The 55256-nt window shown below is 71.3% G+C and carries 55 protein-coding genes, 1 tRNA gene and 4 pseudogenes (2 of these 60 running past the window's edge); 35 read left to right on the forward strand and 25 right to left on the reverse strand.

What is annotated here, in order from left to right; translation table 11 throughout:
* A protein-coding gene (locus ACN28G_RS05690) for a MarR family winged helix-turn-helix transcriptional regulator (protein WP_091435842.1) crosses the window boundary here: on the reverse strand, positions 1–58 show its start. It extends 395 nt beyond the left edge of the window; the window shows 58 of its 453 coding nt (coding positions 1–58); its start codon is at positions 56–58; its stop codon lies beyond the left edge, outside the window.
* 57 nt (positions 59–115) lie between these two features.
* On the opposite strand from ACN28G_RS05690, the gene ACN28G_RS05695 reads away from it, so the two are divergent.
* Complete coding sequence (locus ACN28G_RS05695; protein WP_421478614.1) at positions 116–637, forward strand: VOC family protein; 522 nt, start codon at positions 116–118, stop codon at positions 635–637.
* A gap of 163 nt (positions 638–800) precedes the next feature.
* Entirely contained in the window at positions 801–1853 is a 1053-nt protein-coding gene (locus ACN28G_RS05700) for a hypothetical protein (protein ID WP_421478615.1), read from the forward strand.
* On the opposite strand, the gene ACN28G_RS05705 is transcribed toward ACN28G_RS05700, so the two are convergent.
* The 4 genes and pseudogenes from ACN28G_RS05705 to ACN28G_RS05720 form a co-directional block, all read right to left on the reverse strand.
* Positions 1810–2433: a potassium channel family protein gene (locus tag ACN28G_RS05705; RefSeq protein WP_421478616.1), complete on the reverse strand. Its 624-nt coding sequence runs from the start codon at positions 2431–2433 to the stop codon at positions 1810–1812. The genes ACN28G_RS05700 and ACN28G_RS05705 overlap by 44 nt on opposite strands.
* A gap of 227 nt (positions 2434–2660) precedes the next feature.
* Complete coding sequence (locus ACN28G_RS05710) at positions 2661–2846, reverse strand: DUF4236 domain-containing protein (RefSeq protein ID WP_091435848.1); 186 nt, start codon at positions 2844–2846, stop codon at positions 2661–2663.
* A gap of 104 nt (positions 2847–2950) precedes the next feature.
* Complete coding sequence (locus ACN28G_RS05715) at positions 2951–3406, reverse strand: RrF2 family transcriptional regulator (protein WP_091435850.1); 456 nt, start codon at positions 3404–3406, stop codon at positions 2951–2953.
* A gap of 382 nt (positions 3407–3788) precedes the next feature.
* Positions 3789–4730: pseudogene (locus ACN28G_RS05720) on the reverse strand (AraC family transcriptional regulator); the annotation flags it as partial.
* A 239-nt stretch (positions 4731–4969) separates the two neighbouring features.
* Here ACN28G_RS05720 and ACN28G_RS05725 point away from each other — a divergent pair.
* Entirely contained in the window at positions 4970–5746 is a 777-nt protein-coding gene (locus ACN28G_RS05725; protein WP_091435852.1) for a glucose 1-dehydrogenase, read from the forward strand.
* Positions 5747–5819: 73 nt separating this feature from the next.
* Here the strand turns inward: ACN28G_RS05725 and ACN28G_RS05730 are convergent, their stop codons facing one another.
* Positions 5820–6251, reverse strand: a complete 432-nt coding sequence (locus ACN28G_RS05730) for an SsgA family sporulation/cell division regulator (RefSeq protein WP_091435854.1) — start codon at positions 6249–6251, stop codon at positions 5820–5822.
* A 364-nt stretch (positions 6252–6615) separates the two neighbouring features.
* Here ACN28G_RS05730 and ACN28G_RS05735 point away from each other — a divergent pair, with 364 nt between their 5' ends.
* The 5 genes from ACN28G_RS05735 to ACN28G_RS05755 all read left to right on the forward strand — a co-directional run bounded on the left by ACN28G_RS05735 (position 6616) and on the right by ACN28G_RS05755 (position 11107).
* The gene (locus ACN28G_RS05735; protein ID WP_421478617.1) at positions 6616–7266 is read left to right on the forward strand and encodes a TIGR02611 family protein; all 651 of its coding nucleotides are present in this window, start codon (positions 6616–6618) and stop codon (positions 7264–7266) included.
* A 50-nt stretch (positions 7267–7316) separates the two neighbouring features.
* Positions 7317–7388, forward strand: a tRNA-Val gene (locus ACN28G_RS05740).
* Positions 7389–7489: 101 nt separating this feature from the next.
* Positions 7490–7822 carry a hypothetical protein gene (locus ACN28G_RS05745; RefSeq protein WP_421478618.1) on the forward strand — a complete coding sequence of 111 codons (333 nt, stop codon included), beginning with the start codon at positions 7490–7492 and terminating at the stop codon, positions 7820–7822.
* Between the two features lie 1390 nt (positions 7823–9212).
* Positions 9213–9461 (forward strand): hypothetical protein, encoded by a 249-nt coding sequence (locus tag ACN28G_RS05750; RefSeq protein WP_091435863.1) that lies wholly within the window; start codon positions 9213–9215, stop codon positions 9459–9461.
* A 434-nt stretch (positions 9462–9895) separates the two neighbouring features.
* A complete protein-coding gene (locus ACN28G_RS05755) occupies positions 9896–11107 on the forward strand; it encodes a helix-turn-helix domain-containing protein (protein ID WP_421478619.1) in 1212 nt (403 codons plus the stop codon).
* Between the two features lie 62 nt (positions 11108–11169).
* Here the strand turns inward: ACN28G_RS05755 and ACN28G_RS05760 are convergent, their stop codons facing one another.
* Both ACN28G_RS05760 and ACN28G_RS05765 read right to left on the reverse strand, forming a co-directional pair.
* Positions 11170–11955: an ABC transporter permease gene (locus ACN28G_RS05760; RefSeq protein WP_421478620.1), complete on the reverse strand. Its 786-nt coding sequence runs from the start codon at positions 11953–11955 to the stop codon at positions 11170–11172.
* Complete coding sequence (locus ACN28G_RS05765; protein ID WP_091435867.1) at positions 11952–12920, reverse strand: ATP-binding cassette domain-containing protein; 969 nt, start codon at positions 12918–12920, stop codon at positions 11952–11954. Before ACN28G_RS05765 ends, ACN28G_RS05760 begins: the two co-directional genes overlap by 4 nt.
* Positions 12921–13029: 109 nt before the next feature.
* Here ACN28G_RS05765 and ACN28G_RS05770 point away from each other — a divergent pair, with 109 nt between their 5' ends.
* Entirely contained in the window at positions 13030–13737 is a 708-nt protein-coding gene (locus ACN28G_RS05770; protein WP_217628783.1) for a TetR/AcrR family transcriptional regulator, read from the forward strand.
* A 67-nt stretch (positions 13738–13804) separates the two neighbouring features.
* Here ACN28G_RS05770 and ACN28G_RS05775 read toward each other — a convergent pair whose 3' ends face one another.
* Positions 13805–14932, reverse strand: coding sequence for a hypothetical protein (locus tag ACN28G_RS05775; RefSeq protein WP_421478621.1), 1128 nt, complete (start codon positions 14930–14932; stop codon positions 13805–13807).
* Between the two features lie 243 nt (positions 14933–15175).
* On the opposite strand from ACN28G_RS05775, the gene ACN28G_RS05780 reads away from it, so the two are divergent.
* From ACN28G_RS05780 to ACN28G_RS05800, 5 genes are all read left to right on the forward strand, one after another.
* Positions 15176–16390: a helix-turn-helix domain-containing protein gene (locus ACN28G_RS05780; RefSeq protein ID WP_091435871.1), complete on the forward strand. Its 1215-nt coding sequence runs from the start codon at positions 15176–15178 to the stop codon at positions 16388–16390.
* Positions 16391–16595: 205 nt separating this feature from the next.
* The gene (locus tag ACN28G_RS05785; RefSeq protein ID WP_091435874.1) at positions 16596–16817 is read left to right on the forward strand and encodes a hypothetical protein; all 222 of its coding nucleotides are present in this window, start codon (positions 16596–16598) and stop codon (positions 16815–16817) included.
* Positions 16814–16981, forward strand: coding sequence for a hypothetical protein (locus ACN28G_RS05790; RefSeq protein ID WP_421478622.1), 168 nt, complete (start codon positions 16814–16816; stop codon positions 16979–16981). Before ACN28G_RS05785 ends, ACN28G_RS05790 begins: the two co-directional genes overlap by 4 nt.
* The gene (locus ACN28G_RS05795) at positions 16978–18165 is read left to right on the forward strand and encodes a helix-turn-helix domain-containing protein (RefSeq protein WP_421478623.1); all 1188 of its coding nucleotides are present in this window, start codon (positions 16978–16980) and stop codon (positions 18163–18165) included. Before ACN28G_RS05790 ends, ACN28G_RS05795 begins: the two co-directional genes overlap by 4 nt.
* Positions 18162–18422: a hypothetical protein gene (locus ACN28G_RS05800; protein ID WP_421478624.1), complete on the forward strand. Its 261-nt coding sequence runs from the start codon at positions 18162–18164 to the stop codon at positions 18420–18422. The genes ACN28G_RS05795 and ACN28G_RS05800 overlap by 4 nt, the downstream gene beginning before the upstream one ends.
* Here the strand turns inward: ACN28G_RS05800 and ACN28G_RS05805 are convergent, their stop codons facing one another.
* From ACN28G_RS05805 to ACN28G_RS05815, 3 genes and pseudogenes are all read right to left on the reverse strand, one after another.
* Positions 18423–19007, reverse strand: a complete 585-nt coding sequence (locus ACN28G_RS05805; RefSeq protein WP_091435881.1) for a hypothetical protein — start codon at positions 19005–19007, stop codon at positions 18423–18425.
* A 291-nt stretch (positions 19008–19298) separates the two neighbouring features.
* Positions 19299–19398: pseudogene (locus ACN28G_RS05810) on the reverse strand (XRE family transcriptional regulator); the annotation flags it as partial.
* 59 nt (positions 19399–19457) lie between these two features.
* A complete protein-coding gene (locus ACN28G_RS05815; protein ID WP_139135632.1) occupies positions 19458–20528 on the reverse strand; it encodes a hypothetical protein in 1071 nt (356 codons plus the stop codon).
* 366 nt (positions 20529–20894) lie between these two features.
* On the opposite strand from ACN28G_RS05815, the gene ACN28G_RS05820 reads away from it, so the two are divergent.
* Positions 20895–21089 carry a helix-hairpin-helix domain-containing protein gene (locus ACN28G_RS05820; RefSeq protein ID WP_091435886.1) on the forward strand — a complete coding sequence of 65 codons (195 nt, stop codon included), beginning with the start codon at positions 20895–20897 and terminating at the stop codon, positions 21087–21089.
* Between the two features lie 275 nt (positions 21090–21364).
* Here ACN28G_RS05820 and ACN28G_RS05825 read toward each other — a convergent pair whose 3' ends face one another.
* The 3 genes from ACN28G_RS05825 to ACN28G_RS05835 are packed head-to-tail and all read right to left on the reverse strand — an operon-like array spanning position 21365 to position 23260.
* Positions 21365–21619 (reverse strand): SRPBCC domain-containing protein, encoded by a 255-nt coding sequence (locus ACN28G_RS05825; protein ID WP_091435888.1) that lies wholly within the window; start codon positions 21617–21619, stop codon positions 21365–21367.
* Between the two features lie 40 nt (positions 21620–21659).
* Positions 21660–22331 (reverse strand): response regulator, encoded by a 672-nt coding sequence (locus ACN28G_RS05830; RefSeq protein WP_421478625.1) that lies wholly within the window; start codon positions 22329–22331, stop codon positions 21660–21662.
* Entirely contained in the window at positions 22328–23260 is a 933-nt protein-coding gene (locus ACN28G_RS05835) for a sensor histidine kinase (protein WP_421478626.1), read from the reverse strand. Before ACN28G_RS05835 ends, ACN28G_RS05830 begins: the two co-directional genes overlap by 4 nt.
* Positions 23261–23379: 119 nt before the next feature.
* On the opposite strand from ACN28G_RS05835, the pseudogene ACN28G_RS05840 reads away from it, so the two are divergent.
* The 5 genes and pseudogenes from ACN28G_RS05840 to ACN28G_RS05860 all read left to right on the forward strand — a co-directional run.
* Positions 23380–24153 (forward strand): annotated as a pseudogene (locus tag ACN28G_RS05840) (ABC transporter ATP-binding protein); the annotation flags it as partial.
* 29 nt (positions 24154–24182) lie between these two features.
* Positions 24183–26318 carry an FtsX-like permease family protein gene (locus tag ACN28G_RS05845; RefSeq protein WP_421478627.1) on the forward strand — a complete coding sequence of 712 codons (2136 nt, stop codon included), beginning with the start codon at positions 24183–24185 and terminating at the stop codon, positions 26316–26318.
* A 65-nt stretch (positions 26319–26383) separates the two neighbouring features.
* Positions 26384–26839 carry a Fur family transcriptional regulator gene (locus ACN28G_RS05850; protein WP_091435900.1) on the forward strand — a complete coding sequence of 152 codons (456 nt, stop codon included), beginning with the start codon at positions 26384–26386 and terminating at the stop codon, positions 26837–26839.
* Positions 26836–29112 carry a catalase/peroxidase HPI gene (gene katG, locus ACN28G_RS05855; RefSeq protein ID WP_421478628.1) on the forward strand — a complete coding sequence of 759 codons (2277 nt, stop codon included), beginning with the start codon at positions 26836–26838 and terminating at the stop codon, positions 29110–29112. The genes ACN28G_RS05850 and katG overlap by 4 nt, the downstream gene beginning before the upstream one ends.
* A 178-nt stretch (positions 29113–29290) precedes the next feature.
* Entirely contained in the window at positions 29291–30436 is a 1146-nt protein-coding gene (locus tag ACN28G_RS05860; RefSeq protein WP_421478629.1) for a hypothetical protein, read from the forward strand.
* Positions 30437–30529: 93 nt separating this feature from the next.
* Here the strand turns inward: ACN28G_RS05860 and ACN28G_RS05865 are convergent, their stop codons facing one another.
* From ACN28G_RS05865 to ACN28G_RS05880, 4 genes and pseudogenes are all read right to left on the reverse strand, one after another.
* The gene (locus ACN28G_RS05865) at positions 30530–32092 is read right to left on the reverse strand and encodes a pectate lyase family protein (protein WP_091435908.1); all 1563 of its coding nucleotides are present in this window, start codon (positions 32090–32092) and stop codon (positions 30530–30532) included.
* Between the two features lie 308 nt (positions 32093–32400).
* Positions 32401–33861, reverse strand: coding sequence for an SDR family NAD(P)-dependent oxidoreductase (locus tag ACN28G_RS05870; protein ID WP_421478630.1), 1461 nt, complete (start codon positions 33859–33861; stop codon positions 32401–32403).
* A gap of 453 nt (positions 33862–34314) precedes the next feature.
* Complete coding sequence (locus tag ACN28G_RS05875) at positions 34315–34668, reverse strand: hypothetical protein (protein ID WP_421478631.1); 354 nt, start codon at positions 34666–34668, stop codon at positions 34315–34317.
* A pseudogene (locus ACN28G_RS05880) lies at positions 34665–35875 on the reverse strand (IS3 family transposase). The gene ACN28G_RS05875 and the pseudogene ACN28G_RS05880 overlap by 4 nt, the downstream one beginning before the upstream one ends.
* Before the next feature lie 138 nt (positions 35876–36013).
* Between ACN28G_RS05880 and ACN28G_RS05885 the strand changes: the two are divergent.
* Positions 36014–36208 (forward strand): DUF397 domain-containing protein, encoded by a 195-nt coding sequence (locus tag ACN28G_RS05885; RefSeq protein ID WP_091435916.1) that lies wholly within the window; start codon positions 36014–36016, stop codon positions 36206–36208.
* Between the two features lie 155 nt (positions 36209–36363).
* On the opposite strand, the gene ACN28G_RS05890 is transcribed toward ACN28G_RS05885, so the two are convergent.
* Both ACN28G_RS05890 and ACN28G_RS05895 read right to left on the reverse strand, forming a co-directional pair.
* Positions 36364–36717, reverse strand: a complete 354-nt coding sequence (locus ACN28G_RS05890) for a nuclear transport factor 2 family protein (protein WP_421478632.1) — start codon at positions 36715–36717, stop codon at positions 36364–36366.
* Positions 36718–36875: 158 nt separating this feature from the next.
* A complete protein-coding gene (locus tag ACN28G_RS05895; protein WP_091435921.1) occupies positions 36876–37103 on the reverse strand; it encodes a GntR family transcriptional regulator in 228 nt (75 codons plus the stop codon).
* 281 nt (positions 37104–37384) lie between these two features.
* Here ACN28G_RS05895 and ACN28G_RS05900 point away from each other — a divergent pair, with 281 nt between their 5' ends.
* Positions 37385–37642, forward strand: a complete 258-nt coding sequence (locus ACN28G_RS05900) for a DivIVA domain-containing protein (RefSeq protein WP_421478633.1) — start codon at positions 37385–37387, stop codon at positions 37640–37642.
* Positions 37643–37758: 116 nt separating this feature from the next.
* The gene (locus tag ACN28G_RS05905; RefSeq protein WP_175440489.1) at positions 37759–38055 is read left to right on the forward strand and encodes a hypothetical protein; all 297 of its coding nucleotides are present in this window, start codon (positions 37759–37761) and stop codon (positions 38053–38055) included.
* A 13-nt stretch (positions 38056–38068) separates the two neighbouring features.
* On the opposite strand, the gene ACN28G_RS05910 is transcribed toward ACN28G_RS05905, so the two are convergent.
* Positions 38069–38401 (reverse strand): hypothetical protein, encoded by a 333-nt coding sequence (locus ACN28G_RS05910; RefSeq protein WP_091435926.1) that lies wholly within the window; start codon positions 38399–38401, stop codon positions 38069–38071.
* Between the two features lie 118 nt (positions 38402–38519).
* On the opposite strand from ACN28G_RS05910, the gene ACN28G_RS05915 reads away from it, so the two are divergent.
* A complete protein-coding gene (locus tag ACN28G_RS05915; RefSeq protein ID WP_421478634.1) occupies positions 38520–39083 on the forward strand; it encodes a hypothetical protein in 564 nt (187 codons plus the stop codon).
* Positions 39084–39242: 159 nt separating this feature from the next.
* Here ACN28G_RS05915 and ACN28G_RS05920 read toward each other — a convergent pair whose 3' ends face one another.
* Complete coding sequence (locus ACN28G_RS05920) at positions 39243–40238, reverse strand: twin-arginine translocation signal domain-containing protein (protein ID WP_421478635.1); 996 nt, start codon at positions 40236–40238, stop codon at positions 39243–39245.
* 424 nt (positions 40239–40662) lie between these two features.
* On the opposite strand from ACN28G_RS05920, the gene ACN28G_RS05925 reads away from it, so the two are divergent.
* A complete protein-coding gene (locus tag ACN28G_RS05925) occupies positions 40663–41532 on the forward strand; it encodes an LLM class F420-dependent oxidoreductase (RefSeq protein ID WP_091446211.1) in 870 nt (289 codons plus the stop codon).
* Positions 41533–41587: 55 nt separating this feature from the next.
* Here ACN28G_RS05925 and ACN28G_RS05930 read toward each other — a convergent pair whose 3' ends face one another.
* Together ACN28G_RS05930 and ACN28G_RS05935 are read right to left on the reverse strand one after the other, a co-directional pair.
* Positions 41588–44488, reverse strand: a complete 2901-nt coding sequence (locus tag ACN28G_RS05930) for a helix-turn-helix transcriptional regulator (protein ID WP_421478636.1) — start codon at positions 44486–44488, stop codon at positions 41588–41590.
* Positions 44489–44801: 313 nt separating this feature from the next.
* A complete protein-coding gene (locus ACN28G_RS05935) occupies positions 44802–46640 on the reverse strand; it encodes a condensation domain-containing protein (RefSeq protein ID WP_421478637.1) in 1839 nt (612 codons plus the stop codon).
* A 352-nt stretch (positions 46641–46992) separates the two neighbouring features.
* Between ACN28G_RS05935 and ACN28G_RS05940 the strand changes: the two genes are divergently transcribed.
* The 10 genes in view from ACN28G_RS05940 to ACN28G_RS05985 are tightly spaced (at most 31 nt apart) and all read left to right on the forward strand, a layout consistent with a single transcriptional unit that may run on beyond the window.
* Positions 46993–47943 (forward strand): 3-oxoacyl-[acyl-carrier-protein] synthase III C-terminal domain-containing protein, encoded by a 951-nt coding sequence (locus ACN28G_RS05940; RefSeq protein WP_421478638.1) that lies wholly within the window; start codon positions 46993–46995, stop codon positions 47941–47943.
* 20 nt (positions 47944–47963) lie between these two features.
* Positions 47964–49460 (forward strand): hypothetical protein, encoded by a 1497-nt coding sequence (locus tag ACN28G_RS05945; RefSeq protein WP_421478639.1) that lies wholly within the window; start codon positions 47964–47966, stop codon positions 49458–49460.
* Entirely contained in the window at positions 49457–50776 is a 1320-nt protein-coding gene (locus ACN28G_RS05950; RefSeq protein WP_421478640.1) for a diaminopimelate decarboxylase, read from the forward strand. Before ACN28G_RS05945 ends, ACN28G_RS05950 begins: the two co-directional genes overlap by 4 nt.
* Entirely contained in the window at positions 50773–51030 is a 258-nt protein-coding gene (locus ACN28G_RS05955; RefSeq protein WP_091435948.1) for an acyl carrier protein, read from the forward strand. The genes ACN28G_RS05950 and ACN28G_RS05955 overlap by 4 nt, the downstream gene beginning before the upstream one ends.
* Positions 51031–51061: 31 nt before the next feature.
* Entirely contained in the window at positions 51062–51319 is a 258-nt protein-coding gene (locus ACN28G_RS05960; protein WP_091435950.1) for an acyl carrier protein, read from the forward strand.
* An 11-nt stretch (positions 51320–51330) separates the two neighbouring features.
* Entirely contained in the window at positions 51331–52176 is an 846-nt protein-coding gene (locus ACN28G_RS05965; RefSeq protein WP_421478641.1) for a hypothetical protein, read from the forward strand.
* The gene (locus ACN28G_RS05970) at positions 52173–52616 is read left to right on the forward strand and encodes a hypothetical protein (RefSeq protein WP_091435955.1); all 444 of its coding nucleotides are present in this window, start codon (positions 52173–52175) and stop codon (positions 52614–52616) included. Before ACN28G_RS05965 ends, ACN28G_RS05970 begins: the two co-directional genes overlap by 4 nt.
* The gene (locus ACN28G_RS05975; protein ID WP_421478642.1) at positions 52609–53931 is read left to right on the forward strand and encodes an acyl-CoA dehydrogenase family protein; all 1323 of its coding nucleotides are present in this window, start codon (positions 52609–52611) and stop codon (positions 53929–53931) included. The genes ACN28G_RS05970 and ACN28G_RS05975 overlap by 8 nt, the downstream gene beginning before the upstream one ends.
* Positions 53931–54320 (forward strand): holo-ACP synthase, encoded by a 390-nt coding sequence (locus tag ACN28G_RS05980; RefSeq protein ID WP_421478643.1) that lies wholly within the window; start codon positions 53931–53933, stop codon positions 54318–54320. Before ACN28G_RS05975 ends, ACN28G_RS05980 begins: the two co-directional genes overlap by 1 nt.
* A protein-coding gene (locus ACN28G_RS05985; protein ID WP_421478644.1) for a beta-ketoacyl-ACP synthase III crosses the window boundary here: on the forward strand, positions 54317–55256 show its 5' portion. It continues 29 nt past the right edge of the window; the window shows 940 of its 969 coding nt (coding positions 1–940); its start codon is at positions 54317–54319; the stop codon falls past the right edge of the window. The genes ACN28G_RS05980 and ACN28G_RS05985 overlap by 4 nt, the downstream gene beginning before the upstream one ends.

Genomic DNA, 55256 nt, shown 5'->3' on the forward strand with positions numbered 1-55256 from the left:
AGGCGGCCACGTACGCCCGCCAGGTGCGTTGCTCCTCCGGATCCAGCCAACGGGTCATGGGTCACAGCATACCCAGGTCGTTGAACGCTCAACTAAATCGCGCTACGGTCGGGGTATGGGAATCCACCGCCTGAACCACGCCGTGCTCTACGTGAGCGATCTCCACCGCAGTGTCGCCTTCTACGCCGACGTGCTCGGCTTCCGGCCGGTCCCGATGACCCCGGACGGGTTCCGGGGCGCCGCCTTCCTCCAGGCCCCGGACAGCACCAACGACCACGACCTGGGACTGTTCGAGCTGGGCGCGGGTGCCGGCCGGTCGGCCGCCGGTCGCAGCACCGTCGGCCTGTACCACCTGGCCTGGGAGGTCGACACCCTCGACGAGCTGGCCGCGACCGCCGAGCGGCTCGCCGCCGCCGACGCCCTGGTCGGCACCTCCGACCACGGCACCACCAAGAGTCTGTACGGCCGGGACCCGGACGGGCTGGAGTTCGAGGTGGTCTGGCTGGTCCCCGCCGACCGGCTCGACGACACCGCGCTCGCCGCCCGCAAGCGGATCGGCAGGTTGGACCTGACCCGCGAACGCCAGCGGTACGGCGGGCAGACCCGGGGCGGGGTGGGCATCTCGGTCCCCGCCTGACCGGCCCACTGACCCGGCCCACTGACCCGGTCCGCCGGTCCAGCCCGCTGGTCCGGCCCGCTGGATTATGGTCCGGTGGGTCCGGTGGGTCCGGTGGGTCCGGTGGGTCCGGGTCTGGTGGTGCGGTGGGGGCGTCTGATCGCCGGTGCGGTAGAACGGCAGCATGCCGACCGACACCGTTCTCTCCGGGCTGCTCAGCCGACAACTCGATGCCTGGTTGCCGGCCGCGCTGCAGCGGTCCCGGCGGGCCACCCTCGCGTTGGCCTGCGGCGCGGGTGACGCCGGGACGCTGACCGGCGCGCTGAGCGTGATCAGCCGGTACGCCGACCGGTTGCGCGGTGCCCGACTGACCGTGCTGGTGCTCGCCGACGCCGACACCGACGCCGATTCTGGCACCGGTTCTGGCACCGGCTCGGGCACCGGCACCGGTTCCGGGACTGGCAACGATGCTGGGGCCGGCACCGGTTCGGGCACCGGCACCGGGACCGATCTGGCGGCCCGGCTCGGTGCGGTCGAGGCCAGCCTGCCGGCTGAGGTCGCCGTACACCTGGTTCCCGGGGACGCGACCCGGCTGCCGGTGGCGCTGAAGGCGGCCGGCGCGGCCGGTGCGCCGGTGTTCACCCTGGTCGTACCGCCCGGTCCCGCCGGCACCCCGGCATCGGCGGTGGTGGCCGCGGCAGCGACCGGACGCCCGGCCGAGTTGCTGCTTGTCGCGGACGCCTCGGTCCGCGTCGGGCTGGCGCAGCGGTTCCCGCTGGTCACCGAGGTGGAGTTGACGTCCGCCGAGGCGGGGCTGTCGTCGGCAGCGGCGGGGGTGAGTCGGGTGGTGGCCTTCGCCACCAGCTCCGACCGGGCCCTGGAGGCGTTCAAGACCGCGCTCTGGGCGGTCGGCGCGGAGCAGCCGCTACGCCTGCGTACCCTGCCGGCCCCGGCGGACCCGCGCGATCCGGTGCCGCTGACGGTCTCGACCGAGCCGGAGGTCGGGCCGCTGGGTCGGGAACTCCTGGCCGAGTTGGGTCGCTCCGGCCCGCGTACGGTCACCGAGCTGCGCCGGCACGCTCTCACCGCGACCGTCTACCGGGCCGCCGACGCGGTCCGGGCGTTGACCGAGCTGCTCGCCACCGGGGCGGTACGCCGTGACCCCGAGGCGGGCCGGCTCGGCGGTGACGTGGTCATCCACGCCGTCGGCGACGCGGCGGCCGGATCAACTGCTTGACCACCAGCGATATCCCGGTGGCGATGACCCCGATGCTGAAGACCATCTGCAGGCAGACCGCCACCCGGGCGAACTGGCCGTTGGCGTGCACGTCGCCGTAGCCGATCGTGGTCAGGGTGGCGAGCGCGAAGTAGAGCGCGTCGATCCGGGTCCGCAGGTTGACGAACTGGCCCGGCGCGCTGAGCGCGATGACGTAGTCGGCCAGCGCGAAGGCCAACAGGCCGGCGACCAGGGCCACCGCCAGGTGGATCAACGAGGAGAGCTGCTCCTCGTCGGCCTGCTGCCCGTCGGCGGGTTGACCGTCGTCTTGAGGGCCGTCGGTCCGGTCGGCGGCGAGTTGCTTGGCGGCGGCGGTGCGGTCGGCGGCGAGTTGCCGGGCGGCGGTCTGGTCGGCGGCGAGCTGTCGGCGGACCTGGCCGGTCACCAGCAGCACGACGATCACCACCATCAGTACGGTGGCCACGATCCGGAACGCGAGCCTGGCCCCGTTCGGGTCGGGCTGCACCGGCACCACGAAGTACGCCACCAGGAGCAGGAGACAGGAGAGGACCGCCTGCCGCTGCTGCCGCTCCCGGCCCATGCGGCAATTGTCGGCCCTGCCGTGCCTTGCTGTCCCTGAAACACCGGGCCGGGCCCGAGCAACGTCGGGCCCGAGCAACGCCGGGCCCGAGCAACGCCGGGCCCGAGCAACGCGGGGCCCGAGCAACGCGGGGCCCGAGCAAGGCGGGCCCGAGCGACGCCGTTACCGGGGCCGGGCGTGGAAACGGGGTGCCGGTGGGTACCGGCACCCCGTTCACCCGTCCGAGGTCAGGCCCGGGAGCGGGACTTGTCCTGCTTCCAGGACAGCGGCCCGGGAAGGTCGACGCGGTGCGCCTTGGCCCGCGAGTTCCAGGACCAGCGGCCGATCCTGATGCTCCACGAGGAGAAACCGTTCTCGGTGAAGTTCAGCACGAGCGGTCCGTACTTCTTGCGCTTTCGGAACATCAGGCCCATTGTGGGGCTCCCTTCGTGACCTTCCTGCCCTGCCGGCACGAAGAATGCCCGAAGCTCCGATTCGCGAAACCCGATGATTCGCGAAACCCGATGCGGAGGGTGGATCAGCGGGGCTCCCACGCGTCGGGGATCGCGGTCAGCTTCTTCACGTGGGCGGGGAGCCGGCCACTGAGCAGCTCGGCGAGGCTCACCTCGTCGACCACCCGGCGCACCGCGGCCCGGACCGCCACCCAGAAGCGGGGCAGGTTCTCCGCCGGACCCTCGTACCGGGTCTCCTCGGGACGCAGCCCGCGTACCCCGGCCAGGGGACCGTCCACGGCCCGCAGGATCGCCCCGACGGTGACCTCGGCGGGTGGTCGTACCAGGAGGTAGCCGCCCTCGACGCCGCGTTGGGCGCGGACGATCCCGGCCCGTCGCAGGTCGGCCAGGACCGCCTCCAGGAACTTGCGGGGCAGGTCCTGTTCGGCGGCGATCACCTGGGCGGAGAGCAGGTTGGGGTGGGCGGCGGCGAGGCTGAGCGCCGCTCGTACCGCGTAGTCACCGCGCGCGGAGATGTGCACCCCGCCATCATGCCCGGTCGGGCTCGCCGGTGCGTTCGGCGGGCGGTCGGGGCCGGACGATCCGGGCCGGTCCGCCCTCGGTGGCCGCCGAGCGGGCACCGGTGGCCGGTCGGAGCTGCTCGGCACCGGGCGTACGGCGCTCGCCGCCGGGCGCGCAGCGGTCCCGGACCGGTGTCCACCGCTCGTCCCGGGTGCCCGGCCGGCCCTCGACGCGTGCCCGTCGGTCTCCGTCGGCTGTCCCTCGACCCCCGTCGCCTGCCCCGCCGTCGCCTCCCCGGTCCCGGCTGCTTGCCCCTCGGTCTCGGCCGTCGGTCGCGAGGTCCCGGCTGCCGGCCGCGCGGTCCCGGTTACCTGGCCCGCGGTCCCGGCTGGTGGCGCCCCGGTCGCCGGCGGACGTCCACTGCTCCCGGGCGGCCCGGAACGCCCCCGGGCTGTGCCCGACCTCGCGGGTGAAGAAGCGGCCGAAGTTGGTCGGCTCGGGAAAACCCAGGTGCCGGCCGATCTCGGCGATCGGTTCGTCGGTGGCGGCGAGCAACCGGCTGGCCTGCAGGGCCACCCGCTCGTCGATCACCTGTTTCGCGCTGCGGCCGGTCACCGCCAGACAGGCCCGGGTCAGGGTACGCACCGAGCAGCCCAGCCGGGTCGCGTAGTCCTCGACCCGCCGGCTGTGGCGGTAGCCGCGTTCCAGCTCCCGGCACAACCGCTCGAAGGTGCCCTGTTCCCCGCCGGTGCTCGGCGGCTCGGGGGCGAGTAGGGCCAGCCGCAGCAGCAGCACCGCGAGCTGGTGCCGGAGCAACTCCTCGGCGGGCGAGCCACCGTCACGGCGCGGGCCGCCGACGCGTGAATGGGGGCCACCGACGCGTGAATTCGGGCCACCGTCGCGTGACTGCGGGCCACCGGCGGGGTCGACGCGTCGCTGCCGGTCGGCCGGCGGGCGGCCGTACCGGCGCAGGTCGGCGGCGAGCCGGCGGACGCCCTCCCGGATCGCCGCGCCGTCGTCGCCGTCGAGCGGCCAGTACGCCGGGGTACGCCCGGCCGGTGCCGGCTGTCCGGCCGGGGCGCCGTCGCGCCACCGCACCACAAGCGTCTCGAAGGACGGCCCGGTGACGCAGCGCAACGCCTGCCCGGGGCCGACCCGCAGCAGGGTGCCGGGTCGACAGGTGACCGGACGGAAGTCCAGCTCCACGCTGCCGTGCCCGTCGGTGACCAGGACCAGCAGGTCGGCGTCGACCAGGGTGGGGCGACGCCAGTCCGGATGGGTGGCCAGGTCGTCGAGGGTGGGCGTGTCGATGCCCGCGGCGGTGGGCGCATCCTCCGGAGCCAGATCGGGCTGGCCCGGGGCGATGTCCGTAGCCGGAGAGGGCTGACCGGAGGTGACCATCAACTGCGACGGTAACCGGCCCTTGGGCAGGGCGCATCCCGACAGCGGGCCCGGTCCGGGCGGGGCTTGTCGGCGGATCGGCGGCCGGGTTACGTTGCGCAACGACAGGGCCGGGGCGGCAGGGCCCGGCCCGGCGGCGGCGGCCCCACCGGCGACCGTCGCCGACTGGCGAGGGGACGAGCATGACGGAGCTGTTCTCGGTCGACGGCAAGACGGTCCTGGTGACCGGGGGTTCCCGGGGGATCGGCCTGATGATCGCCCAGGGGCTGGTCCGGGCCGGTGCGACCGTGCTGATCTCCTCGCGTAAGGCCGAGGTCTGCCAGCGGGTGGCCGAGGAGCTGTCCCGCGAGGGCAACTGCGTGGCGATCCCCGCCGACCTCAGCCGCGACGCCGGGGTCACGCAGCTCGCCGCCGCCGTACGGGAGCACACCGACCGGCTCGACGTACTTGTCAACAACGCCGGTGCGACCTGGGGCGCGGCCCTGGAGGAGTACCCGGAGAGCGCCTTCGACAAGCTCTGGGCGGTGAACGTCAAGGCCGTCTTCCGGCTCACCACCGCCCTGCTGCCCGTGCTGCGGGCCGCCGCCGCGGCCGACGCCCCGGCCCGGGTGATCAACATCGGCTCGGTGGACGGCCTGCGGGTGCCCGAGATGGAGGTGTACGCCTACTCGGCGACAAAGGCCGCGGTGCACATGCTCACCCGCAGCCTGGCGCACCGGCTGGCCGGCGAGCAGATCACCGTCAACGCGATCGCGCCGGGGCCGTTCGAGTCGAAGATGATGGCCTTCGCCCTGGACGACCCGGGCAGCCGGGCCGCCATCGAGCAGCAGATCCCGTTGGGGCGCATCGGCCGCCCCGAGGACATGGTGGGCGCGACGATCTTTCTGGCCTCGCGCGCCGGGGCGTACCTGACGGGTGCGGTCATCCCGGTCGACGGCGGCCTGACCACGCACGGATGACCGGCGACGTACCGCTGACGACGAGCCGGAGCCGCGCGGACTCGGCAGATCCGCGCGGCACCGAAGGCGTCGGTCAGCGCCCGGCGAGCAGCCGGGTCACCGCCGTGTCGACATCGAGGTGGTCGGCCTCGCGCCCGCGCGGGACCACCACGTACGTGCGGCGCAGGAAGCGCACCAGCACGCTGCGCGGCACCTCGAAGAGGGCGTTGCCGTCCGGTGACGACAGCGCCAACGCGACGAAGTCGCCGCGTGGGGTGGCCCACGGCCAGACCCGGACGTCGCCGATCCCGGCCGGATCGTCGAGGCCGGTGACCAGCAGTTCGCGGGCGAAGGACCAGCTCACCGCCTCGCCCCCGGCCGATTCGGCATGGAACAGGACATGGACCGCATACGGGTCAGCAGGGTCGTACCGCAGACTGGCGCGCACCGGCAGTGCCGTGGCGTCAGGTGCGACGAGCCTTAGTGACGTCTCGACCTCTACGGTCGTCGGTCGGATGACACTCATGAACGTTCTCCCCCCGGCACCGCTGCGGAACGTCCGTGTCCCGCTTTTCCCATACTCAGGTGCTATTCCTGGCTACGCTCCGCCATGCGCTGACTTCACCCAGTGGTGGGAAGTGGGTCGGAAACGCCGTTAGAATGTGAAAATTCTTGTACGATATCCGGTTCTGCCCAGAACGTGATCCCGCCCGGTGTCGGGGTTGGTTCAGACAACGACTTACTCCGGTAACGTCCAGGCGTCGGTTCCAGTGACGGGCCGGGGCACACTAGGGGGTGAAATGACCGCAAATCGATCCTCAGTGGATCCGCCGACACCGGCGAAATCGTCGCAGGCAGCGGCCGGTGCGGGGCGAAAACGAGGGGACGTCGTGCCGACCGATCAGCAGGGTTCCACCGGCGGCACGCGCCCCTCGGGCCGCCCCGCCGACGGCTCCCGTGGCCCCGGCCGCAAGCCCGCCGCCTCCTCCGCTGCGGCCTCCTCCCCGGCCGCGCCTTCGGGATCTGGTGGGGCGGCCTCGGTCGCGCCTTCGGGGCCTGGTGGGGCGGCCTCGGCGCGGGACGCCCGGCGCGCCAACGGGTCCGCGCCGGACACGGTCCAGGCCACGCCGCCGACCGGTCGCCTGCGCCACCTCCGCCGACGGGTACGCACCACGCTCGACCTGATCCGCGCCAACCCCACCGGCCGGATCACGCTCAAGATCACCATCGCGATCGTCGGCGCCCTCGTCGTCACCCTCGGCATCATCATGATCCCGCTTCCCGGGCCGGGCTGGCTGGTGGTCATCGCCGGGCTGGGTATCTGGGCGGTGGAGTTCCACTGGGCCAAACGGCTACTCGGTTTCACCCGTCGGCACGTCCAGGGCTGGACCCGATGGGCGACCACCCGCCCGCTGCCCCTGCGCCTCGCCCTCGGCTCGATCGGCCTGCTCTTCGTCGCCACCGTCGCCTGGCTCTCGCTCAAGTACAGCCTCGGCATCGACGTGGTGGCCAGAGCCCTGCACTACCTCGCGACGCACTGACCCCTGATTCGCGGCCGGGCCGGCCGATCGGGTACAGTCATGCGCGCTGAGGGCGATTAGCTCAGTGGGAGAGCGCTTCGTTCACACCGAAGAGGTCGCTGGTTCGATACCAGCATCGCCCACCCTCAGTTCCGCAGGTCAGAGGCCACTTCCCGAGTACGGGAGGTGGCCTTTCTGCTGCTCGTACCGCAGCGGCGTTCACTCCCTCCGGAAGGCGGTGCACATGGCGGAGACGCTCAGGGTCGAGGAACTTCGTCAGGTGTGCGTGCTGTTGCTGGACGCCGTGCAGGAGCGGTTCGGCTCGGAGATCGATCTATCGATTCTCGATGTCGACCACTACTGGAACGTGGACCTACGTTCCGCCTTCAGCATCCAGGAAGATCCGGCGTCTGGAATCGACGTCGGGCAGAGCAGTGACGACGTGGCGGAGCTTCGTGCGTTGTTGCGTCGTCGGCCGGAGGACGAGCCGCTGCTCTGGCACGACCTGCAACATCTGGCCGGGATGCTGCGGTTGCTGGCCTATCTCGACCTACCGGCCGCCGAGGATCAAGAGTAGCCAGGGTTCTGGCGCGGCCGAGTTTCTCCTGGTGATGGTCGCTTCCGGGGCAGTGTGGGTGCCAATGATGCGGCCCGTGGTGAGTCGGGTGGAGCAGTGGCTGGTGGCTTGGTGGTCTACTTGGCCAGGCAGACCGCCAAGGCGTCAGTCACGTCCCCTTCGCAGGCGCCGATTCGGCGTACGTCGACTTGTTCGCCTCCGACGATCGACCAGCTGGGGCCGGCCGGGATGCGGCGGGGTAGCGAATATGAGCTGCCGGGCACCGATGTACGGCGGCGTCGAGGTCAGCGACGGGAATCCCGGTCGGGCGGCCGACCAGGTTGTACCGGTCGTCGGGGTCGACACCGTCGAGGCGGAGCAGGACATGGAAGTACACAGCGCACCTCGGCGCTGGATCTCGACCGGCGGTTGGCGCGGAGAGCGTGAAGCCGGGACCGCCGGAAACGGTAGTGCCGAGAGTGGTTGAGCTTCGTTGGCCGGCAGTTCGCCGAGGCGCGGCGGCGTCGCTCCGGCGCACCGTTGGTGACGCATCCCCCGGCTTCGACGCGTCGGACTGCCCTGTCCTGGGACCCGTCAAGGCCGGCTTGACAGCGGAGACGGCAACTGTGATCCGCTATCAGAGCGGCCGGGGGAGGGGGCCGGGATGGTTCCACGCGCATCGTTGACTGCCTGCCGCTCATATCGTTCTAGATAGCCGCAGTCAACTATTCGCACCCTCTTTGGGTGCTTCTTTATTCGGGTAAAGCTGGCAACTCGGCTCTCAGTGCTTGCCTCGTGCTCTAACCGGACCAATGCCGGCTTTGGTAAGTTGTTATCTAGTGCTCCCAAGTAGAAGTGGCTCAGGGTCAGCAGCGCGCTCTGTGAGGGGTGTACGACGTGGGTACCTCGCGCAATCCAACCGACCGCCGCCCAGTTCATGCCCCCCAGCGTTGCTGCCCAGTAACTCTGCTCATAGAGGGCGACGATCGTGGTGTCCACGATCGGAAACTTCGAGTCGTTCACGATGTGAACCTCGGTAAGTCCGTCGTCGTCTGTTACCCAAACTCGAACTGCATCCCGGTCAGCACGTCGACGGCGTGAGACCTCGGCTAGGTATACCTGCAGGGCCACCAGAGCGGTCGCGAGGGTGCCGAGCGACGACAAAACGCCCCAGCCGGGCCAGGACCAAAACGATGCGGATAGCACGCGCACAACATAGTGGACGATGCCACTCGACCCGCTTCCAGGTCGAGGACCGACGTCTTTTGTTCAAGATTCGGCTGGGAGTGTGCTTCGTTGATCTTCAAGTGTCCGGTTAGCGACAGAAGCGAAGATCACTCGCGCCTCAGCGGCAGGTGGTGCATAGTGTCCCCGAACGCCGGAAATTTTGATCACCCTTAGTGGAGGACGTATGTCTGGATCGACGCCCAAATACCTTCGCCTGACCCTTGATGTTCAGTTGGGCGAGCGCAACCAGCACGCTAATCGAATCAACCAGGCAGCGGACGCCGCCATTGCGGCCGCGACCGAGGCTCTTGAAGAGAACCTCCTCGAAGGCAGCATCGTGAACGTCGAGCAAGGTGTCGAGTTCTCTTACCGTTGGATTGCGCGGACCTCATGGCTAGGTGGCACTGCGGCGAGCGAGGAAGATGAGCTGTAGCGATCGCCTGAGTGACTAGACGAGTGACCCTCGACGAAGGTTAGTGGGCGGGCGTGGGTGCCTTCCCGCCATAACCGCGTCGGTCAGCGGACCCCTCAATTTCGATCACAGGCCGGCGTCTGGCCCTGCCGGACGGATTAAGAGCGACCGGCAGTAGGTGCTGCGGCTGGGTGTACGGGGCCCCGTGCCTGCTCGGACCGGACGATCCGCCGCCGGCTGCGGTCGTGGGCCGGGGCCGGTCTCGGCGAGCGACTCCACGAACTTGCCCCCAGGTCGGCGATGTTCTCCGAGAGCGCTCAGTATTACCAGCGCCCTTCCAGGGTTCGGGGGATTCGTCAGCGGGTGAGGATTATGAGGTGTCGGGCTGGTCGGTAGCGTTGGCTGCGACGGCGGTCGATGCGGTGGTGCGTCCCGCGCTACGCGAGGAGGTTCCGGTGGATTCCTTGCCGGAGTTGACGTTCGGGCAGCGGTTGAAGGTCTACCGGGAGCGGTCCGGGAAGTCCCGTACGGTGCTGGGTGGGTTGGTGGGCCGCAGCGCCGAGTGGGTCAAGGCGGTGGAGACCGATCGGATCCTGCCGCCGCGCATTCACATGCTGGACCGGATCGCCCGTGCGCTGAAGATTGACGTGTCCGCCCTGGCGGCGGAGTTGGGGGAGCGGTCCGCTGTGGTCAACGGGCCGGAGCATCCGGCGCTGGTGTCGGTCCGGGCGGCCCTGAACCATGTCGCGCTTCCCGGTGATGCCCCGCCGGAGTCGTTGTCGGGTCTGCGGGAGCGGCTCGCGGTGGCGTGGGCGGCGCGTCATCAGGCGGCGGATCACCGTACGGTGCTGGGTGGTTTGTTGCCGGGGTTGTTGCGGGACGGGCAGCGGGCCGTGTTGGCGTACGAGGGTGACCAGCGGCGACGGGCGGAGGCGTTGTGGGCGGAGACGCTCGGGTTGGCGCAGATGTTTCTCGCCTATCAGCCTGCCGCCGAGTTGCTGTGGCGGGTGACGGACCGGGCGATGGTGGCGGCGCAGGAGTCCGGTGATCCGGAGGCGATCGTCCGTGCGGGATGGTTCCTGTGCCAGGTGCATCGGGAGTCCGGCGACTGGGACACCGCGATGAGGGTGACGCTGGAGGTGCTGTCGGCGTTGGAGCCGTGCACGGCCGACGGGAGCACGAATCTGCTGGCGTTGTGGGGTGCACTGAACTTCGAGGCCGCGTACACCGCTGCTCGCGCTGGTGAGGAAGGTCGTGCCTGGCGGTACTGGGACCGCGCCGACCAGGTGGCGCAGCGCCTGCCGGCGGACTTCTACCAGCCGCAGACGTCGTTCTCCCGGGTCATCATGGGAGCCCATGCGGTGACCGTGGCGGTGGAGTTGCAGAAGTCGGGCGAGGCGGTACGGCAGGCCCGGCGCCATGATGCGGCGGCGATACCGTCGAGGCCGCGCCGGGCCCGCCATCTCATCGAGGTCGCGCGGGCGCACTACGGCAGGGACGACAAGGAGACTGCCGTGGCGGTGCTGCGGAAGGCGTACGAGTCGGCTCCGGAGACGATCCGCTTCAACGGCTACGCCCGGCAGATCACCGTGGACCTGCTCGACGGTCCACGTTCCACCCGGGATGACGCGCGTGACCTGGCGATGAGGGTCGGACTCGTCTCCTGAACCGGGGGTAGGAACCTGCCCCCTTCCGACTCGCCGTCGAACCTGGCCTCAAGTAGTGCGAGCTACACGCCTGCTCGGGAGAAGCGACGTGCCGAGAGTGGTACGAAGATCACCAACAGCAGCCCGATCCACAGCAGGGTCGCGGTCACCGGGTGGGTCAGCGGCCACGCGGCGTCCGGCCCCGGAGCACCGGGATTGCCGAACAGGGACCGGATCGCCGTCGCCAGCGCGCTGAGCGGGTTCCACTCGCAGATCGCTCGTAGCCAGACCGGCATCCCGTCGGTGGGCACGAACGCGTTGGACACCATGGTGAGCGGCAGCGTCAAGGGTGCCAGGTTGGCCGCGGTGGACGCTGAGCGGATCGCCAGTCCGAGGTAGGTGCCGACCCAGGCCAGCGTGTATCGGAACAGCAGGAGCAGGCCGATGGCGGCCAGCGTCTGCGTGACGCCGTGGTGCGGCCTCCAGCCGACGATCAGCCCGTAGGCCATCAGGACCACCAGTCCGTACGCACCGATGAGTCCCTCCGCGCCGCTCTGGCCGAGGGGTACGGCCACCCGACTGGTCGGTAGTGAGCGGAGCCGGTTCATCACGCCACGCGACTGGTCCATCGCGATGTCCACCATCGCTGAGGAGAGCGCGGTCCCGGTGCCCAGCACGAACATGCCCGGCATCATGTATTCGCGGTAGTTCGAGGAGCCCGGTATACCGATGGCACTACCGAACACGAAGCCGAACAGCACGACGAACACGGTCGGCATCAGCATGATGGTGAGCAGGGTTCCGGGTTCGTGGCGCAACCGCAGGATGTTCCGCTGGGTCAGGACCCAGCCGTCGACCAGGACGCTCATGCTCCCACCACCTCCGCCGCGACCGGTTCGGGCGTGATGGACGTGCCGGTCAGCGAGAGAAAGACGTCATCGAGACTCGGCTCGCGGATCCCGACGTCGCGGATCACGGCACCGGAGGCGTCGAGTTCACGCACGATCTGTGGCAGGGTCGGCACCGGATCCGTCGCGGCGACGGCGATGTGCGTTCCGTCGGCCTTCGGGCGGTGGCCGGTGAGCCTTTCCAGCAACGCCATCACCGTCAGGAGTTGGTCCGTCGATTCCACCACGACGTCGATGTGGCTGCCGATCCGCGACTTGAGCTGAGCCGGGCTGCCTTCGGCGATGAGGCGGCCGTGGTCGATCACGCCGACGGCGGTGGCGAGCTGGTCCACCTCCTCCAGGTACTGACTGGTGAGCAGCACCGTGGTGCCGTCGGCGACCAGGTCGCGGACGGTGTCCCAGATTTCCATGCGACTCCGGACGTCGAGCCCTGTGGTCGGCTCGTCGAGGAAGAGCACGGCGGGTGCGCGCAGCAGGCTGGCGATCAGGTCCAGCCGGCGGCGCATACCGCCGGAATAGGTGCCGACCAGCCGATCGCCGGCGTGGGCGAGGCCGAACCGTTCCAGCAGTTCATCCGCCCGCTGCCGGGCTCCACGCTTCCCCAGCCGCGACAGGCGGCCGAAGATCCGCAGGTTCTCCCGGGCCGTCAGCTTGTCGTCGAGCGTGGCGTCCTGACCGGTCAGCCCGATGATCTTGCGAACCTCCTCCGGTTCCCGGGCCACGTCGAATCCGCCGACCGAGGCCTGCCCGCCGCTGGGGCGGGTCAGCGTGCTCAGGATGCGCACCGTGGTGCTCTTCCCCGCGCCGTTCGGGCCGAGCAGGCCATAGACCAGGTTCGGCGGGACGGCCAGGTCCAGGCCGGTCAGCGCTGCGACGTCCCCGTACTGCTTTCGTAGATTCCGGGTGTACATGATCGCTTCATTCATGATCAAACCCCCAACTGGGTACGGTGTACGCTAATGCAAGGTAGTCACTGGGTACGGTGTACGCAAGTGCTTCCCAGGTTCGAGTACTGGCTCGCGTACCCTGGTCGTCGTGTCGGAGCCCAAGCCCGTCGTCTGGATGCGCCCGGAGAAACCGCCGCGCGGTCCGACGCCGGCACACACCCGCGAAGAGATCGCTGCGGTGGCAATCACGATCGCGGACGCCGAAGGCCTCGAAGCCGCCTCGGCGCGAAACATCGCCCGGAACCTCGGCGCGGGGGCGATGACTCTCTACCGTTACCTGCCCACCAAGGAAGACCTCTGGGCGGTGATGATCGACGAGGCGAGCGTCTTCGAGCCTCAGGAGCCGACCGGTGATCTCCGCGCCGACCTGGCCGTCATCGCCCGCCGCAGGCGACAGAACTTCCTGCGACACCCCTGGCTGGCTCCGCTCCTCGCCACCCGCCCGATCCTCGGTCCCAACTACCTACGCGGCATGGAACGCGATCTCGCCGTGCTCGGTGGCGATGGTCTGAGTATCGACGACGCGATCGACGTGTTGCACCTGATCTACTCCTGGGTGAGCGGAGCCGTGCAGGCCGAGCTGACCGAAAAGGCGAACGTCGACCGGTCCGGCGTGGATCGGCACAGCTGGCGGATGCGCATGAAGCCCTATCTGGTGTCCCTGCTCGCGACCGGTGAGTTCCCCTATCTGAGCAGGATGACCGAGGCGGCCGAAATCGCTGACGCCGACGAACAGTTCGAGACCGGGCTGTCGATCATCCTTGAAGGAATCGACAGCCGATACTCCACTTCCTGACGCGGGTCACTCTGGCAGCCGTCAGTCACCGACAAGATTCTTGTCGGTGATCCGAATCATCCGGCGTTCAGCCCTGCCAGCGCTGCTGTTGTTGTTGCTCTGCGATGGCCAGGACCCGGGCGTGGAGAGGCGTGGTGGTGCTGATCTTCCACATCTGGAGGTAGACGAGTAGCTGGTTGATCACGGTGTCGAACTCGACCAGGACGCCGCTGTTCGCGATCAGGGCGTCGACGCCGACCAGGCGGTCGCGGGTGGCGGCGTCGATTTTGCCGAAGGAGTAATACCGTTCGGCGTAGACACCGACCGTTGCCTGTTCCTGGACGTACTGCAACTTGCTGGCAAAGAGCGAGCGCTGTGCGGCGGTGAGCTGCTTGTCGGCGGTGAGCAGGGCTCGTAGGTCCGCGATGGCGGCGACCCGGCAGGCGGCGAGCTCCTTGAGCTTGGGGCCGTTGCCGAGTAGCCCCGGGCTGCACAGCAGGAGCAGCGCGGTGTTGCCGTACGCCTCGCCGGCGTCGACGTGGGTCAGCTCGTGGACGAACGCGCCGAGTCGTTCCTGCTTGCCCATCGGCGGGAAGAGCGCGTTCTTCAGCGTGTACTTACGGGCTGCGGGTGGGGGCGTCAGTGTGGTGCCTGGGGTGAACACGTCGAAGATCGTGATGTCGGCGCGGTTCACCAGTTGTTCCAGGATGATGCGGGTGGTCACGTGGGTTCCCGGCTCGCTGGCGATGACGCTCAGCGCTAGCACGTCGGCGCGCACGGCCTCGTCCTTCTGCGCGCCGGTCATCCGGCCGACCAGCTGGTTCCCCTCGGCCGTGATCGCGGTCTTGATGCGGGCGGCGTCGTTGTCGTCCTCGTCGCGCATCCCCATCTGCGCGGCCTTGTCGTGGGCCTCCACCAGGTCGCCGATGGCGGCAACCTCCGCACCGGCTGCACGTCCGGCTGCTGCCACAGCGCCGGTGTATGCGTTGCGGGCCAGGACGACGTCGATCCTCAGGTCGTTGACGGCAGCCTGGTGAGTCGTGGAACCGGCGAGATAGGTGTCGATTTTGGTAAGGAGCGAATTCGTCACGGCGAGGCGGGCGGCGAACTGGGCGGCATCGACGGCGTAGTAGGCGCGCAGCGCGTTCTCGACCGCGACGATCTCGTCGCTACGGCTAAGTCCTTTGGTACGGGCGGCGAATGCTTCGGTGGTCATCATGTGACATCCCCTGTCTGCTCCGGCCTCCCAGGAAATCGCCTGCCGTCGCGGCGTGTGCGATTGCGACGGATGGCCGACAGGGGGTCCGCCCGTTCAGCCCGCCGTCCGCACAATGATCGGCCACCACCGTCACACCTTTATGGACGGTCACCCGACCGGTTCACGGGTCGGTGGGCCTGAGCGCCTTATGGCGCGTACCGTGGGGTACACGATGTACCCAACCCCGGGCGAGGTGCCGTCATGACCGCCGAGCAACCCACCACACCAGGCCAGCGCGTCGAGCGACTCCGCCGAGCAGCCGGGCTCTCCCGCGAGCGCCTCGCCGGACTGAGTTCGCTCAGCCCGACCACCGTGAAGTTCATCGAGAACGGCCGGAGGGGCTTGACCCTCCGTGCGGCGCAGCAGTTGGCCCCGCACCTCGGCGTCCGGGACCTCGGTGAGCTGTTCGGTCCCACCGTCGCGCTGTCGCTCGACGTCCGGCCCAGCCACCCCGCCGTTGACGATGTGCGTCGGGCCCTGACCGCCTGGCACATCAAAATCGACGGTGACCCGGAGAGCCCCGCCTACCTGGGCGGTGCCATCGACGCCGCCTGGCAGACGTGGCACACCTCCCGGCACCAGCGCACCGAGGCCGGCCTGGTCCTGCCCGGCCTGCTCGACTCCACCCAGCGCGCCGCGCGGCTGCACGAGGGCGACGACCGGCGGACCAGCCTCGCCCTGCTTGCCCAGGCGTACCACCTTGCCCAGGCGTACCTGGCCTGGCACGGCGACCGCGAAATGGTGTGGCTCACTGTGGACCGGGGCCTGTCCGCCGCGCTGGACTCCGACGACCCGCTGGCCATCGCCCAGTCCATCTGGTACGCCGCGCACCTGCTGCGCTCCGTCGGGCGCGCCGACGAGGCAGTGGAACGGCTGCGGGAAGCACGCGGCCTCGTCGAGCCGCGAGTCGCCGACGGCGGGCCCGAGTGGGCGGAGATGCTCGCCGACCTGCATCTGTGCTCGGCGCTGACCCGTGCCCGGTCTGGTGACCAGGGTGCCTGGTCGGATTGGGATGCCGCGCGACGAGTCGTCGAGCGGGCGCTGCCAGAGGGCTACGTCGGACGGCGTACCCGCGTCTCCCGGCCGCTCGTCGACGTCTACGCGGTGATGTGCGCCGTCGACCTCGGCGACCCCGACGAAGCCCAACGCCGGGCTCACGCCTTGGACCCGGCGTCGATTCCGTCGACGGAGCGGCGTGGCCGTCACTTCGTGGAACTGGCGCGGTCGGCGGATCTGGAGGGTGCCCGGGAGGCGACACTGCATCTGCTCGCGCGGGCTGAGGCGACATCGCCGGAGACGGTCCGGTACTCGCCGCCGGCACGGGACATCGCGGCGCGGCTGGCACGGGAGGCGCCAGCGGCGATCCGGGCTGAGGCAGTCGAGCTGTCTCGGCGAATCGGTGCTTCCGAGCTGTAGGTACGCCCTGTTACCGGGTACGTGGTGTACCCCCATCGCCCGGTACTGCTGCTTAGCGTGATCGCACGGTAGCGGCAGGGAGTCGCCGACGTGCGGCGAGTTGCTCTCCCTGCCCACCAGGCGGCGGCGGAGGTCCTTCCAGCCCCGATCCTCCGTGCGGGGCACGAACTCCGCCGCCGCCTCCCACCGAGCGAGGGAGACGGCCGTGACGGTCCGGTCCGAGTTGTGCACCGAGGTACGCGCGTTCATCCGCTGGGTGCTGCGGCGGCCCGAGCCGCCCCCACCGCCGGGCACCGGCCAGGCCATCCAGGCCGCCGAGCAGGCCGCCGCCCGGGGGCGGATCCTGGCTCAGGCCGAGGCCGAGCGGACGCCGCTCGACGACACCACCCAGGTCGGCCCGGTGCCCCGGGGCGGTGAATCCCGGTGAGCGTCGACGAGCCGACCGATCCGCTCTCGATAGCCGTGGTCGCCCGTCGGGTCCTGGCCGAGCACGAGGCTGGTCACCCCTGTTGGCGGTGCACCGTCGACACGGTCGCCACCTGCCGCGAGGTGGATTGGTGGCGGGCGCAGCTGGCCGGGGTGGCGTCGTGAGTAACGATCTGCCGGTCGGTCGGCGGGTGGCGTACTGGCGGGGGCGGCGCAACATGTCGCAGCAGGTGTTCGCCGATCGGCTCGGTAAGTCGAAGTCGTGGGTGGACAAGGTCGAGCGTGGGGTACGTCGCCTCGACAAGTGGTCGGTCCTCCAGGAGGTCGCCGACACCCTCGGCGTGACGGCGGACGTCCTCGTCGACGACACCAACCCACCCGCACCCACCCCACCCACCAGCCGCAGCCCGGACGTCGAGGTCGACACCGTCCGGGCCGCACTCACCCGCCACCCGGGGATCCTGCGGCCACCCGCCGATCACGTGCCGGTTGACCCGTACAAGTATCGGGCGCGGATCGTGCACGCCGACGCCATGTACCAGCACGCCCAGTACCCGGCACTGCTCCGACTGCTGCCTGGTCTGCTCGATGACGGCCATGATCTGGCCGCTCCCGCACGGCCAGGGTTGCAGGTGCGCACGTACCGGCTCACCGCTTCGGTGCTGGTCAAGCTGGGCGCCCACGAGTTGGCCTGGCTGGCCGCCGACCGGGGCCTGTCCGTAGCCACCACCACCGACGAACCACTCCTGGAAGCAGCAGCGGCCCTGCCCCTCGGCACCGCCCTACGGGTCGCCGGCCGGCACCGGGCCGCGTTCGAAACGACGATCACCGCCGCCCACCAGATCGCCCCGTTAACCCCTGATGCGGGTACGCCATCCGAACGGTCAGCCTGCGCGGCGCTGCTCGTCCAGGCCGCTCTTGCCGCCGCCGAACACGACGACCCACCGACAGTGATCGAGCTACTCGACGGGGCGGCGACGCTGACCGAGCCGGACACTCCGGAGCGGGCCGCAGTGGACGCCGCCCGGATCACCGCGACCACCGCGCTCGGCGATCACCGTACCGCCGTCGAGCTGCACGAGGCGCTGACCGTACGGGACCGATGGCGGAGCCTGCCCGTCGAGCACCGGGCGGCGTACCTGATCGACATGGCACCGGCACACCTGGCCACCGACGATCCGGCAGCGGCCGGGCGGGCACTGCTGGACGCCGACCGACTCGCACCCGCCGAGGTACGGGTACGCCCGACCGGGCGGGCGGTCCTGGCCGAGGTCCTGATCGGCTCACCCCGGCCGAGCCCGCACCTGCTGGCCGTGGCGGAGGCCGCCGGCATGCGGGGTGCGTGGTGAGGGTGCCGGCCGGTACGCGACTGTCGCTCGCCGCCGGTGACTGGGCGTCGCACCTGGGGCTGCCGGGGTCGGTGCCGTTGGAGGTCCGGACGGTCGAGATCGCGGTGGCGTCCGCCGGCGACGCACCGGTGGGAACGATGTGGGTACGCGGCCACCTACCGGAATGCGCCGGCCCGTCGGCGTGCGCCCGATCATGGTGCCTGCGCGTCGCCGTCCGCGTCGAGCGGCTGTACGACGCGGTGGCCGACCGTACGTGATCAGGGGTTTCGTGGGTTGGTGGGGGCTGGCCTGATGTCGTAGTCGGCGAGCCAGGAGAGCAGGTCGTCGCGGTGGGCGTGGACGAGTGAGCCGCCGGTGAAGCGGATGTCGTCGGTGACCTCTGCGACGACCTGCGGGGGTGGGAGGAAGGTGCGCGCCGCCTCGTCGGTGGTGAACTCGGCCTCAGCCAGGATCAGACCGTGCAACGGCGGGTCGAAGACGTCGATGCCCAGCGGTGGGACGCTCAGGCGGGTCTTGGACAGCGTTGCGGCGGGCAGGCCGGCGAGCAGGTCGTACTCGGCGGGGGACAGGTAGATGTTCGTGATCAGTCCCTGGAGGTGGCCTGTCCGCTGGGCGGGCACCTTCTGGGTGAGCTTGAACTCGCAGGCTCCGCCGGGGAGGCTTTCCGCGCGTCTCAGGCGCAGCCGCGTGCCCGCCAGGTACCGGTCGGTGATGCGGCGGCTGACGGTAACCGCAGCCGGCAGCGGCGGTCTGGCCAGCAGGAACCGCCTCTCCCGCTCGACCCGCGCGTACTTCCCATCGCGGACGGGCTCGTCCGGCATCGAGTTCTTCTGCGGCGTCATGCCGCTGCCACCGTGGGCCGCTCAACCATACGGAGATCTCATCACTGTCGAGGATGGCGTGCAGAGATCGGACGCTGTCGAGGAGGTGACCTGTACGGCGGAGACGGTGCGCGACACGATGTCGGGATGAAATTTCGGCAACGGCCTCGGTGGTACGGCGACTGCCCCGAGTGCGGGCACGACTGGCGAGAGCACGAGCCGCCGGAGCCGTGCAGCGAGTGCCGGTACGAGATCGACCACGGAGAGTCGGGCGCTCGCGCCATGGCCTGCACCGCCGTGGCCCCGCCGCTAGCGGGCACCTCGGTAGTAACCGGTTCTGCTCCACCCAGGTGCCGGTGACCACGGCACCGTCCACGATCAGGTCCAGGGACAGCGACGATGCCGCCGAGCCGTGATCGTTAGACCGGGTACGGCCGTCCGCAGACTTCAACCTGTCAGAGGTGGACCGCCTCAGTTGTGGCTGAACCGCTGCCGATGCCGCTCGCGGGGAGCCGCCGGTGGCAGGGTCGCAGAGGAAGCCGGCTGGTATCCGAGGCCAGCGACGCCACCCTGCCAGGGCAAGGGTTGCTGACCCGACGGTGCCGGTGGGACGCCGAGTTGAGCGATGGCGGCCACCGACTGATTCGGTGTCGCACCGACTGCGGAGGACTGGGCGACATCGACCGGCGGCACCTCGGCGATCGCCGCCGTCGCACCCGAACTGGTTCTCACGATCCGATGGGAGCCTGGCCTGAGATTGTTCCACCCCTCAAATTCTCGCAGGTCCTTCGCGGTGACTTGGCTGGGTTTGTGATATTTCTTCCCTGAACTGTGCAGCCAGTCGCTGACCACGTGCTGGGTGACGGGAGTGCCGGGAACACTGTAACCGCCTTGAACAATCCGCAAATTCTGCATGAAGGCTGAATATTCATCCCCCAACAGTGGCAATTGAGTGATCCCCGCGACGCCCCCTCCGGACCTGACGAACTCGTAGATCGGGAGCAGCCGATGACTCGACACGAAAGCCGCCAGGTGTTCGTTGCGCAGCCGGCGCGGCTTGCACGCCGGCTGCCCGGATTCATCGAGCCACTGGCTGACGATTTCCGGGGTGGGTGCGATCTCGGGGACCGCGTGTCCGCCACCTTGCTCCGGACTACTCAGCCCTCGCAGAAACTGATAGTATTCCGCCCGAGGATCCGGCGTCTCCTCGACGCCCACCGTATCACCGCGCCCATTTCGTAAAAACCGATACTTCCCTTCCCGCACCCCAACGGATTCTTCGTACTCTCGGAGTTTCTTGTTGGTGAGCCGATAGGGCAGATGTCGTTTCCCATCGATCAGGGACAAATGCTGACTGATCGACTGGAGCGTAGGCAGGGGATCCCGCGCCGGAGCACCGGCGGCAGGGGTCAGGTCAGCTGGTGTGCCAGCCCTGGAGAATCCCAAATCGGGAAACCAACTTGACGCCGGCGTACTCAGGTCCAGCGCGTCCAGATCGTCATACGAGAAGTCGGGTGAATTCAGGTAACCCTGATCAGCCATCCTGATGCACTCCTGTGGGGGCCGCTGACGCCGGACCACCTCTCAACGGAGCATCTCCCCTGGCCGTTCAAAGCTACCGAGAGGTAATGTCGTTCCGTCGCAGTTGCCGTGCTCAGGGACCCTCGCAGCTACTCGGCGGCTAACCTCGGCCCTTCGTCAAGGGCTGTCCCAAAGAAGGTTTAGTTCGCCGGGCTCGGTGAAGGTGTGAGCCAGGCGAGGGGTCGCAGCAAGAACAACTCTGGTCCATGGATCGACCAGCCCCACCGTTGCTCGGCGCGGCAACCCGAGCGCGGAGACCTAGACCGGCAGCCGGACCGGAGTACGCAGACGCGCTCCCCTACGCTTGGTGCTGATAGCGTCGCTGAGGTGACGTCCACCCTCGACACGCTGCCGAACATCGGCGCACCGGCGACCCGGGCCCTGCACGCCGCCGGCTACCGTACGCTGCGTGATCTCGCCGGGGTGCCGCGCGCCGAGCTGGCCGCGCTGCACGGCATGGGTCCGAAGGCGCTCGGCATCATCCAAACTGCCCTGGAGCAGCACGACCTGAGCCTGGGCTAGGCACCGGACTGCCGGCGACCGGCACCGGCCTCGGCCGGCCGAGGCCGGAGCGGTCCGGACTCAGGCGGGCTGGTCCGAATCAGGCAGCGGGATGACGTACGAGTCGACCCGGGCGATGAGCCCCTCGCGGAACGTGAACAGGTCGTTGAAGGCGAAGCGGAACGGGCCGTGGTCGACAGTGGCACCACGTCCCTCGCCGGTGGTGACGACGACCGGTCCGTACGAGGTCTCGTTGGGTGGTGTCGGCCATGTCGTGCTCCGTTCGGTCCGGTAGGTCAGCGTCGTAGGTAGGTGGCGAGGGCGTCGAGGATCGACGCCAGTCCGTTGGCGGCCTGGTCGGTCCGCAGCTCGGAAGGCAGCCGCCGTTGGTGGACGGTGAGGTCCGTGCCGGTGCCGGCTGCCCGGATGGTGACGGTCGTACGCAGCCCGGTGACCGGCTCGTCGAAGGACGCGGTCCACACCCGCTCCACGTCGGCCGGCAGGTGTCGGGCGGCGATCAACTCGTCGCCGTGCAGGTGCGCGCGGGCCAACGCCCGTCTCCCTCGTGCCGCGGGTCGGCTCCTGTCCCGGTCAGGGTTCACCGGTCAGCACGGCCCCGTTGCGGTACGCCCAGACCACGATGTTGACTCGGTCGCGTACCCCGAGTTTGGCCAGCACCCGCCCGACGTGCGTCTTCACCGTCACCTCGGCCAGGTGCAGCCGCTGGGCGATCTCGGTGTTGCTCGCCCCGGCCACGATCAGGTCGAACACGGCGCGTTCCCGGGCGGTGAGGGTCGCCAGCGTCGGTGCCGCCGGCGTCGGTTCGGTACGGGCGGTGCCGGTCTGGGCCACTAGGCGGCGGGTGGTCGACGGGGCGAGCACCGACCCGCCCTGGTGGACGGTGCGGATCGCGGCGGTGAGGCCCTCGGCGGTGGCGTCCTTCAGCAGGTACCCGTGTGCCCCGGCGTTGAGGATGCGGGTGGCGTAGTCATCGCTGTCGTACGTGGTCAGGGCGACGATCTTCGGCGGGTGCGCGGTGGCGAGAATGGCCCGGGTGGCGGTGATGCCGTCGGTGCGCGGCATCCGGATGTCCATCAGGACGACGTCCGGCCGGTGCCGGGCGGTGAGCGCGACCGTCTCCGCCCCGTCGGCGGCGGTGGCGACCACCCGCATGTCGTCGGCGGCGTCGACGACCATGGCGAAACCGGTACGGACGAGGTCCTGGTCGTCGGCGATGAGCACGGTGATCGGTGCCTGCGTCATGGTGCTCCCTGTGGCGGCAGTGGCCAGGTGGTCGTGACGGTGAGCGAGGAACCGGTGCTGACCGCGCAGTCGCCGTGGAACAGCGAGCAGCGTTGCCGGATGCCGGACAACCCGCGCCCCTCCACCATCGGGTGATGGTCCGCCGGGTCCAGCGGGCTGGTGACACTGACGGTGAGCAGCGCGGGGGCCCAGCCCAGCCGTAGTCGCGCCTGCGGACGTGGGCTGTGTTTGAGCACGTTGGTGAGGCACTCCTGGATCACCCGGTACACGGCCAGGTCCATGCCCGGTCCCAGTGACTGCGGCGGGCCCTCGGTCGACAGTTGCACGTCGAGGCCGGCGTCGGCGACGTTGGCCAGCAGCTCGGGCAACTCGCGCAGGCCCTTGGCGGGCCGGTCGTGGTCGTCGGAGTCGACGACCGTGAGCAGCCGCTTGACGTCGGTGAGGGTTTCCCGGCCGATGCCCGCGATCCGGTCGGACAACGGCCCGGCGACCTGTGCGTCGGCCCGGGCGGCCACCCGCCCGCCCTCGGCCTGGGCGATGATCGAGGCGAGCGAGTGGGCGATGATGTCGTGCATCTCCTGGCTGATCCGGGTGCGCTCCTCGTGGACGGCCAGCTGGGCGCGCATCGCGCTGTCCTGCTCGGCCAGCCGTCGCCGACGGTGGGCCGCGACGTTGTACACCGCGACGAGGCTGACCAGGTCGCCCGGGAACATGAAACTGTGCGAGGCCAGCACGTGCACCCCGGAGACGAGACCCACCAGGCCGAGCATCACCACCGGCGCGGTGCGACGGATCGCGAGCAGCGTGGCTATCGCCGCCGACCAGTACCACTCCTGCAGGCCGGCGAGTCCGAGCAGGAGACAGCCGGCGACAACGACAAGCGCGGTGAGGGAATCGGCTGTCAGTATTCGTCGCGTCTCCACCGGCACGGTTCCAGGATAGGCAGCGTCACCCGATCGGGGAACGCGATGTCGACACCCCTGGCCCGGTCGTACCCGAGGCGATACCACGGTATCGGCCGAATGCGTCGAGTCGATGCCCTGGACGGATGTGGCCTGCGGTTCCTTTGCATATTTTGGATGCGGTGAGGATGCAGACGAAACACGCCGAGATGGTCAGTTGCCGGGCCGTCCGGAAGACCTACGGCGGTGGCGAGGCCACGGTGGTCGCGGTCGACGGGGTCTCCGCCGACTTCGCCGCCGGCGAGTTCACCGCGATCATGGGGCCCTCCGCCTCGGGCAAGACGACCCTGATGCACCTGCTGGCGGGCCTGGACACGCCGACGGAGGGCACCGTCAGCATCGCCGGGACACCCCTGGCTGGCCTGGACGACCGCGCGCTGACCGACCTGCGCCGGGACCGGGTGGGCTTCATCTTCCAGGCGTTCAACCTGCTGCCCGCGCTGACCGCGGAGCAGAACATCGTGCTGCCGCTGCGGCTGGCAGGGCGGCGCGTCGACCGGGCGCGGCTGGCGGCGCTCACCGAGCAGTTGCAGATCGCCGACCGGCTCCGGCACCGTCCCGCCGAGCTCTCCGGTGGTCAGCAACAGCGGGTGGCGGTGGCCCGGGCGCTGCTGGCCGAGCCCGCCGTCGTCTTCGCCGACGAACCGACCGGGGCCCTGGACATCGCGACCGGGCGTAGCCTGCTGACGGGTCTGCGGGACGCGGCCCGGCAGGCCGGGCAGACCGTCGTCATGGTCACCCACGATCCGGGTGCGGCGACGTACGCCGACCGGGTCCTGGTGATGGCCGACGGCAGGATCCGGGACGAGCTGTCCGCGCCCTCCCGCGAGGCGATCGTGGCGTCGATGGCGTCAGTGTCTTCGGCGGCTCCCGGCGCGGCTCGGCGAACGTGCAGAGCGTCGCCACCACCCCGGAGGTCCGCTGGTTCCAACTCGACCGGGGGAGCTGGCCGACCAGGGCCGACCAGGTCGTGGCGGACCGCCGCACGCTCGACGACCTCGGGGTCGACGTGGGCGACAATCTCGCTTTCCGGCACGACGACGCCGAGCCGGTCCCGGTCACGGTCACCGGCTCCGCGGATCTCGGGTTCCGGCCGCTGACCGGCTCGTCGTTCCGGTTCTACGCCGCACCCTCCTTCTTCGCCGGTGACGTCCCGCCCGCGGCGTTGCTGACCGTCGACGACCGCAGCCGCCTCGCCGCCACCGTCGCCACCGTCGACCGGGCCGTCGCGCCCGGGATCTCGGTCATGGACGCGTCCGCCGCCGCCGACGAGGCGGCCTCCCGGTTCGCCGGCGGCAACACCCAACTGGTCATCCTGATGGTGGCCTTCGCGGTGGTGGCGTTGCTGGCGTCGGTGCTGGTCATCGCGAACACCTTCCACGTGGTGATCGCCCAGCGGATCCGGCAGATCGCGTTGTTGCGCCTGGTAGGCGGGCACCGGTCCCAGGTCAGCCGGGCGGTGCTCGGTGAGGCCGCGATCGTGGGCACGGTCGGGGCCGTCGTGGGCGTGCTGGCCGGGGTGGCGGTCGGCTACCTCGGTGCCGGCCTGCTCGACATCGGTGGGGGTGGGCTGCGGGTCAGCCCGGTCATGCTGGTCCTGTCTGTCCTCACCGGCGTGCTGGCCACGGTGGTCGCCGCCTGGTTGCCGGCCCGGCGGGCCACCCGGGTGCCGCCGGTGGTGGCGTTGCGCGAGACGGCCGAGCCGGCCACCGCCGCGGTCCGCGGTGGTCGTCGTCTCGTCGTGGGCCTCGTGGTCACGGCCGTCGGCGCGGTGCTGCTGGGCCTGGGCGGTGTCGGCGCCGCACTGCCGCTGGCGCTGCTCGGCGGGTTGGTGCTGGCCGTGGGTCTGCTGGTCGCGCTGCCCCGGGTGATAGCCCTGCTGCTGACGCCGGCGGCCCGGCTGCTGGAGCGCCTGGGCGTGGCCGCCGGCCTGGCCGGCGGCAGCCTGAGTCAGCATGCCCGCCGGACGGCGGCGGCGGCCATGTCGGTGGTCGTCGGTGCCGCCCTGATCACCGCGTTGGCCGTGGCCGCCACCACCGGGCAGGCCACCGTGGACGCCGATCTGGAGGACCGTTATCCGGTCGCGGTGAGTGCCCGGACCGACGGCACGCCGATCGACCAACGGACCGTCGCCGCACTGGCCGCCGTGCCACAGCTGTCGGACACGACCACCGTCGACACGGTGGCGGCCCGCTTCCCCGACGGCGGCAAGGCGACCCCCGGGACGCTCGCGGCGTTGCCCGCGGGAGCCGCTGCCGAGCTGGCACCCGAACTCGCCGCCCCCGCAGCCGCGCCGGTCCTGCTGGCACCCGGGACCTACCTGGCCGAGCGTGGTCTGGTCGACGGCGACCCGCTCGACGTCGCCGCCGCCGGCACGACCGTCCGCTTCATCGTCCGGGCCTCCCGGCTGGCCGACACGACCGGGCAGCTGCTCGGCGTCACCTCCGCCGAGGCGCTCGCCACCCGGGGGGTCCCGACCGTGCCGACCACCGTCTGGGGTGTCGCGCCCGCAGGGTTCGACCGGGCCGTGCTGGCCGACCGGGTGAACGCCGTCGCCGCCGGTGACCCGGAGATCGAGATCGGCGGTGGTGTCACCGAGGGCAGCGACATCGCCCAGGTGCTGGCCATCCTGCTCGGCCTGTCGCTCGGGATGCTGGCGGTCACCGTGCTCATCGCCATGCTCGGCGTCGCCAACCTGCTCGGCCTGTCGGTCCTCGAACGGACCCGGGAGATCGCGTTGCTGCGGGCCCTGGGCACCCGTCGGGGCCGGTTGTGGGCGATGCTCGGGGTGGAGGCGGTGACCATCACCGTCGTCGGTGTCGCGGCCGGCATCGCCGTCGGGGTCCCGGTCGGGCTGGCCGGTGTGACGGCGGCGGTGGGCCAGACGGCCGAGCCGGTGGTCCGGCTGCCCTGGGGGCAACTCGTGCTCCTGCCGGTTGCCGCGGTCGTCGTCGGCCTGCTGGCCAGCCTGGGGCCGGCCCGGCGGGCGACGCGAATCCCACCGGCGCAGGGGCTGACCCGCTGACCCGTACCGGGCGACGTGGGCGAGTTAACTTGATTAACTCCAGAAGAGCGGGCTAGGGTCGGTCCATGACGGCCGAGCTGGAGGCGCAGCTACGGGCGGTCTCGCTGCGGGTGACCCGGCCCCGGCTGGCCGTCCTCGCCGCGCTGCGTGACCATCCGCACGTCGACACCGACCGGGTGATCGCGCTGGTGCGGGCCGACCATCCCACGGTCTCCCACCAGGCGGTCTACGACGTGCTCCGGGCCCTCACCGAGGTCGGCCTAGTCCGGCGCATCCAGCCGGCCCGGGCCACCGCCCGGTACGAGGTGCGGGTGGGCGACAACCACCACCACGTGGTCTGCCGCTCCTGCGGTGCGATCGCCGACGTCGACTGCGCGGTCGGCCACGCTCCCTGTCTCACCGCCGCCGACGACCACGGTTTCGTGGTCGACGAGGCGGAGGTCGTCTACTGGGGCACCTGCCCCGACTGCGCGACCGACGGTACCTCCCCAAGATCCGCCAGTCCGGAAGGAAACGAATGAGCGACACCCAGGACAACGCCCCCGCCAGCGCCCAGGGCGTGGACCAGAAGGCCGCCGCCGGCTGCCCGGTCGCGCACGACTCGGTGACCGCGCAGGGCAGCGAGAGCGAGAACCCGGCGATCGACTCGCCCACGCCGAAGACCGGTGGACGGCCGCGCACCAACCGGGACTGGTGGCCCAACCAGCTCGACCTGTCGGTGTTGCACGCGCACTCGGCCAAGGGCAACCCGCTGGGCGCCGAGTTCAGCTACGCCCGGGAGTTCGCCAAGCTCGACGTCGAGGCCCTCAAGCGGGACATCACCACGGTCCTCACCACCAGCCAGGACTGGTGGCCGGCCGACTTCGGCCACTACGGCGGCCTGATGATCCGGATGAGCTGGCACGCCGCCGGCACGTACCGGATCGAGGACGGCCGGGGCGGGGCCGGCGACGGCGGTCAGCGGTTCGCGCCGCTGAACAGCTGGCCGGACAACGCCAACCTGGACAAGGCCCGCCGGCTGCTCTGGCCGGTCAAGCAGAAGTACGGCCAGCAGATCTCCTGGGCCGACCTGCTGGTGCTCGCCGGCAACGTGGCCCTGGAGTCGATGGGCTTCAAGACCTTCGGCTTCGGCTTCGGCCGGCAGGACGTCTGGGAGCCCGAGGAGATCTTCTGGGGCCCGGAGGACACCTGGCTCGGCGACGAGCGCTACGCCTCCGAGTCGGAGATGGCTGCCGGCGTCGGTGCCACCGAGATGGGGCTCATCTACGTCAACCCGGAGGGGCCGCGCGGCAACGCCGACCCGCTCGCGGCGGCGCACTTCATCCGGGAGACCTTCCGCCGGATGGCGATGAACGACGAGGAGACCGTCGCCCTGATCGCCGGCGGCCACACCTTCGGCAAGACCCACGGCGCCGGTGTCGCCGACAACCACGTAGGCCCCGAGCCCGAGGGCGCGCCGCTGGAGGCGCAGGGCCTGGGCTGGCTGAGCACCCACGGCAGCGGCAAGGGTGCCGACACGATCACCAGCGGTCTCGAGGTCACCTGGACCGACCGGCCGACCGAGTGGAGCAACCGCTTCTTCGAGATCCTCTTCGGCTACGAGTGGGAGCTGACCACCAGCCCCGGCGGCGCGAAGCAGTGGGTCGCCAAGGACGCCGAGGCGATCATCCCGGACGCCCACGACCCGGCGAAGAAGCACAAGCCGACGATGCTCACCACCGACCTGTCGCTGCGGGTCGACCCGGCGTACGAGAAGATCTCGCGCCGCTTCCTGGAGAACCCGGACGAGTTCGCCCTGGCCTTCGCCAAGGCCTGGTACAAGCTGCTGCACCGGGACATGGGCCCGGTCAGCCGCTTCCTGGGTCCGTGGGTCGCCGAACCCCAGCTGTGGCAGGACCCGCTGCCGGCCGTCGACCACGAGCTGGTCTCCGACGCCGACATCGCCGCGCTCAAGGCCAAGGTCCTGGACGCCGGCCTCAGCACCGCCCAGCTGGTCTCCACCGCCTGGGCCTCGGCCGCCAGCTTCCGGCACACCGACAAGCGCGGTGGCGCCAACGGTGCCCGGATCCGGCTGGAGCCGCAGCGTAGCTGGGAGGTCAACCAGCCCGAGCAGCTCGCCACGGTGCTGACCGCCCTGGAGGGCATCCAGCAGGAGTTCAACTCCGCCGGCGGCGCGCGGATCTCGCTCGCCGACCTGATCGTGCTGGCCGGCTCGGCCGCGGTGGAGAAGGCGGCCCGGGACGCCGGGGTCGAGGTCACCGTGCCGTTCCGGCCGGGGCGTACCGACGCCACGGCGGAGCAGACCGACGTCGAGTCCTTCAAGGTCATGGAGCCGCGTGCCGACGGGTTCCGCAACTACCTGCGGCCGGGCGAGAAGACCCAGCCGGAGGTGCTGCTCGTCGACCGGGCGTACATGCTCAACCTGACCGCGCCGGAGATGACCGTCCTGGTCGGCGGCCTGCGCTCGCTCGGGGCCAACGTCGGTGGCTCGCGCCACGGCGTGCTCACCGACCGGCCCGGTGTGCTCCACAACGACTTCTTCGCCAACCTGCTCTCCCCGGGCACCCGGTGGAAGGCGTCGGAGTCCGAGGAGCACGTCTACGAGATCCGGGACGTGGCCACCGACGAGGTGAAGTGGACCGCCACCGCGGTCGACCTGGTCTTCGGCTCGAACTCGCAGCTGCGGGCCCTGGCCGAGGTCTACGCCAGCCAGGACGCGCGGGACAAGTTCGTCACCGACTTCGTCGCGGCCTGGACCAAGGTCATGGAGCTGGACCGCTTCGACCTCTCCTGATCCCGCCGCACCCGGCGAGCCCCGGTCGATCCACCGTGATCGGCCGGGGCTCGCCGGTTTCCGCTGCCCCTCCGGCCGGATCCACGTGGGCGGTAGGGGCACGGTTGCGCGCCGCAGGGGCAGCCGACGTACCGTTTCGGCCGTCCGCCGGCGGCCCGTTGTCGGGCATGGTGGTCGGATGCGGCAGCACGGGCACCAGCGCGGTACGGCCGACCGGTCAGCGGAGACCCACCCGCGACGCGACACGGCGGTACCCACCTCCGCCGGTGGCCGACCGGTAGCGCGGGAGCCCGCCCTCGACCGGGGCCGTCCCGCCGAGCCGGGCCGCGCCCTCGACGGGCACCGGGTCGACGATGCCGCGCAGGTGTTGGCGCTGCAACGCGCGGTGGGCAACCGTGGCGTCGGCGCTTTTCTTGCCGTGCAGCGGATGATGCCGGCGCCGGCCCAGGGCCAGGCCGCCGGGCAGGCACCGGCGGCGGTGGTCAACCCCGTCGAGATCCAACAGCTGCAGGCCTACCACGCCACCGTCAGGAACGCGCAGGTCCGGAGTCTGCTCGACGAGTTGATCCCGCATCTGCAGCGGGTCACTACCTGGAACCAGACCCCGGGTCGCGGTGGCGGGAACACCCGCAACCTCGGCCCGCCCCCGACGGGTGGGCCCAACCAGTACCAGATCAACTACGCGGCTGGCGGTACGGACTCGGAACGGATCGCCATTCTGGTACACGAGTTGACCCACGTCGCCGTCAACGAGGCGTACCACTCGGACATGCTCAACTATCCGGTGGCACCGCTGCCGGCGACCTCGACCGCGACCACCGAAGGGCAGCGGCAGACCGAGCGCATCGGCGCCACCAACCGCAACGACCTCGACAGCTTCCGGGCGCAGGTCGTCGGCAACGCCGCCACCCTCCTGGAACTGCTGCCGCAGGCGGGATTCACCCAGGCCAGGATGCAGGAGGCGGCCGACAAGCTCAGCGCCCACACCGCGCAGAACCCACTGCACGAGTACGACGCGGTCCTCAGCCACCTGCTGGTCTGGGCCGACCACGACGGGGTCTCCCGAACGACGCCGTTCTACGAGAAGCTGACCGAGATGGTGACCGAGGCCGCCGGGTGGCGCGAGGCCGGCATCATCACCCCGACCGCCGACGCCGGCAGCCTCCCCGCCGAGCAGGCCCGGGCCCTGACGGCGCGACGCGCGATGACCGTCCCGACCCCGGCACCCGCGGCGGGTCCGTCGAACCACCGCACGATCCGCGGCCGGGCGATGAACATCCTCAACCGGCTGGCCGAGCGGCTCTCCAGGGACGACCGGAGCTGACACCCGACCGGGCGGGACCTGTCCGATCTCGACAGGTCCCGCCCGGTGCCGGGTCGTGGGACTGGTTCGCGGCCGGCGCCGCGAACTCCCTCGCTAGCCGGCGTACGTCTCGAACTCGGCGATCCGCGGCGTGCCGTTCGCGCCGGTGATGTCGAAGGTGACCTTCTTCAGCGAGGTCGCCGGGAAGGTGATCACCCCGGCCGAGGTGCCGGAGGCCAGCACGGCGCCGTTGTCGGCGTTGAGCACCCGCCAGGCACGGACGGTACCGGCCGAGCCGGCGGCCTCCCGGATGTTGATCGAGCCGATCCGGGTGGCGGTGCCCCACTTGACGGAGATCTGACCGGTCGATCCGCTCGGCGACCAGACGGTGCTCAGGTTGCCGTCGATCACGTTGCCGTAGCTGGTGCCGCTGGCCTTGCTGGAGCCGTCGGCACCGGCACCGAGGCTCAGGTTGGTGCCGCCCGGGTTGGTGGGCGGGGGGGTGGTCGGCCCCGGGGTGGGATTGGTCGGGCCGGGCGTGGGGTTGGTCGGGCCCGGGGTGGGGTTGGTGGGCGAGCAGCCGCCGTTGGACTCCAGCAGACCCTTGTTGGCGCCGGCGGTCTGGCGGACGATGTCCGGCACGCAGCTGGCCCCGTCGAGACGGTAGGAGTACGGAATGCTGACGGTGGTGTTGGACTGCGGGTTGGGGCCGGCGGGGTTGTTGTCACCGCTGCGGGCCGACCAGGTCACGTTGTCGAAGATGTTGCCGCTGACCTGCCAGTAGCCGGCCTCGCTGGTGTAGAAGGTGCCCAGCACGTCCTTGGAGTTGCGGAAGTGGTTGTTGTCCACCTTGGCGCGCGCCCCGGCCCGGGAGTTGATGCCGGACTCGTAGAGGTTGACGTAGGAGTTGTTGTACATGTGCGCGATGCCGCCGCGCAGCAGCGGCGTACGGGAGTCGATGTTCTCGTACAGGTTGTGGTGGTACGTGATGAAGCCGTTGGAGCGGTCGCTCTCGCTGGAGCCGACCAGGCCGCCCCGGCCGGAGTTGCGCAGCACGCTGTAGGAGAGCGTCACGTACTGGACGTTGTCCTTGAGGTCGAAGAGACCGTCGTAGCCCTCCGACTCGCCGCCGGAGGCCTCCAGGGTGACGTGGTCGACCCAGACGTTGCGGACGGTGCTCTCCATGCCGATGGCGTCCCCACCGTTGGAGGTGGGCGAGCCCGACTTCTTGACGTTGCGCACCGTCACGTTGCGGATGATGATGTTGCTGGAGTCGCGGATGTGGATGCCCAGCTGGTCGAAGACCGCGCCGGAGCCGACCCCGATGATCGTCACGTTGCTGATCTGCTTCAGCTCGATCACCCCGTCGGCGGTGTTGCAACTGTTGCCGGAGACCTTGCTGGTGTTGCCGTGGTTGATGGTCCCCTGCACCTCGATGGTGATCGGGGTGCTGCTGCTGGCCCGGGTGCACAGGGCGGTGTGGATCGCGGTGCCGGTGGTGGCCCGTACCGTCTGGCCGCCGGCGCCGCCGGTGGTCCCACCGTTCTGGGTGGCGTAGCCGGAGGCGCTGCCGGGCGCCGCCGAGGCCTGGGAGGTCGGCAGGGCCACGCAGATCGCGGCGCCGACGGCCGCGGTGGCCAGCGTCGCCTGAAGTCGTCGTGCGACTGGTCGTCTCATTGCACGTCTCACCTTCGTCTGGGGAGAACTGGGTAGTGGTGGGCTGTCTGAGGTGCCGACCGGTGCGCGGCAGCCTGTGAAGCGCGCCGAACCCACCGGGGCCGCGCGGGAGGTGCGAGATCCGGGTCCATGGCGACGCGGTGCGGGGAGCCGCCACGCCGCCCGTCACCGCCGGTGGCCTCGCCCGTCAGGCCACTACCCGAACTCAGGATGAAACATCGATGAAACAGAGTGTAGGAAAGCGTTTTCCGTGAATGCAAGGGCTGCCGCTTGCAGGTTTGTTGCAGTGCCCGATGGCCCGGGGGCGGTCACCAGGCGCAGGGGGCGTAGTCCTTGAGGAAGCAGCCGTACAGGTCCTCGCCCTGCTCACCCCGGACGATCGGGTCGTAGACCCGGGCCGCGCCGTCGACCAGGTCCAGCGGGGCGTGGAAGCCGGCGTCGGCCAGCCGCATCTTCGTCGGGTGGGGCCGCTCGTCGGTGATCCAACCGGTGTCGACGCTGGTCATCAGGATGCCGTCGGTGAGCATCTCCTGGGCGCTGGTGCGGGTCAGCATGTTCAGCGCGGCCTTGGCCATGTTGGTGTGCGGATGCCCCGGCCCCTTGTAGCCCCGGCCGAACTGGCCCTCCATCGCCGACACGTTCACCACGTACTTGCGCCGGGCCGGCGCCGCCGCCATCGCCGGACGAAGCCGACTGACCAGCACGAACGGCGCGGTCACGTTGCACAGCTGCACTTCGAGCAGCTCCACCGGATCCACCTCCTGGACCCGCTGCACCCAGCTGTTGACCGGGTCGAGGTCCGGCACCAGGCCACCGGCGTCGATGGCGGTCGCCGCCGCGATCCGCTCCGGTGAGGCGGAGCCGCTGGTCAGCGCCAGCGCGGTGAGCGCCTGCGGGGTGATCGCGGCCGGGGACGCCGCGGCGGTCAGGCCGGCCACCGGCTCACCGGCGCCGGCCGGCTTGCCGAAGGTGACCAGCTCCGGCAGCGGACCGTCCGGCAGGGCCGCGGCCTCCGCGGCGACCAGCTGCGCGTACGCGCCGGGGCTGCGCCGCACGGTCTGCGCCGCGTTGTTGATCAGAATGTCCAGCGGTCCCTGCCCGGCCACCGAGTCGGCCAGGGCGATCACCTGGGCGGGGTCGCGCAGGTCGATCCCGACCACGCGCAGCCGGTGCAGCCAGTCCCCGCTGTCCGGCATCGCGGCGAACCGGCGGACCGCGTCGTGCGGGAACCGCGTGGTGATCGTGGTGTGCGCGCCGTCCCGAAGCAGCCGCAGCGCGATGTACATGCCGATCTTCGCCCGGCCGCCGGTGAGCAGCGCACGCCGCCCGGTCAGGTCGCAACGGGCGTCCCGGCGCTCCCGGTTCAGGCTGGCGCAGGACGGACAGAGCTGGTGGTAGAAGGCGTCCACCTGGTGGTAGCGCTGCTTGCAGACGTAGCAGCCGCGCGGGTTGTGCAGGAAGCCGGCGGTGGCGCCGGTGGTGGGGGAGGCCAGCGGGATGCCCTGGGTCTCGTCGTCGATCCGGCCCGGGGCGCCGGTGGCGGTGGCCGCCGTCACGGCCCGGTCGGCCGCCGCGACGGTCTCCCGCCGCTGCTCCCGCCGCCGTTGCTTGATCATCTTGTAGAGCCGCGCGGTGGCCCGCTGCACCCGCACCACGTCCGGGTGGTCAGGCGGCAGCTCCTCCAGCGCCGCGAAGACGCTGAGACAGGTTTCGAGCTGGCCGTGGTCGATCCCACCCGGACCGGTTCGCGTGCTGTCGTCCGCCGTCATCCCGTTGCCGTCTCGTCCCGTTCCTGCACCAAGCCGGCCCGCGCCGGAGCCGTAGCCCGGCCCCGCCCCGTCCGGCGGCCCGTCCGGGCCGGCAGCCAGCGTACCCGGGCTGCCGGCCCGGCCGAGGTGGTGCCGTGGGTCGACCGCTCAGGGGGCCATGACCTGCCACGGGCTCTGCCCGTCCATCCATGCCCCAGCCAGGATCTCTGCCGACTTGCGACCCGGACACGGGTAGATCTTCGACCGGCCGGTGCCGCCACCGGCTCGGGCCTCGACCTCCCATGACTCTCCGTCAGTTCGAATGAACACATCGCGACGACCTCGCACGGTGCGGTCGCCGTTCCACCAGTGACGTTCGATTCTCACCTACCGACCGTATAGCGACAGGTCGGCATACGGAAAGTTGGCGACCCTGATTTGTTCGTCCGACCGGCCCGGGTAAGCCCTCGCGGGTCAGCTGGAGGCCGTGTTGGACGAGGTCAGCAGCGGCGGACAGAATGGGGGCATGGGGACGGGTGCGAGCGGTGTGGCGACGGCGGGCGGACCGGCCCCGCGGGCGCTGCCCGCCCAGATCTTCGACCCGCTGCGGCTGGCCGCGGTGCACCGTACCGGGCTGCTGGACACCGGCGCGGAGGAGCCGTTCGACCGGCTGGCCCAGCTCGCCGCGACGCTGCTGGGCACCCCGTTCGCCTTCGTCACCGTGGTCGACGACCGGCGTTCGTTCTGGAAGAGCTGCATCGGGGTCGACACCACCGACCCGCAGGACCGGCAGAACCCGGTGCAGGAGTCGTTATGCCAGTACGTCATCGGCACCGACGCGGAGCTGATCGTCGCCGACGCCCGGGTCGACTGGCGGAGTGCAGGCGCTGGTGGTTGTACCAGTCGACCCACTCGGCGGTGGCCAGTTCGACCTGGGCGAGGCTTCGCCACGGACCTCGGGGCTTGATCAGTTCGGTCTTGTAGAGGCCGATGGTGGATTCCATCAGCGCGTTGTCCAGGGCGTCGCCGACGCTGCCGATCGAGGCGTCGATACCGACGTCGAGCAGGTGGGTGGTGAACCGGAACGACGTGTACTGGCTGCCCGCGTCGCTGTGGTGCACCAGACCCGACCCGACCGGCTGGCCGGCGCGGTCACGGCGCCACAGTCCCATGTCCAGGGCGGCCAGGACCAGCGGGGTCCGCTTGTTCGTCGCCGCGGACCACCCCACGATCGTCCTGGAGTAGACGTCCACGACGAACGCGACGTAGACAACGCCGGACCAGGCGGCGACGTGGGTGAAGTCAGCAACCCAGCACCGATTCGGTCGGGCGGCGGTGAAGTCCCGTTTGAGCAGGTCGGCGGCCCGTTCATGCCCCGGATCGGCGGTGGTGGTGCGGATCTTCCTGCCGCGTACGACACCGGTCAGGCCGGCGTCACGCATCAACCGCTCGACCGTGCACCGGGCCGCCGGATGCCCTTGGCGGCGCAGCTCGTGCCAGATCTTGCGGGCTCCGTAGACCCTGTAGTTCACCGCGTGGATATCCCGGATGAGTTCTGTCAGCCGCGCATCATGCACCTGCCGCTTCGACGGCGGACGCTTCTTCGCCGCCCAGAAGCCGCTCGGGGTGATCTGCAGCCCGTGCTGACGCAGCACGCGACAGATCGGCTCGACTCCACCGAAGCGGTCCCGATGCTCGTCGACGAAACTCACGAGCGTGTCGTAGGCCGGTCGAGCTCGGCCGCGAAGAAAGCCGACGCGGCCTTCAAGATCTCATTCGCCCGCCGCAACTCGGCGTTCTCCCGCCGCAGCCGCCTCAGCTCCGCCGACTCCTCCGACGTCACCCCCGACCGCCGGCCGTCATCGACCTGCGCCTGACGGACCCACTTACGCACCGTCTCGGCCGTGCCGATCCCCAGCCGGGCCGCCACCGACGTGATCGCCGCCCAGTCCGACTCGTAGTTCGGCCGCACCTCCGCGACCATCCGCACCGCCCGCTCCCGCAGCTCCTGCGGATACGGCTTCGTTCCTGCCATCTCTCGATCCTTCCCAAGCGGGGAAGTCTCTACAAGATCCGGGGCGGTTCAAAAAGGTCTGGTCAAGCCTCGATGGACTGGCCCTTGATGAGGAACAATCAGGGCAGCTGATCGACAAGATCATATCGGAGGTCCATTATGGTTGATCTGGCCAACGCCAAGTGGCGTAAGAGCACGCGGAGCGGCGACAACGGCGGAGCCTGTGTCGAAGTCGCCGACAACCTGTCCGGTGTGGTGGCGGTGCGAGACAGCAAGGACCCGGCCGGTCCGGCGCTGACCTTCGCGCCGGATGCCTGGAGTGCCTTCATCCGAGGGGCCAAGCCGGGGGCGTGACCCCTTCGGCGGCCAACCAGGGCGAACCCGTCGAAGCCTGCGGGTGCGCTCTGGTTGCCTCGGCCCGTCGGAAGGTGAACGGGAAGTATTCGTAGACCCGGTAGGCCGGCTGGTCTGGGCGTCCCCAGGCCGGCCCGGCCCAGGCCATGAACTGGCTAGACCGGGACGAAGGTGGCGGCCAGCACCCGCCAGTTGCCGTCCTCACGTAACCAGAGTCGGGTGTAGCGCAGCCGCGCGGACACCGCGGCACCGCCCTGAATGGCATCCACCGCGGCGACCGTGCGGGTCACCCCGGTCTGACCGTCTTCCTGGACGTCGAGCGACTCCTCCACCAGGCTGGTGATGCGCAGTGCACCGGAGCGGTAGCTCGCCAGGTCGTCGTCCTTCGTGAAGACGGTGCCGTCCGGCCCGGCAGCCACGACCTGCGGGTGCAGTAGGGCGTCGAGGGACTCGACATCGGCGGCACGCTGGGCGGCTTGGAGGTGCCGTTCCGCGGTGAACAGATCCATCCGCTGATCCTGCGCACCGCGCCGGAACAAGACAAGCGGGTTCGCTCGCGGCAGAGCGGCGACGTCATTCCGGTAGGGCGTTCACGGCGCAACCAAACCTCGGCAACTTCTGCAGGTTCGCTCTGGTTGCTTCGGTCCGCCCGGAAGGTGAGCCCCGCCTACGCCGGTGGCTCGTCCGCGACGTACACGCCGCTGCCGGCGCGGCCGACGGTCAGGCCACGTTCCCGAGTCAGTTCCAAGGCGCGCTGGATGGTCGACACGCTTACCGAGTAGAGATCGGCCAGCTCCCGCAGCGACGGCAGCTTGGTGCCGGGCTCGTACTCCCGAGCGGTGATCCGGGCGGTGAGGTCGTCCGCAATCTGCCGCGACGACATCGGTATGGGCATGCTGTCTCTCCCTGGCTGGCCTGGCGATTAGATCACGACTCGCCGGACACCTCCTCTCGGTGATTTACCTAGGTCATACAGTGACCTAGATTGACCAATGTCCTTCCACCCTGGCTGGCGTCTGGTGCGGGGACATGCACAGCAACTCCACGCGAAGCTGCGGTTCCCACCCGGGCGCTGCCGCCTACGGCGTAGAACGGAGGCACATGGACGCGAGTGGACCGGGTGACGATGAGACGGGCGGTGACCAACTAGGCGATGACGCAGCCGGTGGAAGTGGCATGGTCTACCGGTCGAAGCGGAACCTCCTGACCCCCGTGGAGGTGCGGTGGCAACGGTTTCCGTTGACCGGGCTCGGTCGGCGAGGGCTGTCGCCCGAGGCGGTGGCGCGGTTCCTGCGGCGGGTCGAGGCCGACCTGGGGGTGCTCTACGGCGAGGTCGTCGACGCCCGGGACCAGGTTCGACGGTACGAGCGTGCGCTCAAGGAGTGGCAGTCCGGGCAGTGGCGGTCCAACCAGCGCCGCTACCGGGACGGGTGACCGATGCCAACCTGTCCGTCCCGGCACGGGCCGGCGCGACCGGAGTGGGCAGGCGCGGTGCGTCGGCAGCCGACCGGCCCGCCCGCCGACGGACCCGACCCCGACCGTACGCCGTCGTGAGCGACCTTCCCTCGCCCGGTGACGTGGTCCGGGTGACCCGCAGGGCGTCCGTGCAGTTCCACGAGCCCATCACCTTCCGGGTGATCAAGGTGCTGACCGAGTATCAGACCTACTTCGGCTGGGTGTGGCTGCGGGGCTACCAGCTCGACGACGAGGGTGCCGCCGTGGCCACCCGGGAGATCTTCGTCCGGCCGGCCGAACTGGTACCCGTGCAACGCCGGTCACCACCGCCCACGACCAGGGCCCAACGACACCGGAACATGCCGAGGCCGAGGCCGCGCCCCAAGCCCTGACCCGTTCCGTCCCTCAGCTGGGTGGAAGCGGACATTCGAGGACCGCGATCGAGTTGCCGGTGAACAGCCCCAGGTGCGGATGCCCGGAGAAGATCTGCACCGCCTCGTCGTGCGAGTCCGCCTCCACGATGGTGTAGCCGGTCAGGGCATCGGTGAAGTCCTCGACTCCCTGCGTCGTGACCAGCTTCTTCGCGTTCAGCGGAGCGCCGGGGTCGACAAGAGCCTTCTCGTTGGCCTGCGCCCACGCCGCCCAGGCGTGGATGAACTCGGTCTGCTGCTGTTCGGAGAGTTCGGCCTTGTCGGCCTCGTCGGCCGCACCGTTGAAGAGCGCAAGGAATCTACCCATCCGCGCATGGTAATGGCATCAACACGGGCCGCCACCCCGTGAACACGGTCCCCGACCTGGTCGGTCACCGTCACCCGCCATCGGGGTACGCGTTGAGGATTGTGGAGGAGGCCTGACGATGCGTTCACGTACCCTGTTCGCGCTCCTGCTCGTGCCGATCGCCGCCGCCGGATCGGCGGTGGCCGGCCCGCGCCACGAAGCGACCGCCGCGCCGCCGGCCGAGGTGGTGTTCTCGGACGAGTTCTGGCTCCAGCAGGACCAGTTGGGCCGCGCCGCCGATACCGTCGAGGCCGTCGCCAGGCGCCAATGGCCCGAGTCGTACGCCGGGGTGGAGCTGGACCCGGTCGCCAACGTCCTGATCGTGCGGCGGGTGCCGGGGGACCCCGGTGTCGACGAGGCGCTACGCGCCCTGGTGCCGGTCTCCGTACGGCTTGTCGACGTGGTGTACCCCGAGCGTCAGCTCGACGTCTGGAACGAGCGGGTGCTTGTTGACCGTGGGTACTGGGAGAAGCAGCGGGGCATCGAGATTCTCGAACTCGGCCGTGATCCCGGGCGCTGCGTCCGCATCGGCCTGGACAACCCGGAGCGCGACGGGCCGGCGGTGATCGCCCACTATCGACAGACGATGGCGGTGTGTGTGAGCCAGGGCGATCGGCCCGACCTCCTGATGCCCGACAGCTAGGCCGTCGTCGCCCGCCTGACCCCCGCCCGCCCCCGACATCTGTTGATCGACTCGGTTGGGCAGATGTGGCTGGGTCGGAGGGCGATGGATACCGCCAGTTCAGCCCAACCGAGTCGATCAACGCGGGTTCGCCGCCCGCGGCGGATGGCGACGGGAGGATCAGAGGTAGATCACCCGACTGCGGCGGTCTGTGGTGACCGCGTCCAAGCCGGGCGCGTCGAGGTCCACGTAGAGCTGGAGCAGTTGCACCACCGGGTCGAGGTTCACCCCCGCCGGGAGCGGGATTTTGATGGTGTCGTTGCTCGGCCCGTTCGGTGAGCCGGAGGAGTCCCACACCGCGCGGACCATGTTGCCGTCCGGTCCGGTCGCCTCGACCTCGGCCCGCAGCGTCTTCGGGGTGCCGGTGGCCTCGATGACCGCGGTGAACGACCCGGCCGCGGGGTCCTTGGTGACCGAGAGCTTGACGCCACCCACCACCTGCACCACCGCCCCGATGGTCAGGCCGCGCACCGCGAAACTCAGCGTACGGGCCAGCGTCCCGGTCGACGCGGTGGAGGTCGGGTTGGGGGCCAGGAAGACCTGGCCGTCGGTGAACAGCTTGAGGTCGGGCTCGCACTTGTACGCGCCGCCCTTCGGCAGCGGCTGGTACACGCTGGTGTTCGACGCCGGCGCCGACTGGGTCAAGGTGTAGGAGAGTCCGACGTCGTCACCGGAGATGTTGTGTGCGTAGAGGGACGGTTCACCGTCGATGTTGATCACCTCGAACTGCACACCACCCAGCTGGTACGGGTCGGAGGTCTCTCCCCGCTGCACCAGCACGAGCATCGGCAGGACGTTCGCCGCCACCGTGGCCACCTGCACCAGGGAGCCCAGCCAGTCGTCGAGCCCGGCGAATCGGGACCGGGCCGGCTGCCCCGGTGCGGGGTCGGGAGCTGCCGCCGCGCTGCCCGGAGCTGCCGCCGCGCTGGCCGGAGCTGCCGCCGTGCTGGCCGGAGCCGCCGACGCGCTGGCCGGAGCTGCCGCCGTGCTGGCCGGAGCCGCCGACGCGCTGCCCGGTGCGACCAGCCCGACCGTCGCGGCACCGCCGAGCACGGCCGCGCCCCGCATCACGTCCCGGCGGCTCACCGACCGACGACTGTGCTGTTCATCAGGCATCTCCGACCTCCACGTCCGGCTGTGGTGTGCCGTGAGGTCGGGTGTCGCACCCGCCGCCACACCCTGGGTGTGCGTGATGTTACTCTTCGTAAATATCGAAATCTATCCCTGCGGGCTGGACGGTGGAACGATGAGCGCACCGGTGCCGCGTGCCCGCTGAGCCCCGCACCTCCTCCGGCACTCGTTGATCAACTCGGTTGAGCCGATATGGCTGGGTCGAAGGGCGACGGATACCGCCATATCAGCCCAACCGAGTCGATCAACGCGGGTTCGCGCTACGTGGGTTCGCGCTACGCGGGTTCGCGCTACGCGGGTTCGCGCAATGCGGGTTCGCGCAATGCGGGTTCGCGCAATGCGGGTTCCCCGCCGGGCGGGCGGCGACGACTGCCGATCGGCGCTAGGTTGGGATCCGGAGGTGTCGATGATGAAGCTCGGGCTGCACTACTGGAACTTCGCCACGCCTGCCGAGACGGCGGCGATCGCGCCCACCCTGCTGACCACGGCCACCACTGCCGAACAGGCAGGTGTCGCGTCGTTCACGGTGATGGACCACTACTTCCAGATGGACACCATGGCTCCGGCCGAGGATCCGATGCTGGAGGCGTACACGACTCTGGGTTTCGTCGCGGCCAGGACCGAGCGGATGAACCTGGGCGTGCTGGTCACCGGCGTGATGTACCGCTACCCGGGGCTGCTCGCCAAGATCGTGACCACTCTCGACGTGCTCTCCGGCGGGCGGGCCCGGCTGGGCCTCGGCGCGTCCTGGTACGAGCGGGAACAGCGCGGTCTCGGGGTGCCCGTGGTGCCGATGGCCGAACGGTTCGAGCGGCTGGAGGAGACGCTGCAGATCTGCCGGCAGATGTGGAGCGACGACAACGGGCCGTTCGAGGGCCGGCACTACCGGCTGACCGAGACAATCAACTCGCCGCAGCCGCTGCGCCGGCCGCACCCGCCGATCATGATCGGCGGCGGCGGGGAGAAGAAGACCCTGCTCCTGGTGGCCCGGTACGCCGACGCCTGCAACATCTTCGGCAGCAACCCCGCCGACGTGGCGCACAAGCTGGACGTGCTGCGGGCGCACTGCGCGGCCGAGGGGCGGGACTACGCCGCCATCGAGAAGACCGCGCTGGTGATGCGCCCGGCCCTGGCCGACGTCGACGCCTTCCTCGCCGACGTGGCCGAGTACGCCAAGCTGGGGGTGACCGAGGTGCAGGTCGTTCCGGACCGGCACCCGGTGGAGTTCACCGAGCGGCTCGCCGACCAGGTGCTGCCCAGGCTCGCCGACATCGGCTGAGGCTGACCGCCGGTTGAGGTCGACCGCCGGCCGCCGCCCGCACGCAGGCCGGCGGTCAGTCCTGGCTGGCGCGGTACAGCACCATCCGGACCACGCCCACCCGGTTGGTCACGCCCAGTTTGGCGAAGACCCTGGTCAGGTGCATCTCCACGGTCTTCTCCTTGACGTCCAGCCGGCGGGCGATCTCCCGGTTGGTCAGGCCGTCGCCGACCAGGCCGGCGACCTGCTCCTCGCGGGCGGTCAACGACTGCGGGCCGGAGACCTCCTGCCGGCGTCCACCGTGGCGGGTCCGTGCCGCCAGCCGGACCCGGAGCCGGCCGGTCTCCCGGGCCAGCCGGAGCGCGCCGCACTGCTCGAAGTACTGCTGGGCGCTGCTCAGCTCCCGGAGCGCCGACTCGGTCTGGCCGGTGGCGGCCAGCGCCTGGGCCGCCACCACGGTGGCCCGTCGGGCGTCGACGGCGAGGCCGGCGGCGGCCAGTTCGGTGGCGGCGGTGCTGGCGGCGGTCACCGCGGCGAGCGGGTCCTGGACGGTCAGCGCGTGCGCCCGGGCCAGCCGGGCCAGCGCCGACCGGCCGGGCAGGCCCAGCCGGTCGGCGGCGGTCTGCGCGGCCAGGCCCCAGGAGTCGGCGAGGTCGACCCGGCCGGCCTCCAACGCGGCCCGCGCCTGGTGTTCCAGCAGGGTGATCCGGGACCACGGGTCGGCCGTCGGCAGGTCGGCCGGCCCGGTGAGGTTGCCGCGGTCGTCGGGGTCGTCGCCGCTGGCCCGCACCTCGGCGTGCATCACCCGGCAGACGATGCCGAACCAGCCGATCGCGGACAGGTCGGCCGTCGACCGGGGTGCCGGCCGCTGCTCGACGACCTCGCCGGTCCAGACCGCCACCCAGGACCGCAGGGTCTCGGCGAAGACCCGCAGGGCGGTGTCGCCCGAGGCGGTCGCCAGCTCGACGGCCTCCGTGGCGGTAGCGCCCGCCTCCGCCAGTCGGCCGAGCCCGCGCAGGGCCACCACCTGTGCGCCGAGCAGCCAGGTGAGCTGGGCGTGTCGCCCGGAGCCGTGGCCGGCCCGCAGCGCCCGGGTCACGTGCCGCAGGGCGTCCCACGGCCGTTCCATCACCAGCTCGCTCCAGCCCACCCAGACGCTGGCCTCCAACCGCGCCGCCACCTCCTGGTCGAGCAGCCCGTCCAGCAGCCCGGCGGCGACCGTCAGGTGCGCGGTGGCCGCCGTGACGTCGGCACCGAGGCAGTACGCCAGGGCCTGCAACCCACTGGCGGCGGCCGCCATCGGGCGGGCGTCGGACTGCGGTGCCGCCAGCGCGCGGGCGGCACCGGCTCCGGCGCGGGCCTCGGCCAGGGCGCCGTCGAGCAGGTCGTGGCCGGCCAGCTCGATCAAGAGTGCGGCCCGGTAGCCCTGCTGCGGCGCGGCCGGGCCGTCGAGCTCCCGGCGGAGCATGGCCCGGCCCTGTGCCCGGTGACCGAGCTGGCGTTCCAGCCGGGCGCAGACCGCGACGGCGGCCAACCGTCCGGGGGTCATCCGGGAACCGGCGAGCAACGCCTCCTGCAGGGTGTCGCGGGCGGCGTCCGGGTGCCCCGCCGCGTCCAGCGCCAGACCGAGCGCGAAGCGCAGTTCGGCCCGGGGGTCGTGGGTGTCCGGCCGGTCCGGTACCAGCCGACAGGCGGCCTGCAGCCAGCCGACCGCCGCCTCCGGGCAACGGTCCCGGACGGCCGCCGCCGCGTCCGCGAGGATCTCGGCGGCGTGCAGGTCACCGGGGACGGCCACCCGTACCAGGTGCGGGGCGAGCAACTCGGCCGGGGCGTGGCGGCGACGCAGCACCTGGGCGGCGCGGGCGTGCGCGCCGAGCCGCCAGCCCGGCTCGGTGCTCTGGTAGACCGCGTGGCGCAGCACCTGGTGCCGGAACACGAACTCACCGGTGCCCGCGGTCGGGCGGACGATGTCGTACCGGGACAGCTCGTCGAAGACCGGGTAGCGGCTGCGGTAGGCGAGGTCGGCGACGAACGCCACCGGATTGGGTTCGAAGCAGCCGCCGAGGACCGCGGCGGCCTGGGCGGCGAGCCGGGCCGGCGGGGAGAGCGCGTCCAGCTCGGCCAGCAGCGGCGCGAGCACGGCGGCGGGCAGCGGGTCCAACTCGACCCCGTCCATCCCGGCCGGTCCCGGGCGGGCGCTGGCGGTCAACGCCCGCAGGTAGAGCGGATTGCCGGTGCCGGCGGCCAGCAGCGCCCGCCGCCACCGGGGCGGGCCGGACGCCGGTACGAACTCGGCGCTGGCGACGGGGGCGAGCGGCCCCAGCGGCAGCCGGATCAGCCCCGACGCCTCACGTAGCGCGCTGCTCAGCGCCAGCGGCGCCTGGCGGCCCCGGTAGGCGAAGGCCAGCAGCAGGGCGGCCCGGGGCGGCCGGCCGACCAGGTGCCGGAGCATGGTGACCAGCGTCGGGTCGGCCCGGTGCAGGTCGTCCAGGACCACCACCAGCCCCTGCGGGGTGGCCAGCGCGGTGAGCAGCGCCCGGACGGCGGTGACCTGTCGCCGTACGGTCAGCTCGTCCGGCCCACCGAACTCGGCCGGGCCGGTGCCCTGGTGTGCCGGCACCCGGAGCAGGGTGGCCAGGTGGGCCCGGTGCTCGCGGCGCATCCCGGTGCCCGCCGGGGCAGCGGCGGTCTCGATGTGGTCGGCGAAGGCCCGGGCCAGCGCGGCCAGCCCGCCGGTCGCCACGACCGTGACCGTGGCCATGCCCCGCCGCCGGGCCACCGCGGTCAGTTCGGTGAGCAGACGGCTCTTGCCGATGCCCGGGTCGCCGGTGACCTCCACGAGTTGCCCGGTGCCGGCGACCGCCAGGTCCATCGCCCCGACCAGCGTCGCGTACTCCGCGTCCCGCCCGACCAGGCCCCGCTCCGGTCGGCGTCCGGTGACCGTCCGGGGGGTTGTCGCCTGCAACGTGTCGAGCATTCAGTCCTCCTCGGCGGTGGCCGTCGGGCCGACCGATCGGGTGGCGCGTCGCGTCGGTGGTCCGACCGCGGTGGTCCGATCGTCGGCGAGGTCGGCCAGAAAGGGTTCGGCAACCGGCACGCATTGCCCATTGCCAATTCTTTCCAAAAAGGGGTCCATGGGGGTTCTCTTGTGGCGAGAAGATTCGCGCATTCGGCAAGATGTTAGCGTCCGCCATGAATTGCCGGCAAGGGTCGTCCCGGCCGGGATTTACCTCCCCGAAATGCTGGCCGGTTCGGTTGGCCATTGCGCAGCAAATGGTCCGAATGGCGGACTACCGGGTGCCGTCGGGCACCTGCGCCGACGGGGTTCCCCGCCCGTCGCCGGCCGCCACCACCGGGCGGCCCTGCCAGGCGGCCAGGTCGTCGGAGTCGTCCGGGGAGTCCGCGCAGAGCACGTAGTACCCCGGGGTCACCGTCATGAAGTGCCGTTCCACGGCGGCCAGGCACGCCGCGTGCGCCTGCTCGGGAGTGTCCAGGCCGGTCCCGGCGATCGCGTACGCGACCAGGCTGGCCCCGCCGTCGGCGGCGGGCAGGGCGAACACCCGTCCGTGGTGCGCGCCGAGCGCCTCGGCGACGAGCTGCTGCGCCTGTGGCCACTCCACCCAGGACGGCCCGACCCGCAGCCACTCCGGCCCGCGCCGCAACGGGGTGACCGCGGCCATCGTGTCGGTGCTGGCCAGGTCGACGTCACCGGCGGCGGCGGCCACCACCAGCGCCTCCATCGCCCGCAGGAGCGTGGCCAACTCGTCGGCGGGTACCCGGAGGGTGTCGTCGGTGGTCAGCCCGAGCACCGGCAGACCGCCGATCTCGATCACCCGCAGCATGAGCATCACCCGGAAGCTCGGCGGCACCCACCAGCGCAGCCGGCTGTGCGGCACCGCCGCCACGGCGTCCCGGGCGTCGCCGCCGACGGTGCCGCCACCGCCGAGCCCCATGATGTTGACCGCGCAGTCGCGCTGGAAGAAGCTGCCCCGGGCCCGGCCGGCCGCCCGCTGCGTCTCGACCAGCTCGTCCTGGCGGAACATGCCGTGCCGGTTGGCGATCAGGCTCGCCGCCCCGGCCCGGCGGATCAGCTCGTCGAAGCTGGTCGTGCCGGCGTCCACCGCGACCAGGCTGTCCTGGGCCAGGGTGCCCACGTAGTCGTGCAGGTGGGCGCCGATCCGGTTGTTGACCACGGAGGCGAAGACCAGCTCCCGGTTGCCGGTCCGTCGGGCCACCAGCGCGCAGTACGCGGCCAGCAGCACCATCGGCCGGCTGGTGCCGGTCCGCGCGGCGACCAGGGGCAGGGCCAGGGCGATCGCCGGGGACTCCAGGAACCCGCTCAGCGGGCCGCCACCGTCGTCGGCGACCACCGGGGCCGCGTACAGGCACTGGGGCAGGTCGACCAGGTGCCGCCGCCAGTAGCCCAGGGTGGCGGTGAGTCGGGCCCGGCCCTGCGGCGTCCGTTCCCGTAGTGCCTGGTCCAGCGGTTGGTGGCCGCGTGGGCCGACGGTACGGCTGGCCGGGTCACGGACCAGCCGGGCGAACTGTTCGCCGAGGCGGACCAGGCTGCCGCAGTCGGCGGCCAGGTGGGTGCAGGCGATGACGGCGATGATCGGCCGGCCGTCCCGCACGGCCACGCCCACCCGTACCGGCAGCTGTTCGTCGACGCGGAACGGCGCCTCCTGCAACCGGTCGGTGAGCACCTGGGTGATGGCGGTGAGCCGGTCGCTCTCCGCCCGGCCGTCCCCGTCGGCCGGGTCTGCGGTACCGGCCGGGGCGGTGGCCGCCGGCGCGGTGCCGGTGCCGGCCGGGTCGACGGCGTAGACGTCCACGCGTAGCTCGCCGGAGTCGACCACCTGCTGGGTCGGCTCGCCACTGTCGTCCGTACCGTCGGGATGGAACAGGGTCCGCAGCGACTCGTGCCGGGCCAGCAGCACCGCCATCGACTCGGTGACGTCGTCCAGGGTGGTGCCGGCGGGCAGGTCGAGGACCCATTCCACGGAGGTGAACAGGCTTCCGTTGCCCAGCCACTGCAGGGTGTTGAGCTGGCCGACGGTCAGCGGACCCCGGCCCGCCCGTTCCCCCTTGAAGGCAACCACCAGCTGATCGACCAGGGTCAGCTCGAACATCGGACCTCCCGGACCCACGCGGTACGCCCCGAGGACGTCCGTGGCTGGCAATACGTGTCAGCGCGGAGCCTAGGGGCCGAGCCGGTACGGCGAACCGGGGGAAACCCTGCCCCGGCAGCCGCCGTGGAGCTTTGCCATGAATTTGCCCATTTGAATGGTGGAGTTGTCCGTCCGGATCGACTCCGACGGTCGGCGTGCACCGATTTCGTCGTATTGGAACCGGCCCTGTCGTCGGCAGGCAGGGGTTTCCCTACTGCCGCCGGAGCAGCCGTTTTCCGTAGCGTCGGCCGGGCCAGGAACGAGCAGCGCCAATGCCTGCCCGTCCGCCGAGGGGAAAAGGGGACAGGCTGCCATGGAGTCCGCTGCGGCGACCACGGTGCAGGCCGTGCAGACGTACGCCCCCGAGCGGTCGGTCACCGTCGAGGAGGTCGCCGGCGGGCTCGGCCTCAACCGGCACCAGACCCGGCTGTTCCGGCGGGTGCACGGCCAGCGGATGCTGCGCGAGGATCCGGAGCTGCCGCTGCTGGACCTGATCACCCCCGCCGCGCGGGCCGTGCTGCGCGACGTCGACGACCCGGACCGCATCCGGTACCTGATCTTCGCGCACACCATCCAGAGCGTGGCGCCGTCCTACCTGGACGTGGCGATGCTGGCCGCCCGGGAGCTCGGGTTGCGTCGGGCCGCCGCCTTCGCCCTCACCCAGCAGAACTGCGCCACCGGGCTGGCCGCCGTCGACGTGGCCGGGGAACTGCTGCGCGCCGACGACGAGCCGGGGGCGCTGGCGCTGGTGCTCACCGGGGAGAAGACCTTCTCCCGCATCGCCCAACTGGTGGAGAACACCAGCATCATGGGGGAGGCCGCCGCCGCCTGCCTGGTCGGCCTGGCCGGTGCCGGCCTGCGGGTCCGCTCGTACGTGGTGCGTACCCACGGCCAGCACGCCGACATCTTCCGGCCCAGTCCCGCCTCGCGCACCGAGTTCAGCGACACCTACGTCCCGCGGCTGGTCGAGGTGATCCACGAGTGCCTGGCCGAGGCCGGCGTCGCGATGGCAGACATCGAACTGATCGTGCCGCACAACGTGAACGTCTCGTCGTGGCTGCGTGCCCTGCCCGACCTCGGCATCGACCGCAAACAGGTCTACCTGGACAACGTCGAACGGTACGGGCACTGCTTCTGCTCCGACCCGTTCGTCAACCTGGCCACCCTGCGCGCCGAACAACGCCTGATCCCCGGCGGGCGGTACCTGCTGACCTCGGTCGGCCTCGGTGCCACCTACGCGGCCATGGTCGTCGAAAACAGCTGACACCCGCAACGGAGTCCCCGATGAGTCGCTACCTGCACGCCCTCAAACTGGCCCTCACCGGCGACGGCCGGACCCCCCTGGTCTTCCTCTGCAACTTCGAGGTGGAGGAGCAGTGGGCCGCCCACCACGTCGGGCTGCCGGCGCTCACCGGTCGCGCCCCGGCCCCGGTGGTGACCCGGATGGACGAACTGGGGGTGCTGCTCGCCGGGCCGGCCGACACCGTCCTGCTGCACCGGCCGATGGACCCGGAGTACCGGGCGTACCTGGAGGAGACCGGCTTCGAGCTGCCGACGGTGCGCACCCCCGCCCAGGTCGCCGCCGACCGGTCGACCACCGGGGCGCTGTTGGACTCGCCGGCCGACCTGCGGCACCTGGCCCGGCTGGGCCAGGACGGCGCCCGGCTGCTGCCGATGGGGGTGTCGGTGGCCGAACAGAAGCTCGCCGAGGTGGCCGGGCTGCCGCTCGCGGTGGGAGACGCGGCGGTCTTCGAGGCGGTCAACAGCAAGATCTACAGTCGGCGGATCGCCGCCGAGCTGGGCCTGCGTCCGGTGCCCGGCACCTGCGTGGAGTCCGTCGGCGAGCTGGCCGGGGCGCTGTCGGCGTACCGGGGGGACCTGCCGACCGACGGTGGGACCGGTGGCGCGCTGGTGGTCAAGGACGCCTACGGTGTCTCCGGCAAGGGGCTGGTGGTGCTGGACAGCGCGGCCAAGGCCGACCGGCTGCTGACCATGGTGACCCGGCGGGCCCGCCGCACCGGCGACGACCGGCTGGCCGTCGTGGTGGAGCGGTGGCTGCCCCGCGCGGCCGACCTCAACTACCAGCTCACCATCGGCCGTACCGGCGGGGTCAGCCTCGACTTCGTCAAGCGGGCGCACACCCGCGGCGGCGTCCACCAGGGGCACACCTTCCCGGCCGACCTGGGCCCCGCCCACCTGGCCGAGGTGGAGCAGGCCGCGCAGGCGGTCGGCCGACGGCTCTTCGCCGACGGGTTCACCGGGGTGGCCGGCGTCGACGCGATCATCGACACCGACGGGGTGCTGTACCCGGTGTTGGAGATCAACGCCCGGCTCAACATGTCGACGTACCAGGGCGGGGTGGCCGAGCGGTACGCCACGGCGGGTCAGGTCGTGCTGGCCCGGCACTACCCGTTGCGGCTGGCCGCTCCGCTGCCGTTCGCGGCCGTCCGCGCCGCCCTCGGCCCACTGCTCGGCCCCGCACCCGCCGCGGCCACCGGACCGGACGCGGCCACCGCACCGGGCGGTGCCGCCGCACCGGGCGGTGCCACCGCAGCGTCGGCACCGGGCGGTGCCACCGCGTCGGGCGGTGCCGACGTGCCGTCCGGGCGGGTGGTGGTGACCTGCTTCGCCACGGTCAACGCCGAGGCCGACCACGTCCGGCCCCCGTTCGACGGGCGGCTGCACCTGATGCTCTTCGCCGCCGACGCGCCGCGGCTGGCCGACCTCGACGCCGCCGTCACGGCCGCCCTGGCCCCGCTCAACCACCAGGAGAATCGATGACCCCCGAACCCCACCTCGGCGGCGTACCGGTCGAGGAGATCGCCCGCCGCTTCGGCACCCCGACGTACGTCTACGACGGCGGATCGCTGCGGGAGGCGTACACCGAACTGCGGGCCGGCCTGCACCCGGCGGTGGACCTGTTCTACTCGCTGAAGGCCAACCCGAACGTCAGCGTCACCGCGCTGCTGCGCGCGATGGGTGCCGGCATGGAGGTCTCCTCGCTGGCGGAGCTGGCCACCGCCCGGTGGGCCGGCGCCCGGCCCGAGGAGATCATCATGCTCGGGCCGGGCAAGTCCGCCGAGGAGCTGCGCCTCGCCGTCGAGCTGGGCATCCGGGCCGTGGTCTGCGAGTCGCTGGACGAGGTCGCGGCGGTCGACGCGCTCAGCCGCCCCGGCCGCACCCGGGTGCTGCTGCGGGTCAACCCGGACTTCACCACCAAGGGCTCCCGACTGGCCATGGGCGGCAAACCCCGCCAGTTCGGCACCGACCAGGAGACCCTGCGCACCGCCGGTACGGTGCTGCGCGGGCTGCGGCACGTGGAGCTGGCCGGCATCCACGTCTACATGGGCACCCGGATCCTCGACGCCGCCGACATCGTCCACAACACCCGGGGCGCGCTGGCCGCCGCGACCGAGTTGGCCACCGCCATCGGCTTCCCGCTGCGGGAGGTCGACGTCGGCGGCGGCCTCGGGGTGGCGTACTTCGACCAGGAGACCGACCTCGACCTGGCCGAGCTGCTGACCGGGGTCAACGCGGCGGTGACCGACTTCCGTGCCGCGCACCCCGACTGCCGGATCATCATGGAGCTGGGCCGGTACCTGACCGCCCGCAGCGGCACCTACCTGGTGCGGGCCCGGTCGGTGAAACAGTCCCGTGGGCAGCAGTTCGTGATCACCGACGGTGGGATGAACCACCACATGGCCGCCATCGGCGTCGGCAGCTTCGTCAAACGGAACTTCCCGATCCGGTCCCTGAGCCACCCCGACGCCCCGGCCACCGAGCGGTACACCCTCACCGGACCGCTCTGCACTCCGGAGGACGTGCTCGGGCGCAACGTCGCGCTGCCGCCGGTCGCCCCGGGTGACCTGATCGGCGTGGAACGCTCCGGCGCGTACGGCCCGACCGCCTCGCCGGTGCTCTTCCTCAGCCACGGCTACCCGGCCGAGGTGCTCGTCCTCGACGGCGAGGCGCACCTGGTCCGCCACCGCGACACCGTCGCCGACCTGCTCGGCAGGCAACTGCTCGTGCCCCCGCTCGACCCCGATCGTCTCGACCCCGACCAGCTCTGGGCCACCCCGGAAAGGACCGCACCGTGAACCGTGCCGAACTCGTCACCGCCATCTCCGGCTGCCTGCAGGACGTGCTGCAGCGCCCCCTGCCCGACCTCGACGAGCAGACCCGGCTCTTCGAGGACCTGCACCTGGACTCCACCACCATCCTCGAACTGCTGATGGCCGTGGAGGAGGCCGTCGACGTCGAGTTCGACATGGAGGCGCTGAAGATGGACGACTTCCGCACCCTCGGCACCCTCACCGACTCGGTGGAGCAGGTCAGTGAGGTACCGGTCTGAGCCGGACCACGGTCGTCGAAAGGACAGCCAGATGAAGCACAGTGAACTGGTCGAGGTCATCGCCCGCTGCCTGGCCGAGGTGATGCCGACCGGCCTGCCCGTCATCACCGTCGACTCGCGCCTGGTCGAGGAGATCGACCTCGACTCGATGTCCCACCTGGAGCTGCTCATGGCGATCGAGGAGCAGCTCGGGGTCCGGTTCGATCCCGACTCGCTGAGCCTCGCCGCCTACCCGACCGTCGGTGCGCTCGCCGACTTCGTCGGGCGGCAGCAGAGCACCCCGGTCTGAGGGGCGCGACGATGACCCTGGCCCTGCGGACCGGCGCGGCGGTGCTGGGCGAGACCGGGCCGTACGCGCTCGACGACGACATCATCCGGTTCTACCGGGACCTGTTGCGGCCCTACGGCGACGAGGTCGACGAGGAGCTGGCCCGGCAGGGGCGCAACGTGCCCTTCGTCGACCTCGCCGAGCGGGCCCTGGCCGCCACCCCGGACCCAGTCGCCAGCCCCGACCTGCTGATCCTCGCCTACGCGCTGCCCGACCTGCATCCCCTCAAGACGGTCGCCTCGCATCTCAACCACGGCTTCGGCGACACCTCGCGCAGCTTCGCCGTCTCCGAGCAGGGGCTGGCCGCGCCCTTCACCGCGCTGCGCGTGGCCAACGCGTACGCCCGGTCGGGCCGCTGCGACAGCCTGGCGCTGTTCGTGCTGGAACAGACCACGTTCGCCTACCGGGAACCCTTCGCGCACGCCCACGACCTGCTCGACTCCGGCGTGCTGATGGTCTTCGACCGCACCGGCCGGTGGACCGTGGACGGGCTGCACACGGCCCCCTCCGGCGCGGCGACCGGTGCGCTGCTGCGCCGCCTGCTGCCCGCCCCGGTCGCCGCGCGGGCACTGCTGGTGACCGGCCCGTGGACCGACCCCGCCGACACCGACGTCACCGGGGTCGCCCGGCACCGGGTCGCACCCGGGTCGTACTGCACCAGCCTCTGGCGGGAACTGCTGCGCTGCCAGCGGGACTGGGCGCAGCGCCACCACACCCTCGTGCTCTGCGACACCGACCCCCGCCACGACCAGACCCAGGTCGCCATCCTCACCCAGCAGACGGCGGCACCCCCACCACCGGCAAAGGAGCACCCGTGACCGCCCACCATCCGGACCTGCTCGACCGGCTGCGCGCCGCCGGGCACCAGCTGCCCGGCACCGACGCCGAGCCGCTCGGCGAGCGCCTGCTCGACCTGCAACACGCCATCCTGCGGACCACCCTGGACCACGCCGTGCGACACCTGGACGGCCGGCACAGCGAGGGTGCCAGCCTGCTGGCGAAGCCACAGCTGCAGGCCCAACTCGCCGACATCGCCGTGGAGCTGCGCGAGAGCGGGCTGCGCTGCGAGATCCCCGCCGCCGACCCGGCCCGGCTGCGCTGGGCCCGCCACCAGCGGCTGACCGCCACCGGTCGCCGGCTGCTGCGACTGCTCGGGGCCACCAGCATGCTCGCCGACGGCCCCGGTGGCGACCTGCACCTGGTCGAGCTGCTCGGCAACGCGTACCTGCACCCCGGGTCGGTGGACGACCATGGGTGACTGGGGGCCGGTGGCCGCGCTCACCGAGCTCGACCCCACCGACGCGGAGACCGCGCTGCTCAACGCGTACTGCCGGGACATCGCCGCCGCGCTGCGGGCCCCCGGCATGGTGCTGGACCGGGACCCGGACGCCATCGCCGAGCACCTGGACCTGCCGGCGGTCGCGTTGCAGAACCACGTGCTGATGCCGGCGGAGTACCGCCGCGGTGGCGACGCCCGGTTGGCCCGCGCCGTCTCCGGGGTCTCCTGCGTCTCCTGGGCGCTGGTCGCCGAGCGGCTGGCCTACGGCGACACCGGCATGGTCCTGGCCAGCCCCGGCCCGTCGCTGTCCAGCGCCGCCGTCCGGGCGCTGGCCGACGACGCCCAGCAGGCCTGGTTCTACGGCCGGCTCGCCGAGCGCCCCACCTGGACCTTCTTCGGGCTGACCGAACCGGGCAAGGGCTCCGCCGCCGCCGAACTGGAGACCACCCTGACCCCCGCCCCGGACGGGGTGGGCTGGCTGCTCACCGGGGAGAAGACCTACATCGGCAACGGGGCACGGGCCCAGCTCGGGGTGGTGCTGTGCCGACGGGCCCCGGGACCGTGGGGCATCGAGGCGGTGCTCGTCGACACCGCCGACGCCGGCTGGCACGCCGAGCTGCTGCCCCTGGTGGGGCTGCGCGGCTCCCGGATCAGCCGGATCCGCCTCGACGGCATGTACATCCCACCCGACCGGCTGCTCGGTGCCGGCCGCCCGCGCAGCCGCCGGGGGTTGCACGGCGCGCTGCGTACCCTGCTCTGGTTCCGGCCCAGCGTCGCCGCGCTCGCCGTCGGGGTCACCCACGCCGTCTGCGACTACGTGCTGGAGCACCGGCCCCGGCTCGGCGGCGGCGACCGGGCCCGGCTGGACGACCTGATCGACCGTTCGATGCGGGTCCGCCGGCTGGTCTACGCCGCCGCCGCCGAGGTGGACGCGGGTGCCGCCAACGCCCACCGGATCGGCGCCACCAAGATGAGCGCCGCCCGGCTGGCCGAGGAGGCCACGCTGCTCGCCGCCGACCTGCTCGGCCCGGCCTCGCTGCGGGAGCACCCCTGGCTGGAGAAGACCTACCGGGACGTGCGGGCCTTCGAGTTCATGGAGGGCACCGGCAACATCCACCGGCGGGGCGTGTTCCAGGGGCTGCTGCGCGGCAACTTCTTCCCCGCCGACGGCCCCGCCGACGGCCCCGCCGACGACCCGGCCGACGACCCGGCCGACGGCTCCGCCGAGGACTCTGCTGCGGGCTTCGCCGAGGGGGCCGCCGAGGGTTCCGCCGAGCCGGGGCGGGCCGACTGATGCGGCTCGGGGTGGACCTGATCGCCGTCGACGCGCTCGACCGGCTGCTCGGCCGGCGACGCCTGGAACGGTTCGTCTTCGCCGCCGCCGAACTGCGGCTGGCCGACACGCTGGGACCCGCCCGGCGCACCGAGTTCCTGGCCGGCCGGTTCGTGGCCAAGGAGGCCGTACTCAAGGTCCTCGGCCGTGGCCTGTTCCAGGGGGTACGCCCCAGCGACATCGCGGTCACCCGGGCACCCACCGGCGCACCCGAGGTCGAACTGCGCGGCTCGGCCCGCGCGGTGGCCCGCGACTGCGGCATCGACCAGGTGAGCGTCTCCATCACCCACAAGCACAACCTGGCGATCGCGGTCGCGCTCGCCGCTGCGGCCGGAGGTCCACTGCCATGAACGTGTCCCCGACGGTCCCGGCGACCCGGCTGCTCGGGCTGGGCCACCACCAGCCCGCCCGGGTGGTGACCAACCACGAGCTGGCGCAGCGGCTGGACAGCAGCGACGAGTGGATCCGTACCCGGGTCGGGATCGTCAGCCGGTCGATCGCCGAACCGGACGAGAGCGTGGTCGACCTGGCGGTGGCCGCCGCCGGCAAGGCGCTGGCGCACAGCGGCCGGCAACCCGCCGAGATCGACCTGGTGGTGGTGGCCACCACCACCGCGGAGAGCAGCATGCCCAACACCGCCGGCCGGGTCGCCCACCGGCTGGGCGTCCGCGCGCCCGGCGCGTTCGACGTCAACGCCGGCTGCGCCGGTTTCGGGTACGCCCTCGCCCTGGCCAGCGACGCGGTACGCGGCGGCTCGTCGCGGTACGCCCTGGTCGTCGGCGCGGAGAAGATGTCCGCCTGGGTGGACTGGACCGACCGCAGCACCTGCATCCTCTTCGGCGACGGGGCCGGTGCGGCCGTGGTCGGACCGGTCACCGGCACCGGACGGCCGGCCGGGATCGGCCCGGTGGTGTGGGGCAGCGTCGGCGAACTGGCCGACCGGATCCGCATCCCGGACCGGCACTCGTACCTGACCCAGGACGGCAACCGGGTGTTCTGGTGGGCCACCAACGAACTCTTCGGCGTCATCGAGCAGGCCTGCCAACGGGCCGGGGTACGCACCGACGAGCTGCTCGGCTTCGTCCCGCACCAGGCGAACCTGCGGATCATCGAGGCGATCGCGCGTCGGCTGGATTTCCCCCGGGCCACCGTCGCCACCGACGTGGTGCACGCCGGCAACACCGGTGGCGCCTCCGTGCCGTTGGCGCTGTCCCGGATGGTGCACGCCGGGACGGTGCCCTCCGGGGCGCCGATCCTGCTGCTGGGCTTCGGCGCGGGCCTCTGCT

The sequence above is a fragment of the Micromonospora sp. WMMA1923 genome (genome assembly GCF_049179195.1).
Lineage (GTDB): Bacteria > Actinomycetota > Actinomycetes > Mycobacteriales > Micromonosporaceae > Micromonospora > Micromonospora yangpuensis.

Bases quoted from the DNA above. Each gene is read 5' to 3' on its own strand.
- ACN28G_RS05695 (WP_421478614.1), top strand. From the start codon at position 116: ATGGGAATCCACCGCCTGAACCACGCCGTGCTCTACGTGAGCGATCTC.
- ACN28G_RS05700 (WP_421478615.1), top strand. From the start codon at position 801: ATGCCGACCGACACCGTTCTCTCCGGGCTGCTCAGCCGACAACTCGAT.
- ACN28G_RS05705 (WP_421478616.1), bottom strand. From the start codon at position 2,433: ATGGGCCGGGAGCGGCAGCAGCGGCAGGCGGTCCTCTCCTGTCTCCTG.
- ACN28G_RS05710 (WP_091435848.1), bottom strand. From the start codon at position 2,846: ATGGGCCTGATGTTCCGAAAGCGCAAGAAGTACGGACCGCTCGTGCTG.
- ACN28G_RS05725 (WP_091435852.1), top strand. From the start codon at position 4,970: ATGACGGAGCTGTTCTCGGTCGACGGCAAGACGGTCCTGGTGACCGGG.
- ACN28G_RS05730 (WP_091435854.1), bottom strand. From the start codon at position 6,251: ATGAGTGTCATCCGACCGACGACCGTAGAGGTCGAGACGTCACTAAGG.
- ACN28G_RS05745 (WP_421478618.1), top strand. From the start codon at position 7,490: ATGGCGGAGACGCTCAGGGTCGAGGAACTTCGTCAGGTGTGCGTGCTG.
- ACN28G_RS05750 (WP_091435863.1), top strand. From the start codon at position 9,213: ATGTCTGGATCGACGCCCAAATACCTTCGCCTGACCCTTGATGTTCAG.
- ACN28G_RS05760 (WP_421478620.1), bottom strand. From the start codon at position 11,955: ATGAGCGTCCTGGTCGACGGCTGGGTCCTGACCCAGCGGAACATCCTG.
- ACN28G_RS05765 (WP_091435867.1), bottom strand. From the start codon at position 12,920: ATGAATGAAGCGATCATGTACACCCGGAATCTACGAAAGCAGTACGGG.
- ACN28G_RS05775 (WP_421478621.1), bottom strand. From the start codon at position 14,932: ATGACCACCGAAGCATTCGCCGCCCGTACCAAAGGACTTAGCCGTAGC.
- ACN28G_RS05780 (WP_091435871.1), top strand. From the start codon at position 15,176: ATGACCGCCGAGCAACCCACCACACCAGGCCAGCGCGTCGAGCGACTC.
- ACN28G_RS05805 (WP_091435881.1), bottom strand. From the start codon at position 19,007: ATGACGCCGCAGAAGAACTCGATGCCGGACGAGCCCGTCCGCGATGGG.
- ACN28G_RS05815 (WP_139135632.1), bottom strand. From the start codon at position 20,528: ATGGCTGATCAGGGTTACCTGAATTCACCCGACTTCTCGTATGACGAT.
- ACN28G_RS05830 (WP_421478625.1), bottom strand. From the start codon at position 22,331: ATGACGCAGGCACCGATCACCGTGCTCATCGCCGACGACCAGGACCTC.
- ACN28G_RS05850 (WP_091435900.1), top strand. From the start codon at position 26,384: ATGACGGCCGAGCTGGAGGCGCAGCTACGGGCGGTCTCGCTGCGGGTG.
- katG (WP_421478628.1), top strand. From the start codon at position 26,836: ATGAGCGACACCCAGGACAACGCCCCCGCCAGCGCCCAGGGCGTGGAC.
- ACN28G_RS05860 (WP_421478629.1), top strand. From the start codon at position 29,291: ATGCGGCAGCACGGGCACCAGCGCGGTACGGCCGACCGGTCAGCGGAG.
- ACN28G_RS05865 (WP_091435908.1), bottom strand. From the start codon at position 32,092: ATGAGACGACCAGTCGCACGACGACTTCAGGCGACGCTGGCCACCGCG.
- ACN28G_RS05870 (WP_421478630.1), bottom strand. From the start codon at position 33,861: ATGACGGCGGACGACAGCACGCGAACCGGTCCGGGTGGGATCGACCAC.
- ACN28G_RS05875 (WP_421478631.1), bottom strand. From the start codon at position 34,668: ATGACGTACTGGCATAACGACTCCTGCACCGGGTTCTGCCGGTCCTGC.
- ACN28G_RS05885 (WP_091435916.1), top strand. From the start codon at position 36,014: ATGGTTGATCTGGCCAACGCCAAGTGGCGTAAGAGCACGCGGAGCGGC.
- ACN28G_RS05890 (WP_421478632.1), bottom strand. From the start codon at position 36,717: ATGGATCTGTTCACCGCGGAACGGCACCTCCAAGCCGCCCAGCGTGCC.
- ACN28G_RS05895 (WP_091435921.1), bottom strand. From the start codon at position 37,103: ATGCCCATACCGATGTCGTCGCGGCAGATTGCGGACGACCTCACCGCC.
- ACN28G_RS05900 (WP_421478633.1), top strand. From the start codon at position 37,385: ATGGTCTACCGGTCGAAGCGGAACCTCCTGACCCCCGTGGAGGTGCGG.
- ACN28G_RS05910 (WP_091435926.1), bottom strand. From the start codon at position 38,401: ATGGGTAGATTCCTTGCGCTCTTCAACGGTGCGGCCGACGAGGCCGAC.
- ACN28G_RS05915 (WP_421478634.1), top strand. From the start codon at position 38,520: ATGCGTTCACGTACCCTGTTCGCGCTCCTGCTCGTGCCGATCGCCGCC.
- ACN28G_RS05920 (WP_421478635.1), bottom strand. From the start codon at position 40,238: ATGCCTGATGAACAGCACAGTCGTCGGTCGGTGAGCCGCCGGGACGTG.
- ACN28G_RS05925 (WP_091446211.1), top strand. From the start codon at position 40,663: ATGAAGCTCGGGCTGCACTACTGGAACTTCGCCACGCCTGCCGAGACG.
- ACN28G_RS05930 (WP_421478636.1), bottom strand. From the start codon at position 44,488: ATGCTCGACACGTTGCAGGCGACAACCCCCCGGACGGTCACCGGACGC.
- ACN28G_RS05935 (WP_421478637.1), bottom strand. From the start codon at position 46,640: ATGTTCGAGCTGACCCTGGTCGATCAGCTGGTGGTTGCCTTCAAGGGG.
- ACN28G_RS05940 (WP_421478638.1), top strand. From the start codon at position 46,993: ATGGAGTCCGCTGCGGCGACCACGGTGCAGGCCGTGCAGACGTACGCC.
- ACN28G_RS05945 (WP_421478639.1), top strand. From the start codon at position 47,964: ATGAGTCGCTACCTGCACGCCCTCAAACTGGCCCTCACCGGCGACGGC.
- ACN28G_RS05950 (WP_421478640.1), top strand. From the start codon at position 49,457: ATGACCCCCGAACCCCACCTCGGCGGCGTACCGGTCGAGGAGATCGCC.
- ACN28G_RS05960 (WP_091435950.1), top strand. From the start codon at position 51,062: ATGAAGCACAGTGAACTGGTCGAGGTCATCGCCCGCTGCCTGGCCGAG.
- ACN28G_RS05965 (WP_421478641.1), top strand. From the start codon at position 51,331: ATGACCCTGGCCCTGCGGACCGGCGCGGCGGTGCTGGGCGAGACCGGG.
- ACN28G_RS05975 (WP_421478642.1), top strand. From the start codon at position 52,609: ATGGGTGACTGGGGGCCGGTGGCCGCGCTCACCGAGCTCGACCCCACC.
- ACN28G_RS05980 (WP_421478643.1), top strand. From the start codon at position 53,931: ATGCGGCTCGGGGTGGACCTGATCGCCGTCGACGCGCTCGACCGGCTG.